This is a genomic window from Frateuria sp. (genome assembly GCF_035943815.1).
In the GTDB taxonomy this organism is placed as follows: domain Bacteria; phylum Pseudomonadota; class Gammaproteobacteria; order Xanthomonadales; family Rhodanobacteraceae; genus Frateuria_A.
Genome location: NZ_DASZBU010000003.1, coordinates 1 through 55,947, shown reverse-complemented (window position 1 = coordinate 55,947; position 55,947 = coordinate 1). Strand labels below are relative to the sequence as shown.

The 55,947-nt window shown below is 69.0% G+C and carries 53 protein-coding genes and 1 tRNA gene (1 of these 54 only partly in view); 18 read left to right on the top strand and 36 right to left on the bottom strand.

Features of this window, described 5'->3' with window-relative positions; all coding sequences use genetic code 11:
- From VGU65_RS01090 to VGU65_RS15700, 4 genes are all read left to right on the top strand, one after another.
- On the top strand, positions 1-1,464 hold the 3' portion of the coding sequence (locus VGU65_RS01090; RefSeq protein ID WP_327472308.1) for a xanthine dehydrogenase family protein molybdopterin-binding subunit. It extends 789 nt beyond the left edge of the window; only the last 1,464 of its 2,253 coding nucleotides appear in the window; its start codon lies off the left edge, out of view; it ends in the stop codon at positions 1,462-1,464.
- 247 nt (positions 1,465-1,711) lie between these two features.
- Positions 1,712-2,008 carry a hypothetical protein gene (locus VGU65_RS01085; protein WP_327472307.1) on the top strand — a complete coding sequence of 99 codons (297 nt, stop codon included), beginning with the start codon at positions 1,712-1,714 and terminating at the stop codon, positions 2,006-2,008.
- A gap of 62 nt (positions 2,009-2,070) precedes the next feature.
- A complete protein-coding gene (locus tag VGU65_RS01080; protein ID WP_327472306.1) occupies positions 2,071-2,322 on the top strand; it encodes a hypothetical protein in 252 nt (83 codons plus the stop codon).
- Between the two features lie 897 nt (positions 2,323-3,219).
- Positions 3,220-3,618, top strand: a complete 399-nt coding sequence (locus VGU65_RS15700; RefSeq protein ID WP_524537783.1) for a GFA family protein — start codon at positions 3,220-3,222, stop codon at positions 3,616-3,618.
- Positions 3,619-3,717: 99 nt separating this feature from the next.
- Here VGU65_RS15700 and VGU65_RS01075 read toward each other — a convergent pair whose 3' ends face one another.
- The 4 genes from VGU65_RS01075 to VGU65_RS01060 form a co-directional block, all read right to left on the bottom strand.
- Positions 3,718-4,884 carry an acyltransferase family protein gene (locus VGU65_RS01075; RefSeq protein ID WP_327472305.1) on the bottom strand — a complete coding sequence of 389 codons (1,167 nt, stop codon included), beginning with the start codon at positions 4,882-4,884 and terminating at the stop codon, positions 3,718-3,720.
- A 41-nt stretch (positions 4,885-4,925) separates the two neighbouring features.
- Positions 4,926-5,681, bottom strand: coding sequence for a queuosine precursor transporter (locus tag VGU65_RS01070; protein WP_327472304.1), 756 nt, complete (start codon positions 5,679-5,681; stop codon positions 4,926-4,928).
- Positions 5,682-5,939: 258 nt separating this feature from the next.
- Entirely contained in the window at positions 5,940-6,476 is a 537-nt protein-coding gene (gene def / locus VGU65_RS01065) for a peptide deformylase (protein ID WP_327472303.1), read from the bottom strand.
- 84 nt (positions 6,477-6,560) lie between these two features.
- A complete protein-coding gene (locus VGU65_RS01060) occupies positions 6,561-7,352 on the bottom strand; it encodes a DUF4197 domain-containing protein (protein ID WP_327472302.1) in 792 nt (263 codons plus the stop codon).
- Positions 7,353-7,510: 158 nt separating this feature from the next.
- Between VGU65_RS01060 and VGU65_RS01055 the strand changes: the two genes are divergently transcribed.
- Positions 7,511-9,601 (top strand): carbon starvation CstA family protein, encoded by a 2,091-nt coding sequence (locus VGU65_RS01055; RefSeq protein WP_327472301.1) that lies wholly within the window; start codon positions 7,511-7,513, stop codon positions 9,599-9,601.
- Positions 9,598-9,792: a YbdD/YjiX family protein gene (locus tag VGU65_RS01050; protein WP_327472300.1), complete on the top strand. Its 195-nt coding sequence runs from the start codon at positions 9,598-9,600 to the stop codon at positions 9,790-9,792. Before VGU65_RS01055 ends, VGU65_RS01050 begins: the two co-directional genes overlap by 4 nt.
- A gap of 98 nt (positions 9,793-9,890) precedes the next feature.
- Here VGU65_RS01050 and VGU65_RS01045 read toward each other — a convergent pair whose 3' ends face one another.
- From VGU65_RS01045 to xerD, 6 genes are all read right to left on the bottom strand, one after another.
- Positions 9,891-10,790 (bottom strand): DMT family transporter, encoded by a 900-nt coding sequence (locus VGU65_RS01045; RefSeq protein WP_327472299.1) that lies wholly within the window; start codon positions 10,788-10,790, stop codon positions 9,891-9,893.
- Positions 10,787-11,680, bottom strand: a complete 894-nt coding sequence (locus VGU65_RS01040; RefSeq protein WP_327472298.1) for a glycosyltransferase family 2 protein — start codon at positions 11,678-11,680, stop codon at positions 10,787-10,789. Before VGU65_RS01040 ends, VGU65_RS01045 begins: the two co-directional genes overlap by 4 nt.
- A gap of 100 nt (positions 11,681-11,780) precedes the next feature.
- Positions 11,781-12,467 (bottom strand): hypothetical protein, encoded by a 687-nt coding sequence (locus VGU65_RS01035; protein ID WP_327472297.1) that lies wholly within the window; start codon positions 12,465-12,467, stop codon positions 11,781-11,783.
- A 28-nt stretch (positions 12,468-12,495) separates the two neighbouring features.
- Positions 12,496-16,371: a phosphoribosylformylglycinamidine synthase gene (purL, locus tag VGU65_RS01030; protein WP_327472296.1), complete on the bottom strand. Its 3,876-nt coding sequence runs from the start codon at positions 16,369-16,371 to the stop codon at positions 12,496-12,498.
- A 94-nt stretch (positions 16,372-16,465) separates the two neighbouring features.
- Positions 16,466-17,242 (bottom strand): DsbC family protein, encoded by a 777-nt coding sequence (locus VGU65_RS01025; RefSeq protein ID WP_327472295.1) that lies wholly within the window; start codon positions 17,240-17,242, stop codon positions 16,466-16,468.
- 129 nt (positions 17,243-17,371) lie between these two features.
- Positions 17,372-18,283: a site-specific tyrosine recombinase XerD gene (gene xerD, locus VGU65_RS01020; protein WP_327472294.1), complete on the bottom strand. Its 912-nt coding sequence runs from the start codon at positions 18,281-18,283 to the stop codon at positions 17,372-17,374.
- 47 nt (positions 18,284-18,330) lie between these two features.
- Between xerD and VGU65_RS01015 the strand changes: the two genes are divergently transcribed.
- The 3 genes from VGU65_RS01015 to VGU65_RS01005 all read left to right on the top strand — a co-directional run bounded on the left by VGU65_RS01015 (position 18,331) and on the right by VGU65_RS01005 (position 20,981).
- A complete protein-coding gene (locus VGU65_RS01015; protein ID WP_327472293.1) occupies positions 18,331-18,825 on the top strand; it encodes an RDD family protein in 495 nt (164 codons plus the stop codon).
- A gap of 43 nt (positions 18,826-18,868) precedes the next feature.
- Positions 18,869-19,612 carry a class I SAM-dependent methyltransferase gene (locus VGU65_RS01010; RefSeq protein WP_327472292.1) on the top strand — a complete coding sequence of 248 codons (744 nt, stop codon included), beginning with the start codon at positions 18,869-18,871 and terminating at the stop codon, positions 19,610-19,612.
- A gap of 130 nt (positions 19,613-19,742) precedes the next feature.
- Positions 19,743-20,981: a polyhydroxyalkanoate depolymerase gene (locus VGU65_RS01005; protein ID WP_327472291.1), complete on the top strand. Its 1,239-nt coding sequence runs from the start codon at positions 19,743-19,745 to the stop codon at positions 20,979-20,981.
- Between the two features lie 298 nt (positions 20,982-21,279).
- Here the strand turns inward: VGU65_RS01005 and ltaE are convergent, their stop codons facing one another.
- The 19 genes from ltaE to VGU65_RS00910 all read right to left on the bottom strand — a co-directional run bounded on the left by ltaE (position 21,280) and on the right by VGU65_RS00910 (position 37,765).
- Positions 21,280-22,302: a low-specificity L-threonine aldolase gene (ltaE, locus tag VGU65_RS01000; protein ID WP_327472290.1), complete on the bottom strand. Its 1,023-nt coding sequence runs from the start codon at positions 22,300-22,302 to the stop codon at positions 21,280-21,282.
- A gap of 106 nt (positions 22,303-22,408) precedes the next feature.
- Positions 22,409-22,484, bottom strand: a tRNA-Lys gene (locus VGU65_RS00995).
- Between the two features lie 88 nt (positions 22,485-22,572).
- Positions 22,573-23,262, bottom strand: coding sequence for a 7-cyano-7-deazaguanine synthase QueC (gene queC / locus VGU65_RS00990; RefSeq protein ID WP_327472289.1), 690 nt, complete (start codon positions 23,260-23,262; stop codon positions 22,573-22,575).
- 147 nt (positions 23,263-23,409) lie between these two features.
- On the bottom strand, positions 23,410-24,075 hold the full coding sequence (gene queE / locus VGU65_RS00985; RefSeq protein ID WP_327472344.1) for a 7-carboxy-7-deazaguanine synthase QueE: 666 nt from the start codon (positions 24,073-24,075) through the stop codon (positions 23,410-23,412).
- Between the two features lie 28 nt (positions 24,076-24,103).
- Positions 24,104-24,970 carry a tol-pal system protein YbgF gene (gene ybgF / locus VGU65_RS00980; protein WP_327472288.1) on the bottom strand — a complete coding sequence of 289 codons (867 nt, stop codon included), beginning with the start codon at positions 24,968-24,970 and terminating at the stop codon, positions 24,104-24,106.
- The gene (gene pal / locus VGU65_RS00975) at positions 24,970-25,476 is read right to left on the bottom strand and encodes a peptidoglycan-associated lipoprotein Pal (protein WP_327472287.1); all 507 of its coding nucleotides are present in this window, start codon (positions 25,474-25,476) and stop codon (positions 24,970-24,972) included. The genes ybgF and pal overlap by 1 nt, the downstream gene beginning before the upstream one ends.
- A gap of 255 nt (positions 25,477-25,731) precedes the next feature.
- Positions 25,732-27,048 (bottom strand): Tol-Pal system beta propeller repeat protein TolB, encoded by a 1,317-nt coding sequence (gene tolB, locus VGU65_RS00970; protein ID WP_327472286.1) that lies wholly within the window; start codon positions 27,046-27,048, stop codon positions 25,732-25,734.
- Positions 27,049-27,055: 7 nt separating this feature from the next.
- Positions 27,056-27,997, bottom strand: a complete 942-nt coding sequence (tolA, locus tag VGU65_RS00965; protein ID WP_327472285.1) for a cell envelope integrity protein TolA — start codon at positions 27,995-27,997, stop codon at positions 27,056-27,058.
- Positions 27,984-28,433 carry a protein TolR gene (tolR, locus tag VGU65_RS00960; protein WP_327472343.1) on the bottom strand — a complete coding sequence of 150 codons (450 nt, stop codon included), beginning with the start codon at positions 28,431-28,433 and terminating at the stop codon, positions 27,984-27,986. Before tolR ends, tolA begins: the two co-directional genes overlap by 14 nt.
- Before the next feature lie 18 nt (positions 28,434-28,451).
- A complete protein-coding gene (gene tolQ, locus VGU65_RS00955) occupies positions 28,452-29,138 on the bottom strand; it encodes a protein TolQ (protein WP_327472284.1) in 687 nt (228 codons plus the stop codon).
- Between the two features lie 22 nt (positions 29,139-29,160).
- Entirely contained in the window at positions 29,161-29,577 is a 417-nt protein-coding gene (gene ybgC, locus VGU65_RS00950) for a tol-pal system-associated acyl-CoA thioesterase (RefSeq protein WP_327472283.1), read from the bottom strand.
- Between the two features lie 141 nt (positions 29,578-29,718).
- Positions 29,719-30,765 (bottom strand): Holliday junction branch migration DNA helicase RuvB, encoded by a 1,047-nt coding sequence (ruvB, locus tag VGU65_RS00945; protein ID WP_327472282.1) that lies wholly within the window; start codon positions 30,763-30,765, stop codon positions 29,719-29,721.
- Between the two features lie 68 nt (positions 30,766-30,833).
- On the bottom strand, positions 30,834-32,744 hold the full coding sequence (locus tag VGU65_RS00940) for a potassium transporter Kup (protein WP_327472281.1): 1,911 nt from the start codon (positions 32,742-32,744) through the stop codon (positions 30,834-30,836).
- Between the two features lie 10 nt (positions 32,745-32,754).
- Positions 32,755-33,354 (bottom strand): Holliday junction branch migration protein RuvA, encoded by a 600-nt coding sequence (gene ruvA, locus VGU65_RS00935; protein WP_327472280.1) that lies wholly within the window; start codon positions 33,352-33,354, stop codon positions 32,755-32,757.
- Entirely contained in the window at positions 33,351-33,869 is a 519-nt protein-coding gene (ruvC, locus tag VGU65_RS00930) for a crossover junction endodeoxyribonuclease RuvC (RefSeq protein ID WP_327472342.1), read from the bottom strand. The genes ruvA and ruvC overlap by 4 nt, the downstream gene beginning before the upstream one ends.
- An 85-nt stretch (positions 33,870-33,954) precedes the next feature.
- Entirely contained in the window at positions 33,955-34,677 is a 723-nt protein-coding gene (locus VGU65_RS00925; RefSeq protein ID WP_327472279.1) for a YebC/PmpR family DNA-binding transcriptional regulator, read from the bottom strand.
- A 77-nt stretch (positions 34,678-34,754) separates the two neighbouring features.
- Positions 34,755-35,387, bottom strand: coding sequence for an esterase/lipase family protein (locus VGU65_RS00920; protein WP_327472278.1), 633 nt, complete (start codon positions 35,385-35,387; stop codon positions 34,755-34,757).
- A gap of 95 nt (positions 35,388-35,482) precedes the next feature.
- Positions 35,483-37,237, bottom strand: a complete 1,755-nt coding sequence (aspS, locus tag VGU65_RS00915) for an aspartate--tRNA ligase (protein WP_327472277.1) — start codon at positions 37,235-37,237, stop codon at positions 35,483-35,485.
- Between the two features lie 228 nt (positions 37,238-37,465).
- Entirely contained in the window at positions 37,466-37,765 is a 300-nt protein-coding gene (locus VGU65_RS00910; protein ID WP_327472276.1) for an FmdB family zinc ribbon protein, read from the bottom strand.
- Positions 37,766-37,980: 215 nt separating this feature from the next.
- Here VGU65_RS00910 and VGU65_RS00905 point away from each other — a divergent pair, with 215 nt between their 5' ends.
- The gene (locus tag VGU65_RS00905; protein WP_327472275.1) at positions 37,981-40,407 is read left to right on the top strand and encodes a TonB-dependent receptor plug domain-containing protein; all 2,427 of its coding nucleotides are present in this window, start codon (positions 37,981-37,983) and stop codon (positions 40,405-40,407) included.
- Between the two features lie 130 nt (positions 40,408-40,537).
- Here the strand turns inward: VGU65_RS00905 and clpB are convergent, their stop codons facing one another.
- Positions 40,538-43,129, bottom strand: a complete 2,592-nt coding sequence (gene clpB, locus VGU65_RS00900) for an ATP-dependent chaperone ClpB (protein WP_327472274.1) — start codon at positions 43,127-43,129, stop codon at positions 40,538-40,540.
- 172 nt (positions 43,130-43,301) lie between these two features.
- Between clpB and VGU65_RS00895 the strand changes: the two genes are divergently transcribed.
- Positions 43,302-44,033 (top strand): lysophospholipid acyltransferase family protein, encoded by a 732-nt coding sequence (locus VGU65_RS00895; RefSeq protein ID WP_327472273.1) that lies wholly within the window; start codon positions 43,302-43,304, stop codon positions 44,031-44,033.
- Here the strand turns inward: VGU65_RS00895 and VGU65_RS00890 are convergent.
- Genes VGU65_RS00890 through VGU65_RS00880 form a run of 3 tightly spaced genes read right to left on the bottom strand, consistent with a single transcriptional unit; the run spans position 44,027 to position 45,740 of the window.
- Positions 44,027-44,545, bottom strand: a complete 519-nt coding sequence (locus tag VGU65_RS00890; protein WP_327472272.1) for an adenine phosphoribosyltransferase — start codon at positions 44,543-44,545, stop codon at positions 44,027-44,029. The two genes, VGU65_RS00895 and VGU65_RS00890, sit on opposite strands and share 7 nt — an antisense overlap.
- A 17-nt stretch (positions 44,546-44,562) precedes the next feature.
- Positions 44,563-45,468, bottom strand: a complete 906-nt coding sequence (locus VGU65_RS00885; protein ID WP_327472271.1) for a DMT family transporter — start codon at positions 45,466-45,468, stop codon at positions 44,563-44,565.
- Positions 45,465-45,740 (bottom strand): putative signal transducing protein, encoded by a 276-nt coding sequence (locus tag VGU65_RS00880; RefSeq protein ID WP_327472270.1) that lies wholly within the window; start codon positions 45,738-45,740, stop codon positions 45,465-45,467. Before VGU65_RS00880 ends, VGU65_RS00885 begins: the two co-directional genes overlap by 4 nt.
- Positions 45,741-45,887: 147 nt before the next feature.
- Here VGU65_RS00880 and VGU65_RS00875 point away from each other — a divergent pair, with 147 nt between their 5' ends.
- The 3 genes from VGU65_RS00875 to VGU65_RS00865 are packed head-to-tail and all read left to right on the top strand — an operon-like array spanning position 45,888 to position 48,924.
- On the top strand, positions 45,888-47,651 hold the full coding sequence (locus VGU65_RS00875; protein ID WP_327472269.1) for a glutamine--tRNA ligase/YqeY domain fusion protein: 1,764 nt from the start codon (positions 45,888-45,890) through the stop codon (positions 47,649-47,651).
- Between the two features lie 5 nt (positions 47,652-47,656).
- A complete protein-coding gene (locus tag VGU65_RS00870) occupies positions 47,657-48,217 on the top strand; it encodes a nucleoside deaminase (RefSeq protein ID WP_327472341.1) in 561 nt (186 codons plus the stop codon).
- On the top strand, positions 48,214-48,924 hold the full coding sequence (locus VGU65_RS00865; protein ID WP_327472268.1) for a TVP38/TMEM64 family protein: 711 nt from the start codon (positions 48,214-48,216) through the stop codon (positions 48,922-48,924). The genes VGU65_RS00870 and VGU65_RS00865 overlap by 4 nt, the downstream gene beginning before the upstream one ends.
- A gap of 127 nt (positions 48,925-49,051) precedes the next feature.
- On the opposite strand, the gene VGU65_RS00860 is transcribed toward VGU65_RS00865, so the two are convergent.
- From VGU65_RS00860 to lptF, 3 genes are all read right to left on the bottom strand, one after another.
- Complete coding sequence (locus VGU65_RS00860; protein ID WP_327472267.1) at positions 49,052-49,522, bottom strand: OsmC family protein; 471 nt, start codon at positions 49,520-49,522, stop codon at positions 49,052-49,054.
- A 143-nt stretch (positions 49,523-49,665) separates the two neighbouring features.
- Positions 49,666-50,763 carry an LPS export ABC transporter permease LptG gene (lptG, locus tag VGU65_RS00855; protein WP_414655777.1) on the bottom strand — a complete coding sequence of 366 codons (1,098 nt, stop codon included), beginning with the start codon at positions 50,761-50,763 and terminating at the stop codon, positions 49,666-49,668.
- Positions 50,763-51,875, bottom strand: a complete 1,113-nt coding sequence (gene lptF / locus VGU65_RS00850; protein WP_327472266.1) for an LPS export ABC transporter permease LptF — start codon at positions 51,873-51,875, stop codon at positions 50,763-50,765. The genes lptG and lptF overlap by 1 nt, the downstream gene beginning before the upstream one ends.
- A 93-nt stretch (positions 51,876-51,968) precedes the next feature.
- Between lptF and VGU65_RS00845 the strand changes: the two genes are divergently transcribed.
- From VGU65_RS00845 to VGU65_RS00830, 4 genes are all read left to right on the top strand, one after another.
- Positions 51,969-53,462 carry a leucyl aminopeptidase gene (locus VGU65_RS00845; RefSeq protein ID WP_327472265.1) on the top strand — a complete coding sequence of 498 codons (1,494 nt, stop codon included), beginning with the start codon at positions 51,969-51,971 and terminating at the stop codon, positions 53,460-53,462.
- A gap of 61 nt (positions 53,463-53,523) precedes the next feature.
- Positions 53,524-53,946 (top strand): DNA polymerase III subunit chi, encoded by a 423-nt coding sequence (locus VGU65_RS00840; RefSeq protein WP_327472264.1) that lies wholly within the window; start codon positions 53,524-53,526, stop codon positions 53,944-53,946.
- Between the two features lie 52 nt (positions 53,947-53,998).
- A complete protein-coding gene (locus VGU65_RS00835; RefSeq protein ID WP_327472263.1) occupies positions 53,999-54,850 on the top strand; it encodes a PP2C family protein-serine/threonine phosphatase in 852 nt (283 codons plus the stop codon).
- On the top strand, positions 54,847-55,761 hold the full coding sequence (locus tag VGU65_RS00830) for a LysM peptidoglycan-binding domain-containing protein (RefSeq protein ID WP_327472262.1): 915 nt from the start codon (positions 54,847-54,849) through the stop codon (positions 55,759-55,761). Before VGU65_RS00835 ends, VGU65_RS00830 begins: the two co-directional genes overlap by 4 nt.
- The last annotated feature ends 186 nt before the right edge of the window (positions 55,762-55,947 follow it).

Here is a 55,947-nt window from a genome sequence, read left to right as displayed (position 1 = left end):
CCGCTCAAGCCCGAGGCCGGCGTGCCGCCCGGCCAGACCGCGATCGCCCCGGCGGTGGCGGTGCTGGCCGAGAACACCTGGGCCGCGCTGCGCGGGCTCGACGAACTCAAGCTCGCATGGAAGCCCGGCGCCAGCGCCGGCGAGGACAGCGCCAAGCTCGAGGCGCAGGCGCTCGCCCTGCTCGACACCGACAGTGCGCCGACCACCCGCGTGCGCGACGACGGCGACCTCAAGGCCGCCAACCGCAAGGCCGCGCGCCGCGTGGAGGCCACCTACGTGCAGCCGTGGCTGGCCCACGCCACGCCCGAGCCGATGAACTGCCTGGTGCGGCTGGACAAGGACCAGGCCACGCTGGTGGTGCCGACCCAGGCGCCGCAGCAGGCCTGGGCCGTGGTGCAACGCCTCACCGGCCTGGCGCCCGACAAGATCGCCATCGAAGTGCCGCGCGTGGGCGGCGGCTACGGCCGGCGGCTCGACCACGACTACGTGGCCGAGGCGGTGATGCTCGCCAAGGCGGTCGACAAGCCGGTGCGCCTGATGTGGACGCGCGAGCAGGGCCTCGCGCACGACTACTACCGCTCCGGCACGGTGCACAAGCTCAAGGCAGTCATCGACCGCAAGCGCCGCGTCATCGCGTGGGACCAGCGCATGGCGAGCGCCTCCGCCCTCGCCGGCCGCGGCGTCGCCGCCGACCGCCTGTGGATGTCCGAGGTGGCGGCCGACCAGATCCCGGCCGGGCTGGTTCCCGCCTACCGCAGCGACTGGTACGGCCTGGCCAGCGCCATGCCACGCGGCCCCTTCCGCGGCGAACCGCACGTGGCCAACGCCTTTGCGGTGGAGAGCTTCATCGACGAGATCGCGCACAGCCTGCGCGAGGATCCGCTCGACACCCGCCTGCGCCTGCTCGGGCCGCCCCGGCAGATCCCGCTCGCCGGCGGCGGCACGCTCGACATCGGCCGCCTGCTCAACGTGCTCAAGCTCGCCACCGACCGCATCGGGTGGAACAACTGGCTGCACACTGTCAACGGCCTGGGCGTGGCCTGCTGGCACGTCAACGGCGCCTACGTGGCCCATGCCATCGAGGCGCAGCTGAAGGGCGAGAAGCTCAACATCCTGCGCGTGGTCTGCGCGGTGGACGTTGGCCGCGTGATCAACCCGCTGGGCCTGCAGGGCCAGGTCGCCGGGGCCACGCTCGATGCGCTATCCAATGCATTGAACCCCGCCATCACCTTCGCCGGCGGCCAGGTGCAGCAGCAGAGCCTGAAGGACTACCCGCTCGCCAGCATGGCCCAGCTTCCGCGCGACGTGGAAGTCATCACCGTCCCCAACGACGGCGCGCCCACCGGCGCCAGCTTCCTGGCCATGCCCACCGCCGCCCCCGCCCTGGCCAACGCCGTCTTCCGCGCCAGCGCCGTCCGCGTGCGCCGGCTGCCGCTGATGAAGGAAATGCTGCGGTTGCTCTAGGGCAGCGGCTGACACCGCTCCCCTCGCGGTGGCCCACCCTACGGATTATTCCGGCAGATCCGGGTGCATAAGACTTATGCGCCCGTTTCGTCGGATATGCACCGAGGCCGCAGCGCCACCGATACATCGGCCCAAGGCGGCCAAGCCCTTGATGTGTCGACCGTTCACCCGCGCTTGACGACCTGACAGAGCCCGCCCACTATCGGTGCATATGCCCCGACTTGGGGTCTACTTAGCGTTAGGCTTTATGGAATCTCCTGACCAAATCGCTTGCTATCAAGCTATCGGCAAGGCGCTATCTGGCGCAGCTCCCGCTGGCTGGTCGTCAATCGAGGCCAGCATCACCTTGGCGGGTTCGCGCGTCGACGCTGTTGTTTCTTACCAGTCCGCGCAGGGCTCCGGCTATCTCACGGGTGTGCCCATGCTCGCTCGTCACTTTTACGAACTTGCGCGGCTCATCAGTACCGATGAAAAGGGTCTGTTCAAAAGCTGCACGTTCAAGCTTTCTTCCTCAGGCAAGTACGATGCAAGCTACACGTACTAAGCCTAACCACTCGTTCAAGGCGGACGGCTTCGCCGCCGCTTAACTCAAGCGTTAGGCCACACATGGAGATCCTCGACAATCAAACGGACAAGGTCTCGCTGCTGCAACTTTCCGCGGAAGCGGTAGGTCTGCTTGCTTCTGGTAACTTCGACGATTTAGCCAATCGCTTTGGTTACGCGCTTGCTTATGGCAGGGACCGCGGTACCGCGATCCGCGACGACCTTCAGGTCTACCTAGAGGAATTTGGTTGTAGCGCTCTGGCACCCTGCCAACGGCCCACCGGATGCTTCAGTGCAGTACTTCAAGCCAAATGACACGGGACTCCTCGCGGTCGTCGACTGTCTGGTGCCAACGAACAATGGCTCTAAGGTACTGGTGTCACTAGTGGCGACCTCGCGTGGGGCGGGGACATACTTCACCTTGGAAGGCTTCGCTCCTGCGGCCTAACATCTCGTTCAAGGCGGACGGCTTCGCCGCCGCTTAACTCCAGCGTTAGGGGACTCACAGTGCGCAGTCTGCGTCTAGTCTTACTGTTAATGCTGAGCATCGGTCCTGCCTATGCGGCAAGTCCTTCGTCTCTCCAGTGCGACGTTGGCCCCATAAACAAGAACTACGGTGGCTCCACCTGGCTCGTTTACAGCTGCAACGACGCCCGCTCCTTAGTCTTTGTTTCAGCGCCAGGCAGCCCTGCATCTCCATTTGTATTCTTCGCACTTGTTGGCCCAAAGGATCTTACGTTGCATGGTGAGGGCACGGGCAACAAGCAGGTCACGGACGCCGCATACAAAGAGCTCAGCGCCCTTACAGCAACGGATCTCGCAGCTCTTACGGCACAAGCTCGTGCGGTCACTCGCAACGCCCCCTAACCACTCGTTCAAGGCGGACGGCTTCGCCGCCGCTTAACTCCAGCGTTAGATCTCTATGGAAAGCACAATCAAGCGGCGGATCATGTGGTTTGCCGGTCTGAGTGGTCTGCACCTGCTTCTGTATCAGACGTCGCTCGCGCCACAAACTCTCGGCGGGATTGTCCTGTTTCTAAGCTGGCTTCCTTGGCTCCCGCTTGCTTGGGCACACATCGCGGTTGCAACGCATCTGCTGCCAACGCCCACTGTTCTTGGTTTGGTTTGGTGCGCGGCGGTTTGGCTGGCGTTCTATTGGTTTTCGGCGGGGCAGCTCATCAAGCTATCTAAAAATTCGCCCAAACGGACGGGATGGTTCCCTACCCGATGAACCAGCAACATCCAACGCCATCGCTACACGGCTCCTGCCACTGTGGAGCCGTGCGCCTTGCGCTACCGTCGGCGCCCGAGTCCGCCACGAGTTGCAATTGCTCGTTGTGCCGGCGCACGGGAGGAATCTGGGCCTATTACCCGCTGGGAACAGTGTCCATCCAGGGTCATCCCGAGAATACGGAAAGCTATATCTGGGGCGATCGAACCCTGAGGAACCTCCGCTGCAGGACGTGCGGTATTGCCACCCATTGGGAACCGCTTGAGCCTGAGCCTGGCGCCCGCCACGGGGTGAACCTGCGCAATTTCGAACCCGCGCTCTTGGAGTCCGTGGTGGTCAAGCGCTTTGACGGGGCGGACACGAGGAAATTCCTTGACTGAGCGCGCGCTGGTTTTCGCACTGACGTACGCGGGAGTCCACAGGCTAAGGAACCGATCACGGGCGGCGGACTCGTCGATGTTTGGTCGCCAAGCCGATCGTCAGCGCGCCGCGACGGCCGTTCCCGCCACCGATGCCGACCGCAAGAGACGCTCGCGCAACGATCGCTCGCACGGCTGCGAAAACCAGCGCGCCAGCGCGGCGCCCAGCAGCCAGCACGCGGCGAACGCCGGCAGGTACCAGAGGAAACCCATGCGCGCGTCGGCGCCGCTTGCGCGGGACAGCCGCACGATGGCGAACACCACGAACATGTGGCTGAGGTAGATCTCATAGCTGAGCCGCCCCCAGCTGCACAGCCAGCGCAGGCCGCGCGGCACGCGCGGCGGCTGGCTGCGGAAAGCCACCAGCAGCGCGAGCGTCGAGCCGGTGAGCACCAGCATCAAGCCCTCGTGCAGCAGCGGCCACAGCCAGCGACCGCCCAGCGTGGCGGCGAGCAGCCCCAGTGCGCCGAGCCAGCGCAACGCGTGGCCGGTGCGCGCGGACAGGCGCGGCGCACGGGCCATCGCGATCGCGCCGAGCACGCCGGTAGCGATCGCCGCCATGCCGGGCAGGTAGGCTTTCTCCTGCCAGATCTCGCTGCCGTTCAATGCCCCATGCGTCCATGGCAACGACAGCGCCAGCGCGGCCAGCGCGGACGCCAGCAACCAGGTGCGACGGATCAGCAGGCAGGCCAGCGGAAAGCCGAGGTAGAAGGCCTCCTCGATGGACAATGACCACAGCACGTCCCAGCTGCCCGGCAGGTAGCCGGTGTGACCTTCGTACCAGTTGAGATTGAGGCCCAGCGCCGCCGACACGGCCCCGGCCAGCGACTGCCCCGGACGATGGATGGTGTAGTCGGCCGCGCCCAGCGTATGCAGCAGGGCAAGCACCGCCAGCAGCACCAGCAGGCACGGCGCGATACGCGCGAAGCGGCGCGCGTAGAACGCCTTCAGCTCGATCCGCGCGAGGCTGCCCCAGCGCTCCAGTGCATTGCCGGCGATCAGGAAGCCGGACACCACGAAGAACACGAACACCGCTTCGTAGCCGTTGTAGTTGAGCGCCTGCAGCAGGCGCACCGGCAGCACCTCGGCCAGAGCCGAGGTCTTCAAGGGCATGCGCATCGGCAGGCCCAGGTGGTTGAGCAGCACGAACACGATCGCCAGCCCGCGCAGGAGGTCGATGCCGGCGTTGCGTGGCGGGTGTGCATCCAGTGACCGTGCAGTGCTCATGTGTCCACCGGCTGGCGCCGGGTCCAGGCCGGTTGCGGCGCTCATTGGCCGGGCGTGTGCAGCACGCCCTCGTCCTTCAGGCTGAAAGGCGTGAAGCGGGTGCCCTCGTCGAAGGTGTCCACCCCTTCGCGCGACTTGAGGAAACCCACCACGGCATAGGTGAGCGGGGTGAGCACCACTTCCACCAGCACCTTCATGGTCCAGTTGAAGGCGATGACCTTGGCGATGGTCTGGCCTTCCCAGATGCCGCTGAAGGCGATCGGGTAGAAAGTCAGGCTGTCCACGCCCTGCCCGACCAGGGTCGAGCCGATCGTGCGGGTCCACAGCATGCGCCCGCGTGTCCACAGCTTCATCCGCGCCAGCACGAAGGAGTTGGCGAAGTCGCCCAGCCAGTAGGCAATGAGCGAAGCGAGCGCGATGCGCCAGGTGTTGCCGAACACCAGTTCCAGCGCCGGCTGCAGCTGCGCGTTGAACGGCTCGCCGGCGCTGGCCGGCATGCGGATGATCGCCTGCGACATCAGCGTGGCGAACACCATGGCGCCGAAGCCCGCCCAGATCGCGCGGCGCGCGCGGGCGTAGCCGTACACCTCGGTGAGCACGTCGCCGAAGATGTAGCTGACCGGGAAGAACAGGTTGCCGGCGCCGAAGGAAAGCGCTCCCAGCACCGGCAGGTTCACCGTGCAGACCTTGGCAGGGCCGATCAGGTTGGAACACAGCAGCACGGCGACCATGCCGGCGACGAGCATGTCGTAGTAGCGAAAGCCGCGCAGCGGCGCGGCGGGTGCGGTTGCTTGCATGGGGCCCCCTTGGCAAGGGGCAAAGGATACCCGGGTGGGAGGAGCCAGGCTTCTGCATCCTTTCCCCCTCCGAGGGAGGGTTGAGGTGAGGGGCCGGTGCTCGCGGGTATATCGCCAGTGCTTGGTAGTCGTACTTGCCGTGCGCCTCCGCGACTGGGCTCGCCTGCGGAAGCGCACCGCAAGTACGACCAACGTTCCACTACCTGGCCAACAGTCCCGCGAGTCCCGGCGGTCTCCCGGAGAGGAGAAGGAGCAGAGCTACTCGTCGCCCAGATCGGCGCCAGGAAACAGCACGTCGGTAAAGCCGAACTTGGAAAAGTCGGTGATGCGCGAGGGATACAGCCGCCCGATCAGATGGTCGCACTCGTGCTGCACCACGCGCGCGTGGAAACCCCCGGCGGTGCGGTCGATCGGCGTGCCCTGCGGGTCGATGCCCTGGTAGCGGATCAGCGTGAAGCGGCTCACCGCGCCGCGCAGGCCCGGCACCGACAGGCAGCCCTCCCAGCCCTCTTCCATGTCCTGCGAAACCGGCGTGACCAGCGGGTTGAGCAGGATCGTGCGCGGCACGGCCGGCGCATCCGGATAGCGCCCGGAGGCGTCGAAGCCGAAGATCGCCAGCTGCAGGTCCACGCCGATCTGCGGCGCGGCGAGGCCGACGCCACCGGCCGATTCCATGGTGTCGAACATGTCCTGGATCAGGCTGTCCAGTTCGGCGCTGCCGAGCATGCCCTTGGGCACCGGCGGGGCGATGCGCAGCAGGCGCGGATCGCCCATCTTCAGGATCTCGCGGATCATTGGCGGCCTCGGGAATCGAACGCGTTTTCAACGGACTGCGGGCGCGCGGGCGGATTGCAAGCATGCCTTGCGCTGCGGGCAGGCTCAGCGGCTGCCGAACACCTTCTTCAGCAGCTCGGTGGTGCGGGCGGCGGGATTGCGGCGGATCGACTGCTCCTGCTCGCCGATCACGGTGAACAGGCCATCGAGCGTCCGCGCGGTCACGTAGTCGTCCAGGTCGAACGGGTTGCCCTTGCCGTGTTCCTTGTTGCCGCCGAGGCTGCCCAGCGAACCGAGCACGCCGCCCAGGCCACCGCCGCCGGCGACCAGGGCCTTGTACTTCTGCGTGGCGCCGACGCGGTCGGTGGCGTCGGCGACGATCGGCCGGATGCGGGCGGCGAGCGCATCGCCCGCCACGCGGCGGAAAAAGTCGGTGGCGGCATGGTCGCCGCCGGTGAGGATGCCGCGGGCATCCTCGAGCGTCATCTTGCGGATGGCCTCGCCGAAGATGTCGGCCACCTGCGGCACCGCCTTTTCCGCGGCGCGGTTCATGCTGAGCTCGAACGCATCCACCTTGGCGCCCTGCCCTAGCTGGCGGGCGAGCTGGCCGACCTGCTCGAGCTTGCCTGGCAACGGGATGCGCACCTTGGCGTTGCCCCAGAAGCCGTCGGTGCGACCGAGCGAGTTGATCGCGTTGGTGGTGCCTTTGGCCAGCGCCTCCTTGAGCCCCGCAGCGATGTCGCTGCTGGGCAGGCTGGCGGCGGTGCCGGTGGTGCCGTGGCCGGCGTGCTTGAGCTGCTTGAGCAGGCTGTCGAGCTGGCCGCTGGCCGGCGTCGGCAACGACGTGCCCGCCAGCAGCAGGGCGAACAGGCCGGCATGGAGGCAGTTGAGGCGCATGGGCGATCTCCACCAAGGCAGGTTGGCGAGTGTACGCGCGCGGACGCAGCGGCACCGTGTCGGCATTCGACCCATGGCTGATGCGCCCGGGCCCGCTTTGGCATTGACCCCCGCCCCGGCGCGGACGACCCTTGCGCTATTCCGCCGGAGAGTCATCCATGCGCGACCACGCCGTCCCTGACGTTTCCGCCAGCCCCGCCGGCAAGCTGTTGTGGGCCGCGATCGCCATCGTCGGCGCCTGGTGCCTGGGCGTGGTGGCCCTGCGGCGTGGCGAGCCGATCAACGCGATCTGGCTGGTCGCCGCGTCCATCGCCGTGTTCGTCATCGGCTACCGCTTCTACGGCCGGTTCGTCGAGCATGCCGTGCTCAGGCTGGACCCGAGCCGCGCCACCCCGGCGATGCGCCATCCGGACGGGCTGGACTACGTACCGACCGACAAGTGGGTGGTGTTCGGCCACCACTTCGCGGCGATCGCCGGCGCCGGCCCGCTGGTCGGCCCGGTGCTGGCGGCGCAGATGGGCTACCTGCCCGGCACCTTGTGGATACTGTTCGGCGTGGTGTTCGCCGGCGCGGTGCAGGACTTCATGATCCTGGCGCTGTCGCTGCGCCGCAACGGCCGCTCGCTCGGCCACATGCTGCGCGAGGAACTGGGGCCGGCGCCGGGCGTGGTGGCCATGTTCGGCGTGCTGGTGCTGATGATGATCGTGCTGGCGGTGCTGGCGCTGGTGGTGGTCAAGGCGCTCACGCACAGCCCGTGGGGCACCTTCACCGTGGCCGCGACGATCCCGATCGCGTTCCTGATGGGCATCTACCTGCGCTGGCTGCGGCCGGGGCGGATCCTGGAAGTGTCGATCATCGGCCTGGTGCTGCTGCTGGGCTCGATCTGGCTGGGCCGCTACGTGGCAGGCTCGGCCACGCTGGCGCCGCTGTTCGACATGGACGCCAGGGCGCTGGCCTGGTGGCTGATCGGCTACGGCTTCGTCGCCTCGGTGCTGCCGGTATGGCTGCTGCTGGCGCCGCGCGATTACCTGTCGACCTTCCTCAAGATCGGCACCATCGCGCTGCTGGCGCTGGCGATCTTCCTGGCCGCGCCGACGCTGCAGATGGCCGCCGTGACGCGCTTCATCGACGGCACCGGGCCGGTGTTCCAGGGCAACCTGTTCCCGTTCCTGTTCATCACCATCGCCTGCGGCGCGGTGTCGGGCTGGCACTCGATCATCGCATCGGGCACCACGCCCAAGCTGCTCGCCAACGAAGGCCAGGCGCGCATGGTCGGCTACGGCGGCATGCTGATGGAGGCGTTCGTAGCGATCATGGCGCTCGTTGCCGCCGCCTCGCTGCACCCGGGCGTGTATTTCGCGATGAACTCGCCGGCGGCGCTGATCGGCACCACGGCCGAACATGCGGCGCAGACGATCAGCCAGTGGGGCTTCGTGGTCACGCCCGACCAGCTCACCCAGACGGCCAGGGACATCGGCGAGGCGAGCGTGCTGTCGCGCGCCGGCGGCGCGCCGACGCTCGCGGTGGGCATGGCGCGGCTGCTGCACGAGATCGTTCCCGGCGGCGGCATGATGGCGTTCTGGTACCACTACGCGATCCTGTTCGAGGCGCTGTTCATCCTCACCACGGTGGATGCCGGCACGCGCGTGGGCCGCTTCATGATCCAGGAGATCGCCGGGCTCATCCACAAGCCGCTGCAGGACACCGAGTCGTGGACCGGCAACCTGCTCGCCACCGCGATCTGCGTGGGGCTTTGGGGCTATTTCCTCTACCAGGGCGCGGTCGACCCGTTGGGCGGCATCAACACGCTGTGGCCGCTGTTCGGCATAGCCAACCAGATGCTGGCGGCCATCGCCCTGATGCTCGCCACCGTGGTGGTGGTCAAGTTGAAGCGCGAGCGCTACGTGTGGGTACCGGGCATCCCGGCGACCTGGCTGATCGTCTGCACGCTGACGGCCGGCTACGAAAAGCTCACCGGGCCGATCAGCTTCACCGCCGCGGCCCGGAAGTACGCCGCCGCGATGGCCGAAGGCAAGCTGCTGGCGCCGGCCAAGACGCCGGTCGAGATGCAGCGGATCGTCACCAACAACTATGTGGACATGGCGCTGACCGGCCTGTTCATGCTGCTGGTGGTGACCATGGCGGCGTTCGCCCTGCGCACCATGCTGCGCGCCTGGCGCATCAACCACCCGACCGCGCACGAGGAGCCCTACGTGGCGCTGGATGCGGTCGCGGCCAACGCGCCATGAACCGCCTGCTGCGCATTGCCTGGTCGCGCGCCGTGCAGACCGCACGCCTGTGCTGCGGCGTGCCCGACTACGACGCCTACCTGCGCCACCTGCGCGAACACCATCCCGGGCGCCCGGTGCCGAGCTACGCGGAGTTCTTCCGCGAGCGCCAGTCGGCGCGCTACAAGGGCACTGGCGGGCGTTGCTGCTGACAACGGATGCACACCTACCCACAGACCGCAGTGCCCGTTCCGTCCGTGCCGTAAAACCTCGCACCGAACCGTTCCCCGTGCGGGGAAGGAGCACGCGCCTACACGTCGTGGTGCAGGCCTTCGGCCTCCAGCGCCTGGCTGCGTCTTGGCGCCAGCTCCACCAGATACATCGCCCCCAGCACCAGGGCGCCGCCGGCGAGCATGCGCCAGCTCAGCGCATCGACACCCAGCGCGACGGCGAAACCGGCGGCGAACACCGGCTCGGTGGTCATCACGATGGCCGCGCGCGCCGGCGGCAGGTGCGCCTGCGCCCAGGTCTGCATCAGCATGGCGCCGGCGCCGGCGACCAGCGCCATGTAGAGCACGGCGGCCCAGGTCGCGCGGTCGGGCGGCAGCGCCGGTCCCTGCGGCACGGTGGCGAGCACGCAGACCACCGCGATCGCCGCCACCTGCATGGCCGACATGCCGATGGCGTCCGCCTCGCGCGACCAGCGCCCCAGGCCCACGATGTGCAGCGCATAGAGCGCCGCCGAGGCGAGCGTGAGCCACACGCCCAGGTCCACCGATACGCCGTGCAGCGAGAGCAGCGCCAGCCCGCCGGTGGCCATCGCCACCGCCAGCCAGACCACGCCCGCGATGCGCTCGCGCAGGAGCAGCCAGGCCAGCAGCGGCGTGAACACCACATACATGCCGGTGGCGAAGCCGCTGACGCTGGGCGCGATCAGCTTCAGGCCCCAGGTCTGCAGCAACTGGCCGCTGCCGTAGATGAGGCCCAGCAGGAGGGCGCGACCCAGCTGCCGGCCTTCCAGCCGCCACACCGGCCGTGCAAACAGCACCAGCATCACCGCCGCGGCGACGACGAAGCGCACGGCGAGGAAGTCCACCACGCGCATGCGCCCGACCACATCCTTGATCAGCACGAAGGTCGAGCCCCACACCGCGGTCGTGGCAACGAGGCCGGCGGTGGCGGCGAGCGTGCGCGGAGGCGCGGGGTTCATCGCGCGGAATCCCGCCGCGTCCTGGCGAGCCGCCAGAGCTGGCCAGGCACCTGCGCCGCAAAGTGCAGCCAGATGCCCAGCCACACCGCGGCAGCGACGAACGGGTTGCGCGCGGCCGGATCGAACGTGCGGAACCATCGCCACATGCCGCGATGCTTGTGCCGGCTGACGAACACCGGACGGTGCCGGCTGGAGCCGCCCTTGCCGTGCAGCACGCGCACGTCGCCGGCCAGCAGCACCGCGTAGCCCAGGTCACGCGCGCGGCGACACAGGTCCAGATCCTCGAAGTGCAGGAAGTAGCGCTCGTCGAAACCGCCGAGCCGCGCGAAGACCTTGCGCGGCAGCAGCATCAGCGCACCGGACACGGCCTCGGCAGCGACCACGCCCGACGGCACGGCGCCTTCGATGTTCATGCCGCCGCGCGCCCCCGCCAGGGTGGCGAGCGCACGGCGCAGCAGCGGGTCGCGCCGGTAGGAGGCCGGGTCGGGCGTGCCGTCGGCCCCGCAAACCACCGCGCCGAGGATGCCCGCTTCGGGGTGGGCATCGAGGACGTCGAGCATGCGCGCGAGCGTATCGGGCTCGAGCAGGCAATCGGGGTTGAGCACCAGCAGGTGCTCGCCGCGCGCCGCCGCGGCGGCGCGGTTCACCGCCGGGCCGAAGCCGAGGTTGGCGTGGTTGTAGAGGACCTTCAGGCGCGGCTCGTGGGCATGCTCCCGTTCGACGGCCTGCGGCATGCCGTCGGTCGAGCCGTTGTCGATCAGGATCAGCTCCAGCGGCAGCGTGCTGTCGAGCGCCCGCCGGGCGCAGTCGCGCAACGAAGGCCCGCTGTCGGCGCACACCACGATCACGCTGGCCGGCAGCGTCCTGGGAAGGGGAATGGGAGTGGACACCCGGCAAGTATGCGGGAGCTGCGCGGCGGGGAGAACGGGGCGGTGATGCCCGGACGCCTCGCAAGGCTGCCGCCATGCGCTTTCGATTCCTTCGCCTGGCTCAGCACTGGCCGAGGACTTCCCGCCAGGCCATCGCCGCCCCCGCTTCGCGCGCCAGCCAGGGTCCGTCGTGCCATCCGCACAGGGTCCAGCCGCGCAGGCGATGGCTGCACCCCTGGTCACGGTCGACCAGCACCAGCCCACGCGGGGTACCGGCGACGAACCAGCGTCCGTCCGGGCTGAACGATGCGCGCGCCAGCACGCGATCCACCGTGCCGCCTCCGGCCAGGACATAGCTTCCGGCCTCCCAGCGTGCCTCGCCGCCACGCGGATCGGGACAGCTGCCCTCGGCCCACTGCGGCGCCGCCAGCTCGACCACCACCGCCCCCGGGCCGATCGGCGCCAGCGCCAGGCTGGGCCAGTCGCGCAAATCCGGTTGCGCGACCTGCTCGCGCCGACCGCGATCGAGCCAGGCCTCCAGGCCCGCCAGCAGGGTGAAACCGACCAGCGCCCCGAGCAGCGCCATCGCCCAGGCGAAGGCATCGCCACCCAGCGCCCGCTGCACGGCGAACAACACGCCGGGCAGTCCCCAGCGCAACGCCAGCCGCAGCAGGCGTGCGTGCTCCTGCAGGCGCTCGCCGGCGAACAGCAGCAGCGCCGCGATCGCCAGCAGCAGCGCCAGCCCCAGCCACCAGGGCAGCAGCGCCAGCAGCAGCCACGACGGCGCGTAGAGCCGGCGGGCGTTCATGCCCGCCTCGCTCCGGCGCTACCTGGGCTCAGCCGCACCACACCCGTGCGTTGCGGAACATGCGCATCCACGGCGAATCCTCGCCCCAGGCCTCCGGGTGCCAGCTCATCTGCACGCTGCGGAACACGCGCTCCGGGTGCGGCATCAGGATGGTCACGCGACCGTCGGCCGCGGTGAAGCCGGCCAGGCCGCCCGGCGAGCCGTTCGGGTTGAGCGGATAGTTCTCGGTGGGCTTGCCGCGGTTGTCGACGAAGCGCACCGCCGCGCTCGACTTCGACGGGCTGCAGGCATACGGGAAGCTGACCCGGCCTTCGCCATGCGCCACCGCCACCGGAATGCGCGAGCCGGCCATGCCTTTGAAGAACAGGCTGGGCGAATCGAGCACCTCCAGCGTGGCCAGGCGCGCCTCGTACTGCTCCGAGGCGTTGCGCACGAATTTCGGCCAGTGCCTGGCCCCCGGAATGATGTCCTTCAACTGCGACAGCATCTGGCAGCCGTTGCAGGCGCCCAGGGCGAACTTCGAGGGGTCGTTGAAGAACGCCTCGAACTGCGCGCGCATCGCCTCGTTGTAGAGGATCGAGGTGGCCCAGCCGCGGCCGGCGCCGAGCACGTCGCCGTAGGAGAAGCCGCCGCAGGCGGCGAAGCCGCGGAAGTCGGCCAGCTTGTGGCGGCCGGCGGCGAGGTCGGACATGTGCACGTCCACCGCGTCGAAGCCCGCGCGGGTGAACGCCGCGGCCATCTCGACCTGGCCGTTGACGCCCTGCTCGCGCAGGATCGCCACGCGCGGGCGCGCGCCCTTGGCGATGTACGGCGCGGCGACGTCTTCGGCAGGGTTGAACGTGAGCTTGGGAGTGATGCCCGGATCGGCGTCGTCCAGCCGCCATTCGCACTCGGCATCCGCGCTGAGCGGGTTGTCGCGCAGGCGCTGCATGGCATGGCTGGCCTGGTTCCAGGCGCCGAACAGCGCCGTCCAGTTCCACTTGAACAGCGCCTCGTTGCCGAGGAACAGCTTGATGCCGAGCTTCTCCTTGGGTCGGCCGATGCGGTGGCTCATGCCGGCCAGGCCATGCTTGACCAGCAGCGCCTCGAAGGCTTCGCGGTTGGCGCTGGCCACCTGCAGCACGGCGCCGAGCTCCTCGTTGAACAGCGCGCGCAGGGTCGCTTCGGCCCAGCCGTCCAGATGGAGCTCCAGGCCGCAGTGGCCGGCGAAGGCCATCTCCAGCAAGGTGACGATGACGCCGCCGTCGGAACGGTCGTGATAGGCCAGCACCAGGCCGGCGCGGTTGGCCTCCTGCACCAGCTCGAACAGCGCGCGCAGGCGCTTGGCATCGTCCAGGTCCGGCGGCACGCCGCCGGCGCGGTTGAACACCTGCGTCAGCGCCGAGCCGCCCAGGCGGTCGCGCCCGGCGCCCAGGTCGAGCAGCCACAGCTCCGAGTCGCCGCGGTCGAGCTTCAGCTGCGGCGTGAGCGTGCGGCGCACATCGCCGACGCGGGCGAAGCCGGTGATCACCAGCGACACCGGCGCGACCGTACGCTGCGGCGTGCCTTCACCTGACGCGCTGCCGTCCTTCCAGACGGTCTGCATGGAGAGCGAGTCCTTGCCGACCGGAATGGCGATGTCCAGCGCCGGGCAAAGCTCCATGCCCACCGCCTTGACCGCGTCGAACAGGGCGGCGTCCTCGCCGTCGTGGTTCACCGCGGCCATCCAGTTGGCGGACAGGCGGATTTCGCCCAGGGACTCGATCGGCGCCGCAGCCAGGTTGGTGATCGCCTCGCCCACCGCCAGGCGCGCGGCGTCGGCACTGTTGAGCAGCGCGACCGGCGCGCGCTCGGCCATCGCCATCGCCTCGCCCTGGTAGCCATCGAAGTCGGTCAGGGTGACCGCGCAATCGGCCACCGGCACCTGCCAGGGACCGACCATCGGGTCGCGGTGGTTCAGGCCGCCGACGGTGCGATCGCCGATGGTGATCAGGAAGCTCTTGCTGCCCACCGTGGGCAGGCGCAGCACGCGCTGCACCGCCTCGTCCATGCCGATGCCGGACAGATCCGGCAAAAGGTCCACGCGCGGCTTGATGCGGCGCGCGTCGCGATGCATGCGCGGCGGCTTGCCGAACAGCACGTCCATAGGCAGGTCGATCACGGCAAGCTCGCGGCGCGGGTCGGTCACGCGCAGCACGCGCTCGGCGGTGGCGGTGCCGACCACGGCGAACGGGCAGCGCTCGCGCCGGCAATAGCCTTCGAACTCGGGCAGGTCGTCCGGCGCGATGGCGAGCACGTAGCGCTCCTGCGACTCGTTGCTCCACACCTGCATGGGCGAAAGCGACGGATCGTCGCAGGGGATCTTGGAAAGATCGATCTGTCCGCCCACGCCGGCGTCGTTGAGCAGCTCGGGAATCGCGTTGGACAGGCCGCCGGCGCCGACGTCGTGGATGCTGACGATGGGGTTGGCCTCGCCGCGCATCCAGCAGCTGTCGATGACCTGCTGGCAGCGCCGCTCCATTTCGGCGTTGTCGCGCTGCACGGAGGCGAAGTCGAGCTCCGCGCTGGAGGCGCCGGAGGCCACCGACGAAGCCGCGCCGCCGCCCAGGCCGATCAGCATCGCCGGGCCGCCCAGCACGACCACCGCGTGGCCGGGCTGCAGCTCGCGCTTCTGCACGTCACCGCGGCGGATGTTGGCCAAACCGCCGGCGATCATGATCGGCTTGTCGTAGCCGCGGCGCACGCCGGGCTCGCCGGTCTCGTGCTCGTAGGTGCGGAAGTAGCCGCCCAGGCAGGGCCGGCCGAATTCGTTGTTGAACGCGGCGGCACCCAACGGGCCGTCGCGCATGATCTCGAACGCGCTGGCCATGCGCGGGGGCAGCGGGCGATCCACTTCCCAAGGCTGCGGCGCGCCGGGGATGCGCAGGTCGGACACCGAGAAGCCGGTCAGGCCCGCCTTGGGCTTGGCGCCGCGGCCGGTGGCGCCCTCGTCGCGGATCTCGCCGCCAGCGCCGGTGGCCGCACCGGGCCAGGGCGCGATGGCGGTCGGGTGGTTGTGCGTTTCCACCTTGATCGCGTAGTCGACCTGCTCCTCGTGCGCGCGCCAGACGCCTTCGCCGTCGGTGAAGAAGCGCTTGCCCCGGTGCCCCTCGATCACCGCCGCGTTGTCCTTGTAGGCCGACAGCGTGTGCGCGGGCGAGCGCTGGTGGGTGTGCTTGATCATGGCGAACAGGCTCTTGTCCTGTTCCTCGCCGTCGATGGTCCAGCTGGCGTTGAACACCTTGTGGCGGCAGTGCTCGGAATTGGCCTGCGCGAACATGAAGAGTTCCGCGTCGGTCGGGTCGCGGCCCAGCTCGGCGTAGCGATCGGCTAGGTAGTCGATCTCGTCCTCGGCCAGCGCCAGGCCCAGGCGCGCGTTGGCCGCGGCCAGCGCGCCGCGCGGATCGTTGCCCCGTGCGATGTGCACCAGGTCGCCCGGCGTGCCGGCCAGGAACAGGCCCTGCGCATCGGCCAGGTCGGTGAGCACCGACTGCGTCATCGGGTCGTGCAGCACCTCGAGCACTGCGGCGTGCGCGGGCGTGCCGGCGTCCGGCAGGCCGGCCACGGTCCAGGCGGTGCCACGCTCGACCCGGCGAACGTCGAAGCCGGCGCCGTGCAGGATGTCGGTGGCCTTGCTCGACCAGGGCGAAATGGTGCCCAGGCGGGGGACCGTCCAAAGCGTGGCGGCTTCCGGCGCGGCGTCCTTCGCTTCGAGCACTTCGAGCAGGCGCTGGCGCTCGCTGCCTTCGGGGGCATGGCCGGCATCCAGCACGTAGACGAACCAAGCCGCCTGCACGCGCGTGCCCCGGTGCACCGTATCCAGGCGTGCATTGAGGCGATCCAGACGAAACGGCGAAAGGGCGCTCTGCCCGTCGAAAGCGATCATGCGGGGGAATTCGGCGCGGGAAGGAAGACGCCTATTCTACCCGATGCCGGCGGGCCGCCCGTCGACAAAGCCCTAACGGGCGCCGCCAGCGGGCTCAGCCGCCCTTGTCACCCTGCTGCAGCAGCTGGAGCAGCTTGTCCGGCGGCACGTAGCCGCCCAGCACCATGCCGTCGGGGCCCAGGATGGTGGGAGTGCCGTTGACCCCCAGCCGCACGCCCAGGTCGAACTCGTCCTTGACGGGGTTGGCGCACTGCGCCGGCTTGGGCTGTTTGCCCTGCTTGGCGGCGGTGAACGCGGCCTTGCGGTCGGCTGCGCACCAGACCGACACCATCTCGGTGTAGGTGTCCGTAGGGTTGCCCGCGGTGGTGGCGACGCCTTCGCGCGGCCAGGCCAGGTACTCGACCGCGATGCCTTCGGCATTGAGCTGGGCGATGTGCGAATGGAACATGCGGCAGTAGCCGCAGTTGACGTCGGAGAACACGGTGACGGTGTACTTCGGGTGCGGCGGCGCGAACACGATGCGCTGCGCGGCGGGCACCTTGGCCAGTTCGGCCTTGCGGAAGGCGGCCCAGGCCCGCTCGCTCAGGTTGCGCCGGCTGCCCAGGTCGACCAGGTCGCCGTTGAGCATGTACTTGCCGTCGGTGCTGACGTAGACCAGTTGGCCCGAACCGATGACCTGGTAGAAGCCCGGCAACGGCGCAGGGGCGATGGAATCGACCTGCACGCCGGGCGCGAGCTTCTGCAGCGCAGTGCGTACCACCTCCTCGGTCTGCGGATTGGCCGCGGCGCCCGCGCCGCTCTGGTTATCGGCGGCACAGGCAGTCAATGCGAAGGCGCCGGCGAGCAGCGCGAAAGAAAACTTTTTGAACATCGGAGACCCTCGCGGCCGCGGGGAAGGCGGCGATGAGCCCCGATTCTTGCACAGGGGGCGTGAGGCGGGCCTTTGCGTGGGCCTCCAAATCAGGAGCGGGTTGGCATTCGCCCAGCCCGGGCGGGCGCCTCAGCCGCGCGGATGATGTTGGGCGTGCAGGCGCTTGAGCCCCTCCTTCGCCACCAGCGTGTAGATCTGCGTGGTGCTCAGCGAAGCATGGCCCAGCAGCAGCTGCAGCGCGCGCAGGTCGGCGCCGTGGTTTAGCAGGTGGGTGGCGAAGGAATGACGCAGCACGTGCGGGGAGATCCGCTTGCCCTCGATGCCGACCGACAGCGCGTGGCGCTTGACCAGGATCCAGAACATCTGCCGGGTCATGCCCTCGCCGCGCTGGCTCAGGAACAGCGCCGCAGGCTGGCGGCCTTTGGCCAGCGCCGGCCGCGCCTGGGCGAGGTAAGCCTCGATGCGCTCCAGCGCCACCTCGCCGACCGGCACCAGCCGGTCCTTGCCGCCCTTGCCAGTGATCCGCAGCACGCCCTGGCGCAGGTTGAGCGCGGCCAGCGGCAGCTCCACCAGCTCGGACACGCGCAGGCCCGAGGCGTACATCAGCTCCAGCATGGCCCGGTCGCGCATCCCCAGCGTGGTGGCCAGGTCGGGCGCGGCCAGCAGCGCCTCGACCTCGCGCTCGGCCAGCGCCTTGGGCAGGCTGCGCGGCATGCGGGGACGCTCGATCAGCAGGGTCGGGTCCTCGAAACCGGGGATGTCGCGCGCCAGCTGGCCGTAGAACCGGCGGAAGGCCGACTGGCGCCGCGCCATCGAGCGCACCGCGGCGCGCTGGCCACCGTGATAGGCGGACAAGTCTTCCCGCCGCGCCGTATGCAGGCCGCGCCCGCGCGCGGCGAGCCAGCGCGCCAGTCCTTCCAGATCCTGCCGGTAGGCCTCGAGAGTGCGGTCGGCCAGGCCATCCTCCGACCACACGCGCTCCAGGAAGGCGGCGATGCTCTGCTGGTCGGCTTGGGCGATACTTGTGTTCTTTTCCTGCATGCACCGATGCTCGCCGCCCGCTGCGGCGGGCGCAAGCGAAAACCCCGATGAGTCCAGCACACGCCTCCGCTCCCTGCCCGCTCTGGCGACGCCTGACCGCGCTGGTCTACGACCTGCTCGCGGTGGTGGCGATCGTGATGGTGGTGGGCCTGATCTGCCAGCTCGTCACCGGCGGACGGTTGATCCAGACCGGTGCGCATACCGCGATCGCCTGGTGGTACCAGCCCTTGCAGGCGCTGGTGGTGGGTGCCTACTTCGTGGTCTCCTGGCTGCGCGGCGGGCAGACGCTTGGCATGCGGCCCTGGCATCTCCGCCTGGTCGCAGCCGGCGACGGCAGGCTGGCCTGGACCCAGGCCTTGCGGCGGGTGGCCGTCGCGGCCCTGCCCTTGCTGCTGCTGGCGCTCGCGCCGTGGCTGGGATTGCGCGTCGCCTCGTGGGCGGTGATGGCCGGCTGGGCGCTGTGGTTCGCACCGGCGCTGGTCGACCCGCGGCGTCGCGCTTTGCACGACATGGCCGCGGGGACCGAGCTCAGGATCGGCTGAGTGCTTCACCTCGCCACGGCCGTGCTTGCTGTACAAGGGCGGCATGGACAGCCTCTCGCCGCGGCGTAACGATGCCGAACTGCTGCGCGCCAACCGCGGCTTCTACGAGGCATTGTGGGCACAGGCGCGGCTGGTCGAGCCGCAACGCTTCAACACCTGGCCATTGCTGCGTGAACTGGCCGCGGCCGCGCCGCGCCGGCTGGAGGTGGCGCCAGGCCTGCGCCCGCGATTGCCGCTGGAAGGCACCTGCTTCGTCGACCTGAGCCACGCGGCGCTGCGCCAGCTGCGCGCCCGTGGCGCCGACGCCATGCACGGCATGATCGACGCCCTGCCCTGCGCGGACGCACGGTTCGACCTGGTGTGCGCGTTCGACATACTCGAGCACGTGGCCGACGACGGGGGCGCCCTGCGCGAGCTTGCGCGCGTGGCGTCGCCAGGCGCGACGCTGCTGCTGTCGGTGCCGTTGCATCCGGAGGCGTGGACTGCCTTCGACGAGTTCGTCGGGCATTGCCGGCGCTACGAACCGGCGACCATCCTCGCGCTGCTCGCGGCGTGCGGCTTCAAGCTGGAGCGCAGCGCGGTCTACGGCATGCAACCCAGGTCCACGCGCCTGCTCGAACTCGGCCAGTGGTACCTGACCCACCAGCGCGAACGCGCGATGTGGTGGTACAACCGGGTGTTCATGCCGCTGGGGCTCAGGTTCCAGAAGCCGCTGCACTGGCGCGAGGGCCTTGCCGATGACGCGGGCGTGGACGAGGTGCTGCTGGTATGCCGGCGCGGCGGATGACGGCGCGTCCGGCTGCCATGCGTCGCCGCTGGCATGTAGGCCGCCCTGCTCTCGTGCCGGCATCATGCGGCACCGCAGCAATTCTCCCGCAAAGCCACTAGACTCGGCTTTTCCACGGCAGTCGACTCCCATGCTCTACCAACTCCACGAGTGGCAACGCGCCTTCATGGGCCCGATGAGCTACTTCGCGCAGGCCAGCGCGAAAATGTTCAACGAACCGGGCAGCCTGCTGTCGCAGGTACCCGGCGCCGTGCGCTGGGCCGCCGGCTGCGAACTCATGTACCGGCTCGGCAAGGACTACGAGAAGCCCGCCTTCGGCATCCATGAGATCCAGGCGCACGGGCAGACCGTGGCGGTGGTGGAGCAGACCGCGCTCGAACTGCCCTTCTGCCAGCTGAAGCGCTTCAAGCGCTTCAGCGACGACCCGGCCACCCTCGAGAGAATGCGCAGCCAGCCGGCGGTGCTGGTGGTGGCGCCGCTCTCGGGCCATCACGCCACCCTGCTGCGCGATACCGTCCGCACGCTGCTGCGCGACCACAAGGTCTACGTCACCGACTGGATCGACGCGCGCATGGTGCCGGCCGAGGCGGGCATGTTCCGTCTGGACGATTACGTCGGCTACGTGGAGCAGTTCATCCGCCGTATCGGGGCGCGCGACCTGCACGTGATCTCGGTGTGCCAGCCGACCGTGCCGGTGCTGGCGGCGGTTTCCCTCATGGCCGCGCGTGGCGAGGAAACGCCCCGCAGCCTGGTGATGATGGGCGGCCCGATCGATCCGCGCCAGAGCCCGACCAGCGTCAACGACCTGGCCACCCAGCAGCCGCTGTCCTGGTTCGAATCGAACCTGATCCACACCGTGCCGGCCAACTACCCCGGGCGTGGCCGCAAGGTGTATCCGGGCTTCCTGCAGCACGCGGGTTTCATCGCGATGAATCCGGGCCGCCACCTCTCGTCGCATTGGGACTTCTATCTCGACCTGCTGCGCGGCGACCTGGACGACGCCGCGGCGCACCGGCGCTTCTACGACGAGTACAACGCCGTGCTGGACATGCCGGCCGGCTACTACCTGGACACCATCCGCACGGTGTTCCAGCAGTTCCTGCTGCCGCGCGGACTGTGGGACGTCGCCGGCGAGCGGGTGAACCCGGGCGCCATCACGCGCAGCGCGCTGCTCACCATCGAAGGCGAACTGGACGACATCTCGGGCCTGGGCCAGACCGAGGCGGCGCATGGGCTGTGTACCGGCATCCCGGCCGAGCGGCACGCGCACAGGGTGATCGAGGGCGCCGGCCACTACGGCATCTTCAGCGGCCGCCGCTGGCGCGAAATCGTCTATCCGCAGGTGCGCGACTTTATCGCCAACGCCTGATTCGGTGCTGCCAGCGACGCCGCTGCAGGCGAGCGTGCCGAAGGCCTGCAGCGTAGCCGCTCGGCCGGCACGTGGAAGTAGCCACATGGTCCCTTGAGGTCGCAGCTGCCGGCTAGCACCGGCGCGCCCACGGGCAGCCGGGTGATGGCCGACGCCGATCGGGGGCGAAGGGGTTTGCGCCTCCGGCAGGCGTTGACTGGCTGGAGGCCGGCCTGCCGACCGAGCCCGATCCCGATCCCGGTACGGCGGACACGGCAGGGGACAGTTTCAGGGAATCCCTTTCCCCGGGGAACCCAGCCTAGACCACGCTACCAAAGAAGCCGGCGAACGCCTGCGCCGTGCGCTCGACACCGGCGTCGTCCACGTCCAGGTGGGTGACCAGTCTGAGCGTCGGCAGGTAGCCGATGCTGATGCGGATGCGCGATCGCTGCAGATGGACGTCCAGTTCGCGCAGGCGCTCGGCCGGCACTTCGACGAAGACCATGTTGGTGTGCTGGCCGAGCACGCGCAGACCGGACACCTGCGCAAGCCGTGCGGCGAGTGCGGCGGCGCGCGCATGGTCGTCGGCCAACCGGGCCACATGGTGGTCGAGCGCGTGCAGGCCGGCCGCCGCCAGCATGCCGGCCTGGCGCCAGCCGCCGCCGGCCACCTTGCGCCAGCGCCGCGCCTTGTCCACCAGCTCGGCCGAGCCGGCCAGCACCGACCCGACCGGCGCGCCCAATCCTTTGGAGAGACACACCGACACACTGTCGAAGTGCCGGGTGATCTCGCGCGCCGCCACGCCGGAGGCAACCGCCGCGTTGTACAGCCGCGCGCCATCCAGGTGCAGCGCGAGGCCCCGCTCGCGGGCGAAGTCGTGCGCGGCGCGCAGGTAATCGGCCGGCAGCACGCGGCCGTGCCAAGTGTTCTCCAGGGCGAGCAGGCGCGTGCGGGCGAAATGCGGGTCGACCGGCTTGATCGCCGGCGCCACGCGGTCCAGCGGCAGGCTGCCGTCGGCGTCCTGCACGATCGGCTGCGGCTGGATAGAACCGAGCACAGCCGCACCGCCGCCCTCGAACTTGTAGGTGTGCGCGTCCATGCCGACGAGGTATTCATCGCCCCGCTCGCAGTGCGACATCAGCGCCAGCAGGTTGGACTGCGTGCCGCTGGGCACGAACAGCGCCGCCTCGAAGCCGAGGTCGGCGGCCACGCGCTGCTGCAGCGCGTTGACGGTCGGATCCTCGCCGTAGACGTCGTCGCCCACCGGGGCGTCGAGCATCGATGCGCGCATGGCGGGCGTGGGCCTGGTCACCGTGTCGCTGCGCAGATCCACCCAGTCCACATTCCACCTCGTCGTCGCCGCAAAGAACGCAGCTTCGCGCCAGGGCGTGCGCGTGGCAAGCCTTGGCCGGCGGGCACAAAAAACCCGCGAGGGTCCGCGGGTTGGATGGTGGGTCGTCCGGGACTCGAACCCGGGACCAATAGATTAAAAGTCTACTGCTCTACCAACTGAGCTAACGACCCATCGAGGCGAACGGTCGATTTTATGGGCTGGTACGCGATGGCACAAGCAAACCGGCGGTTCGCCTGCGCTTGGGTGCGGCCGTAGGTGTCAGGCGTAGCGGGTCGGATCGGCAAGCCCGGCGTTACGGAAGCCCTCTGCACGCAGGCGGCAGGCATCGCAGTGGCCGCAGGCGCGGCCTTGCGGATCGGCCTGATAGCAGCTGACCGTCTGCGCGAAGTCCACGCCCAGGCGCCCGCCCTCGCGGGCGATGTCGGCCTTGCTCATGTGCATCAGCGGCGCATGGATGCGCAAGGACGCGCCTTCGACGGCGGCCTTGGTGGCGACGTTCGCCAGGCGCTCGAAGGCCTCTATGAAGGCAGGCCGGCAATCGGGATAACCGGAATAGTCCACCGCGTTGACGCCGCAGAAGATGTCGCTGGCGCCGAGCACCTCGGCCCAGCCCAGCGCGATCGACAGCATGATGGTGTTGCGCGCGGGCACGTAGGTGACAGGGATGCCCTCGCCGCTGTCGGCCGAATCGGTCGGCACGTCGATGTCGGCGGTGAGCGCCGAACCGCCGATGCTGCGCAGGTCCACCTGCACGGTCTTGTGCTCGGCCGCGCCGAGCGAGCGGGCAACGCGCCCGGCCGCTTCCAGTTCGGACCCGTGGCGCTGGCCATAGGCGACGCTGAGCGAGTGCACGGTGAAGCCCTGCTCGCGCGCGATGGCGAGAGTGACGGCCGAATCCATGCCGCCGGAAACGAGCACGACAGCCTTGCGTGGGTTGGGATGGGACATGAAACGGTTCCTTGCATGCGGCCGGTCGCCGGCCGGAAGGCGCACGCGGCGACACAGGCCACGGCGCGTATGGCGGCTACTTCCGCCTCGAACGTGGGCACGTGCGATGAAGACGCACAGCCCCGCCCATCGGCAGGAGAAGCAATCTCAGTGACCCGGCGCGTCGTTCCAGAGCAGCTTGTGCAGTTGGAGCTGGAAGCGCACGGGCAGGCGGTCCTGGAGGATCCATTCGGCCAGTTCACGGGGCTGCACCGCGCCGTGTACCGGCGAGAACAGCACCATGCAGCGCCGCTCCAGCGCGTGCTCGGCGACCACGCCGCGCGCCCATTCGTAGTCGGCACGGCTGGCAATGACGATCTTCACCTGGTCGTGCTGCAACAAGTGATCGAGATTGGCCCACAGGTTGCGCCCGCATTCGCCCGAACCGGGCGCCTTCAGGTCCATCACCTTGCGCACGCGCGGATCGACGGCGGACACGTCCAGCGCGCCGGAGGTTTCCAGCGATACCTCGTAGCCGGCGTCGCACAGCCGGCGCAGCAGGATCAGGCAGCGCTTCTGCGCCAACGGCTCACCGCCGGTCACGCAGACGTGGCGCGCGCCGTGCCGTGCCACCTCGGCGAGGATATCGTCGATGTCGTGCCACTGGCCGCCGTGGAAGGAGTACTCGGTGTCGCACCAGACGCAGCGCAGCGGGCAGCCGGTCAGGCGCACGAACACGGTGGGCCAGCCGATCGCGTCGGCTTCGCCCTGGATCGAATGGAAGATCTCGGTGATGCGCAGGCGCTCGGCCGGCGCCGGCACGACGGGCGCCATGCCCGCGTCGGTACTGCTCACGACCGCCTCAGCGGATCGCCGATTGCAGCTGCAGTCGGCGCAGGCGTTCCTGCGCCAGGCTGGCGGCGCGGGAACTGGGGTATTTGCTGGTGACCGATTGCAGCGTGGCCTTGCCGGCATCGGTCTGCTTGAGCTCGAGCTGGCTGTAGCCGACCTTGAGCAGCGCGTCGGGCGCCTTCTCGCTCTGCGGGAACTGCGAGAGCAGCCGCTGGAAGGCCTCCAACGCCACCGGGTAGTTCATGGTCACGTAGTACGACTCGCCCAGCCAGTACCAGGCGTTGGGCGTGAGGCTGTTGTTCGGGTACTGCTGGATGAAGCCACGGAAGCCGCGCGAGGCCTGGGCGTAGTCGCCCGCACGCAACGCCTTGAAGGCGGCGTCGTAGGCGGCCTGCGAGGCGGCATCGGGAGCCGTGGCAGGTGCGCTGCTGCCCGCGCCGGCGGGCGCGGCGGCGGTGGAAGGCGCCGCATTGCCCGGCGCCGGCGCACTGGCGGCCGAACCAGAGGAAGCCGGAGCGCCAGGGCCCGCGGCGGGAGTATTCGTGCCGGCGCCCTTGCCCTCGAGGCGGCCCAGCCGCGAATCGAGGTCGATGTACTGCGCCTTGCTCTTGTCTTGCATGTCCTGCAGCTGATGCTGCAGTTCCTCGACCTGGCCCTGCAACTGCTGCACCTGCGCCTGCAGCTGCTGCACCTGGTTGACCATGCCGGTGCCGCCCTGGTTCTGCGCCTGGGCCTGCTGCTCGAGCCGCGACACGCGGTCGGCGAGGCTGAGGCGGGAGTCCTGTGCCAGGACCGGGACGGCAAAAAGCATGGCGGACGCGATCGCGCCCGCCATGCCGAGCCTGGCCTTGAACTGCTTAGCCAGTGCGGTCTTCATTACTTCGCCGTGTAGACGATCTCGACGCGGCGGTTCTTGCTCCAGCAATCCTCGTTGTGCTCACGGCACACCGGCTTTTCCTTGCCGTAGGAGATCACTTCGAGCTGGCTGGCCTGGCCGCCGTTCGCCTGCAGGGCATCGGACACGGCATTGCCGCGGCGCTCGCCCAGACCCAGGTTGTACTCGCGGGTGCCGCGCTCGTCGGTGTTGCCTTCCAGACGGATGTGCGATTCCGGACGGTCCTGCAGGTACTTGGCGTGGCACGCCATGATCTGCTGGAACTCCGGCTTGATCTCGGTCTTGTCGAAATCGAAGTACACGACGCGCTGACGCAGGCAAGCGTCGGTATCCAGGTCGGCCGGGGTGTACTTGTTGTTGGTCTGCGCCGGCTGGGTGACCGGAGCCTGCTCCGGCTGGGGCTGCGGCTTGACTTCCTGCTTCTTGGAGCAAGCGGCCGCGCCAACGCAGAGCAGGGCGACCAGGGCGACGCGAGCGGTCTTATTCATGGGTGATGTTCCTTCAAAACGGGTTTGAGTTCCGACAGTCAATGACGATTGCGGTTTCGGGGTGTTGGTCGCCGGTGGTCCGGCTTGTTGTGTGACGCTTGGTACTGCTGCGGGCCAGGCGCCCAAGGCCCCTGACGACCGATTGGCCAACGCCTTTGGAGGCGCCCGCCAGAAGCGAAATGACGCCGAAGCGTCGTTTCGGCCCATTCCATGGGCGTTCCGCCGGGCACGTTGGCGCCCAGCGGAAAATAAAACTCAACGCTGCCGGTATGGGCCCCAGGCCGGTTCGCGTACGTCGCCGTCGGACAGCACGAGACGTTGACGGACCTGGCCATCGGCCGAAACGGCATACAGCACGCCGCGGCGTCCTTCCGTGGCCGCGTACAACAGCATGCTGGCGTTCGGTGCGAAGCTCGGGGAGTCGTCAATCGGGCCGGGCGAGATGAAACGCACCTGCCCACCCAGACTGCGATCCATAATGGCAATACGATACACGTTCCCGTTGCCCTGCACCATCGCGATCTGCTTGCCGTCGTAGCTGACGTCGGCGTTGGCGTTGTTCTGGCCCTGGAAGCTGATGCGGGTGGGCGAGCCGCCGGTGGCGGGCATCTGGTAGATCTGCGGCCGGCCGGAACGGTCGGAGGTGAAGTAGATGCTCTGGCCGTCCGGCGCCCAGGTCGGCTCGGTGTCGATCGACAGGCTGTTGGTCAGGCGCGTCTCGCGGCGGCTGGCCATGTCGATCACGTAGACCTCCGGGTTGCCCACGAAGGAGAGCGACACCGCCAGCTTGCCGCCGTCCGGCGACCAGGCCGGCGCGCCGTTGATGCCCTTCTTGTGCGCGGCGATCAGCTGGCGCGAGCCGGTGGTGATGTCCTGGATGTAGACCTGCGAGTTGCCGCTCTCGAAGGAGACATAGGCGATCTTCTTGCCGTCCGGCGACCAGGCCGGCGACAACAGCGACTCGCGCGAGCGAGCCACCACCTGCGGGTTGTAGCCGTCAGAATCGGCCACGATCAGCGAGTAGGTGGTGTTGTTGCCCAGGCCGACGGCGGTGACGTAGGCGATGCGGGTCCAGAACGCGCCGCGCACGCCAGTGATCTTCTGGTAGATCGCGTCGGCGATCTGGTGGGCCACGCCACGCAGGTCGCCCGCCGGAGCGGTATAGGACTGCGCCAGCAGGTTCTGCTGCTTGTTGACGTCCCACAGCTCGTACTCGACCTTGAGCAGGCCGCCGCCGGCGTCGCTGATGCGCCCGACGGTGATGTAGTCCTGCTTGAGCAACCGCCAGGTGGCGAACTTGATGTCCGCGCCGCGCGAGGGCGACTCGACGATCTCGCTCTTGGCCAGCGCGCGGAACTTGCCCGAGCGGTTGAAATCGTTGCGGATCACGTCGGCCACGTCGGTGGGCAGCGGCGCGCCTGCTTGCGCGAACGGCACCACGACGATCGGCGTGGCGGTCTTCAGGCCGCCGACGATGTCGACGTTCAGTGACTGCGCACCCGCCGGTGCGGCGGCAAGAAGGGCCACCAGGCACACGGCGGCCAGGGACAAGAGCGATTTCAGTTTGCGCATGAATGACTCACTGCGGCCGGAAGGTAAGCGTGATTTCGCGCTGGAAAACGCTCTCGAAGCCCTTGTAGGGCAAGGTTTTGGTGCGCAGCACGGCATTCTCGATGGAGCGCTTGCCAGCGTCGTCGTAAGGACAGCTCGAATCGACCTTGGCGCTCATCACGTCGCCGCCGGGCAGCTGCACGATGTGCACGACGCACGGAACATCCGGCATGTTATCCGGACGTAACCAGTTGGGCGTGACCGCATTCTGAATGGCCGCTGCATACTGGTCGGAGAGCGAGCTGTTTTGGGCGTTGTTGCCGGTCTGACGCTGTGCCGCGTTGGGAAGGTCGGCCTGGCCGTTGTCCTGCGCGTTCTTCAGGTCCTCCATCTGCTGCTTGGCCTGCTTGGCCTTGTTTTCCAGCTTCTGGCGGGCCGCCGCAGCGGCGTCCAGCTTGGCGAACATCTCGTCGAGCTGCTTTTTCTGCTCTTCCTTCTTCTTGGCCGCCTGCGCGTCCAGCTCGGCCTGGCGCTGGCGCTGCTTTTCTTCCTGCTCCTTCTTGGCGTCCTCGGCCTTCTGCAGGGCATCTGCAACGACCTTTTCCTGGTCGACCACGTCCGGATGTTCCGGCGGCGGCGGCAGCGTCTTGATCTGCGGGGGCGGCGTCTGCACCTGTGGCGGCGGCACGCTGGGCGGGGGCGGCGTGGTCGGCTCGCGCTTGGCGTTCTTGACCGGCTTGGGCGGCGGCGCGCCGGTGGGGCCGATCAGCGTGGCCTCGATGACCGGGCCTTGCAGCTGGAGCGGCTTGGCGCAGGTGATCGGGTTCCAGCTCGCCGGCAGGTGCAGCGCGCTGAACAGGCTTTCGTAGAACGAGCACGGCACGATCGCCAGCGCGAGGAAGCCGACGATGCCCAGGTGCAGTACGGCGGAAAGGATGACCGCCGCGGAAGTGCCCTTATTTTCGCGCATCGCCCGCGCCCGCGCCCTGCGGCTGGCTCATCAGGCCGACCTTGCTGACGCCGGCCTGCTGCAGATCGGCCAGCACCTGGTAGACGCCTTCGTACTTGCCCTCGCGGTCACCGGCCACCAGCACGCTGATGTCCGGATTGGCCTTGACGAAGGCGCCGACCTTGGCCTGCAGGGTGGCGACGTCGACCGGCTCCTTCTTGGCCCCTTCCAGGGTCAGGAACAGGCTGCCGTCGGCGCCGACCGAGACGATCACCGGGTTCTTCTTGTCGGCCAGCGACTTGGCGTTGGCCTGCGGCAGGTTGACGTCGACGTTGGCGTTCAACATCGGCGCGGTGACCATGAAGATGATCAGCAGCACGAGCATCACGTCGATGTACGGCACGACGTTGATCTCGGACTTGAGCTTCATGCGCTTGTGGCGCGCGGCGTTTCGCATGGCCATGGCGTCGCCCCGTCAGACCGTTTCTTCGGTCTGGATCTGCCGCTGCAGCACGGAGGAGAACTCCTCCTGGAACACCTCGTAGCGCGAAGCCACGCGCTCGACCTTGTTGGCGTATCGGTTGTACGCCCAAACCGCCGGGATAGCGGCGAACAGGCCCATGGCGGTGGCGATCAGCGCCTCGGAGATGTGCGGGGCGACCACCGCGATGGTCACGTCCTTGACCTCGCCCAGGCCCTGGAAGGCGCCCATGATGCCCCACACGGTACCGAACAGGCCCACGTAGGGGCTGATCGAGCCGACGTTGGCGAGGAATTCCAGGTTGCGCTCGAGCAGGCCGATCTCGCGCGTGCCGGCCACCCGCATGGCCCGCTCGGTGCCTTCCATCACGATGCGCATGTCGTGCGTCTTGCGCTGGCGCTGGCGCGCGAACTCGCGAAAGCCCGATTCGAAGATGGTCTCCAGGCCGCCGTTGTCGGCATGGCGCCCACTGACCTCGCGAAACAGGCCCGCCAGGTCGCCGCCCGACCAGAAGCGCTCCTCGAACGCCTCGGCGTTTTCCGTCGCCGCCTTCATCTGCGAGTACTTGCGGATGATGATGACCCACGACAGGAAGGAGAACACCAGCAAGAGCAGCATCACCAGCTGCACGGGCAGGCTGGCCTCGGCAACCAGCTTGAAAATGTTCAATCCACCGTTCATGGCTTGGGGGTTCTCCGCATGCTCAGGTCTTAGAGGGGTCGAGGCCGGGGATGAGGTCGGCCGGGATCGGTGCCGGGCGCATGCGGCGGAGGTCCACACAGGCGACTCGCACCTGGGCGCGGACCAGCTCCGTGCCGTCCGCCCGGCCGATCGCTTGACCGAACAGGATACTGGCTGCGCGCCATTCTTGGATGGCGACCGTCACCGACAGTTCATCATCCAGCAGGGCCGGACGCAGGAAATCGAGCTCCATCGAGCGGACCATGAAGGCCAGGCCGGTGGCCTCCTTGAAGGCCAGCTGGTCCACGCCCTGGGCCCGTAGCCACTCGCTGCGGGCGCGCTCGAAAAAGCGCAGGTAGCTGGCGTGGTAGACCACGCCGCCGGCATCGGTGTCTTCCCAGTAGACGCGAACGGGCCAGGTGAAGGGGGCTGTGGACATGTCGGATCCGTGTAGTGAATTTGCTCGCGAGGGCGCCCGCCTCTGGCACGGCCCCGTGGGAACGGAGGAAGGGACGCCGACAGCCGCCGACCCTTTCCCCGCGGGGGACGTTGCCTGCCGTGCGGATGGGCGAGCCGTGCCTCAGCCTTCCACGCCGTCACCGAACATGTCGCCGACCATCGCCTGCCGCGGCGGCGGGTTGCGTCCCAGGTGCCGCCAGGCTTTGGCGCTGGCCATGCGTCCGCGCGCGGTGCGGACCAGGAACCCCTGCTGGATCAGGTAGGGCTCGACCACGTCCTCCAGCGTACCGCGGTCCTCCGACAGCGCGGCAGCCAGGGATTCCACCCCCACCGGACCGCCGTCGAAGTTCTCGATGATCGTGGCGAGCATGCGCCGGTCCAGTTCATCGAAGCCTTCGGCATCCACTTTCAGCATGTCCATCGCCGCCTGCGCCGCCTCGCGGGTGATCCTGCCGCCGGCGCGCACCTCGGCGTAGTCGCGCACGCGGCGCAGCAGGCGGTTGGCGATGCGCGGGGTGCCGCGCGAGCGGTGGGCGATCTCGGCCGCGCCCTCGGCCTCGCACTCGATGCCCAGGATGCGCGCAGAGCGACGCACGATGGCGGTGAGCTCGCCGGGCGAATAGAACTCCAGCCGCTGCACGATGCCGAAGCGGTCGCGCAGGGGCGCCGTAAGCAGGCCAGCGCGCGTGGTCGCGCCGATCAGCGTGAAGGGCGGCAGGTCCAGCTTGATCGAGCGTGCGGCCGGACCCTCGCCGATCATGATGTCGATCTGGAAGTCCTCCAGCGCCGGATAGAGCACCTCCTCCACCACCGGCGAAAGGCGATGGATCTCGTCCACGAACAACACATCGTTCTTCTCGAGGTTCGTCAGCAGCGCAGCCAGATCGCCAGCGCGCTCCAGCACGGGCCCGGAAGTCGAACGGATGTTGACGCCCAGTTCGTTGGCGATCACGTGGGAAAGCGTGGTCTTGCCCAGGCCCGGTGGCCCGAAGATCAGCACGTGGTCCAGCGCGCCGCCACGCCGCCTGGCCGCCTCGATGTAGATCGACAGCTGCTCGCGCACCGCCTGCTGACCCAGGTAGTCGTCCAAGCGCTTCGGGCGGATGGACGCCTCCAGCGCCTCGTCGTCGAGCTGGGCGGCGGGAGTGATGATGCGCGCTTCAGTCATGCGGGGATTATGGCAGCACGGCGCGCTGCTTTTGCCCTCTCCCCCGGCGCGGGCCATGGGAGAGGGGCCTAGATCTCGACCTGCGCGCCCAGTTCGATCAGCCGATTGCCGGGAATCTGGAAGAACGCGGTGGCCGGCAGCGCATTGCGCGCAAGGAAGGCGAACAGCTTGTCCCGCCACGGCGCCATCCCGGGGCGGCGCACGTCGGCGACGATGGTCTCGCGCGAGAGGAAGAAGGTGGTGTCCATCAGGTCGAAGCTGAGCCCGGCGCGGCTGCAAAGCGACAGCGCCTGCGGGATGTTCGGGTCCTCGGCGAAACCGAAGCGCAGTTCCAGCCCATAGAACTGACCTTCCATGGGCGTGATCTCGATGCGCTCGTCCGCCTCGGCTACCGGCGTTTCCAGGATCTGCACGGTCAACATCACGTTGCGCTCGTGCAGTACCTTGTTGTGCTTGAGGTTGTGCAGCAGCGCGTGCGGCACTGCGTGCTGGTTGGCGGTGAGGAACACCGCCGTGCCGGGCACGCGCAGCGGCGGGTGCTCGGCCATATTGGCGATGAATGGCGCCAGCGCCAGACCGCCCTGCTTGATCTCGCGCACCACCAGTTCACGGCCGCGCCGCCAGGTGGTCATGATGGCGAACAGGAACAGCCCGAGCACCAGCGGGAACCAGCCGCCATCGGGGATCTTCAGCGTATTGGCGCCGAAGAAGGCCAAGTCCACGCACAGCAGCGCAAGCGCCAGCGGGATCACCGCCGCCAGGCTCCACTTCCACATGCGCCAGGCCACCAGCATCACCAGCAAGGTGTCGATCGCCATCGTGCCGGTCACCGCGATGCCGTAGGCGCCGCCCAGCGCCTTGGAGGAACCGAAGCCGACCACGGTGAGGATCACCATCACCATCAGCGCCCGGTTCACCCAGGGCAGGAAGATGTGCCCGATCGCCTCGCGCGAGGTGTGCACCACCTGCATGCGCGGCACGAAGCCGAGCTGGATCGCCTGGCGCGTCACCGAGAACGCGCCGGAGATCACCGCCTGCGAGGCGATCACCGCCGCCGCCGTGGCCAGCGCGATCATCGGATAGCCGGCCCAGTCCGGCACCGCGTGGAAGAACGGATTGGCCGCGGCCTTGGGCTCGTGCAGCAACAGCGCGCCCTGGCCGTAGTAGTTGAGCAGCAGCGCCGGCAGCACGAAGCCGAACCAGGCCGCACGGATCGGGAAGCGCCCGAAATGGCCCATGTCGGTGTACAGCGCCTCGGCACCGGTCACGCACAGCACCACCGCGCCCAGCGCGACGAAGGAGATGGTGCCGTGGGAGGCGAAGAAACGCACCGCGTACCATGGCGACAGCGCCTTGAGCACGTCCGGCGACTGGACGATGTTCCACAGGCCCACCGCCGCCAATGCCACGAACCACAGCGCCATCACCGGCCCGAACAGCGCGCCAACCTTGGCCGTACCGTGCCGCTGCAGCCAGAACAGGAACAGCAGCACCAGCACCGCCAGCGGCACCACCCAGCGCTGCAGCGCCGGCGCCATCACTTCCAGGCCCTCGACGGCCGACAGCACCGAGATCGATGGCGTGATCACGCCGTCACCGAAGAACAGCGCCGCTCCGAGCAGCGCCATCAGCATCACCACGCGGCGCGCCGCGGGCGAGCCACCGACCGCGCGCTGGGCCAGCGTCATCAGCGCCATGATGCCGCCCTCGCCGCGGTTGTCGGCGCGCATCACCAGACTGACGTACTTGATCGCCACCACCGTGATCAGCGCCCAGGTGACCAGCGAGAGCACGCCCAGCACCGTGTTTTCGGACGGATGCAGGCCGTATTCCGGACGGAACACCTCGCCCAGGGTGTACAGCGGGCTGGTGCCGATGTCGCCGAACACCACGCCGATGGCGCCCAGGATCAGCGCACTCCTGGCGCCGTGCAGCTGCTCGGCGCCGGCGCGCTCGTCGTTACGGGATGTATCGTTCATGCTCTTCGCTTCAGGCACCCAGCGCGGCGCGCAGGGCCTTGCGGATGATCGCCTCGGCGTCGTCGCCCTCGGCCGTGACCTTCTGCACCAGCCGCGCCACCTCGGCGGGCTTGTAGCCGAGCTGCTGCAGGGCCACGGCGGCTTCGCCGGCCGGGTCCAGCGGCGCGCCGCCGTTCCGGCCGGAGGCGCCCGGCAGAACCACGCCCAGGCCCTCCACGCGGTCCCGCAGTTCGACCACGATGCGCTCGGCGGTCTTCTTGCCGATGCCCGGGATCTTGGTCAGCGCCACGACGTCCCCCGCCTGCACCAGCCGGGCGAAATCGTTCGTCGACACCCCCGAGAGCACCGCCAGCGCGATCTTGGCGCCGATGCCGGAGACCTTCTGCAGGTTGCGGAACAGCGCCCGCTCGGCCTCGTGCAGGAAGCCGTACAGCGCGACGCTGTCCTCCTTCACCGCATGGTGGGTGAGCAGGGTGACTTCCTTGCCCGTGGGCGGCAGGTCGTAGATGGTGGACATCGGCGCCTCCAGCTCGTAGCCGACGCCGCCCACGTCCACCAGCAGCCAGGGCGGCTGCTTGGAGACCAGGATGCCGCGCAGTCGTCCGATCATCGCCGTCTCCAGGCCGTGCGGGGAATGCCCACGCGCGCGAGGCTCGCGCGCGTGTGCGCATGGGTTACCGCGATCGCCAGCGCGTCGGCCGCGTCGGGCTGCAGCGGCCCCTTGAGGCCGAGCAGCACGCCGATCATGTGCTGCACCTGGCTTTTGTCGCCGCGGCCGCTTCCGACCACGGCCTGCTTGATTTCGGTGGGCGCGTATTCATGCACTGCAAGGCCCCGGGCCGCCACCGCGCAGATCGCCGCGCCACGCGCCTGGCCGAGCTTCAGCGCCGAATCGGGGTTGCGCGCCATGAACACCCGCTCGATGCCGCATTCGGCCGGCCGGTGGCTTTCGACGATCGCCGCCAGCTCGTCAAAGATGCGTTTCAGGCGCAGCGGGAAGGTGTCCTCGCCCGCCACCGCCACTGCCCCGTGGCACACGTGGGTGAGCTTGCCCGCCGCGTCGACGTCGATGATCCCGAAGCCGGTGCGCTGGCTGCCGGGGTCGATGCCAAGGATGCGGGTGATGGACGCAGGGCGGGAAAAGGCAGACGGGGATCCTGCGAGATCCGCGTGCTTCCCGTTCCCTGCGCCCTGCTCCCAGTCAGCCTTGCTAGCCATCGCTCGGCAACAGGGCGTTGTGGTAGACCTCGCTCACGTCGTCCAGCGCGTCGAGGCGCTCGAGCAGGTCGGTGAGGGGCTCGAGCACGTCCTCCGGCACCGCGACGCGGTTGTTCGCGCGCATGCCCACGCCCGCGTGCAGCGCGACCAGGCCGGCATCGGCCAGCGCCTGCTGCACCGCTTCGAAGTTTTCCGGCGCGCAGACCACCGTGCTCTCGCCATGCTCGTTGACCACGTCGTCGGCGCCCGCTTCCAGCGCCGCTTCCAGCACCTTCTCCTCGGCCGCCTCGTCGCCGCCGGTGGCGAAGGTGAGCTCGCCGCAACGGGTGAACTGGAAGGCCACCGAACCGGAAGTGCCCAGGTTGCCGCCGTGCTTGGTCAACGCATGGCGCACGTCGGCCACGGTGCGGGTGGGGTTGTCGGTGAAGCACTCGATGATCATGGCCACGCCGCCGGGGCCGTAGCCCTCGTAGCGCAGTTCCTCGCCGCCACCCTCGGCACCGGAGCCGCGCTTGATCGCGCGTTCGATGGTGTCCTTGGTCATGTTGGCCGACAGCGCCTTGTCCACCGCCGCCCGCAGGCGCGGGTTGGCGGCCGGATCGGCCACGCCGGCACGGGTGGCGACGGTGATTTCGCGGATCAGCTTGGTGAACACCTTGGCGCGCTTGGCGTCCTCGGCGTTCTTGCGGCCTTCGATGGACGGGCCTCTACCCATGGCGGGAAAACCTGAACAATGGACAAGCGGGCGATTTTACCCCAACCCGGCGTGGCCCCGACAAACGCCCGAACGACTCAGCCGTCGGCCCGCTCGAAACGGCCCTCGCGCAGGAAATGCGCCACCTGGCGCGCCGCCTCGGCCGACAGCAGCAGGCCCGTGTGGCTGGTCTCGATCACGCAGTGGTCGGCGAGGCCAGGCAGCTGCGTCTCGGCCACCGCCACGGTGCCGTCGTGCGCACCCTCCATGTGCGCCAGCATGGCGCCCAGGCCGATCGGCACGCGGCCGGCGATCATGCCCACCTCGCGCTCGCCCTCCCATCGTTCCAGGCCGTGCTCGAGCAACTCGCGGCTGTGGCCCAGCAACGCCTCGCCGCCCTGCCCGAAGCCGGCGAACCCGCGCGCCGCGGCGCTGCCCTTGAGCGGCGAGCCGAGGCAGACGATGCGCCCGGGCGGCAGTCCGGCGGCTTCCCGGCAGGCCTGCAGCGCGAGCAGGCCGCCCAGGCTGTGGCCGACCAGGTGCACCGGCCCGGATCCGTAGCGCTGCATATGCGCATGCAGGCGCTCGACGATGCGCTCCTGCGTCGCCACCACGCTCATGTAGTCGAAACGGTCGACCGCGAAGCCCGCTTCGGCCATCCGCTTGTGCAGCAGGGCCAGTGCGAAGCCGCGCATCCACAGGCCGTGCAGCAGGATGATCTGGTCGGGCATGAATTCGCAGCCGGTCGTAGGGTTGGCTTCAGCCCGCCATGGGGACTCGCGCCAGGGCCGCAAGGTGGATCCGAGCTTACCCTACGCCACCGGCGTCAGCCGGCCACCTTGACGTGGAGTTCCTTCAGCTGCGCCTCGGCCACCGGCGAGGGAGCGTCGGTCATCAGGTCCTGCGCGCTGGTGGTCTTGGGGAAGGCGATCACGTCGCGGATCGATTCGGTGCCGGCCATCAGCGCGGCGATGCGGTCGATGCCGAAGGCCAGGCCGCCGTGCGGCGGCGCGCCGAACTTGAGCGCCTTGAGCAGGAAGCCGAACTTGGCCTGCGCCTCCTCCGCGCCGATGCCGAGCAGCTCGAACACCGCGCTCTGCATCTCCGGCCGGTGGATGCGGATCGATCCGCCGCCGATCTCGTTGCCGTTCAGGACCATGTCGTAGCCGCGGCTGACCGCGGTGGCGGCGTTGGCCTTCAGATCGGCAATGTCGTCGACCTTGGACGCGGTAAAAGGATGATGCAGGGCGACGTAACGCTGCTCCTGCTCGTCGTACTCGAACATCGGGAAGTCGGTGACCCACAGCGGCTTCCAGCCGGTCTCGACCAAGCCGCGGTCCTTGCCGACCTTCAGGCGCAGCGCGCCCATGAAGTCCGACACGGTCTTCCACTTGCCGGCGCCGACGAACACGATGTCGCCGGTCTGCGCGCCGACGGCGGCCAGCACCCCCTCCAGCGCCGCGTCGTCCAGGAACTTGGCCACGGGCGAGCTCAGGCCCTCGCGGCCCTTGGCGCGATCCTCGACCTTGATCCAGGCGAGGCCCTTCGCGCCGTACTTGGCGACGTACTCGGTCAGGCCGTCGATGTCCTTGCGCGAGAACGACGAGCCGCCCGGCACGCGCAACGCGGCCACGCGGCCGGCCGGATCGTTGGCCGGTTCGGCGAACACCTTGAACTCCACGCCCTTGAGCGCGTCGGCCACGTCAACGAGCTCCAGCGCAATGCGCAGGTCCGGCTTGTCCGAACCGAAGCGGCGCATGGCCTCGGCGTAGGTCATGCGCGGGAACGTGGCGTCCAGCTCGACGTCCACCACTTCCTTGAACACGTGGCGGATCATCGCCTCGACGAAGTCCTGCACGTCCTGCTCTTCGACGAAGGCGAACTCCAGGTCGAGCTGGGTGAATTCCGGCTGGCGGTCGGCGCGCAGGTCCTCGTCGCGGAAGCAGCGGGCGATCTGGTAGTAGCGGTCGAAGCCGGCCATCATCAGGATCTGCTTGAACAGCTGCGGCGACTGCGGCAGCGCGTAGAACTGGCCCGCATGCACGCGGCTGGGCACCAGATAGTCGCGCGCGCCCTCGGGCGTGGCCTTGGTCAGGATCGGCGTCTCGATGTCCTGGAAGCCGCGCGCGTCGAGGTAGCGGCGCAGCGCCTGCACCAGTTTGATGCGCCGGCGCATCATCGCCTGCATCTCCGGCCGGCGCAGGTCGAGGTAGCGGTAGGTCATCCGCAGGTCCTCGTTGGGGTTCTCGTGCAGCGCGAACGGCAGGTCCTTGGCCGCGTTGAGCACCTCGACCGTGTCGGCCAGCAGCTCCACCGTGCCGGTCTTGAGCTTGTCGTTGACCGACAGGCGTTTGCGGATCGTGCCGGTGACCTTCAGGCAGTACTCGTTGCCGACCTCGCCCGCCACCGCGAAGGCGCCGGCGTTCTCGCGCTCGACCACCACCTGGGCAAGCCCCTCGTGATCGCGCAGGTCGACGAAGGCGACGTGGCTCTGCAGGCGGATCGTGTTGACCCAACCGCACAGGGTGACGGTCTGGCCGACCAGCGACTCGTCGATGAGGCCGCAGTAGTGCGTGCGCATAGGAAGGGAAACTCCGGGGGCTCGATGCAGATGGACGTGCGAACGTGCGATTTTAGCATCGGCCGCAGCCATCGATGCGCCCCTCGCCATGTCCCTTAGGCTTCATCGGCCACCCCGACGCGGCCGCTGTCCGCGTGCGGCCGCGGCCTGCGCTCAGGACGAGCGGCTCCGGGAAAAACCGTTCACGCCGAGCAAGCGACGCGAGCTGGGAGCCTAAGCGCCGCGCGTTCAGTCCCCGCTGGCGGCGGAGGGCTTGCTCTCGGCAGCCGGCGCGGGAGCCGGGGCCGGAGCCGGGGAAGCGGCCTTGGCCTCGCCGTCGCCGGCCAGGTTGCGCTTCTTGTCGCCGTCCTTCTTGAAGTCGGTTTCGTACCAGCCGCTGCCGGCGAGGCGGAACGAGGGCGCACTCACTTTGCGTTGCACGCGCGGCGCCTCGCAAGCGGGACAGCTGGAAGGATCGGGATCGGAAAGTTTCTGCAGGCGGTCGAAACGGTGTCCGCACTGGACGCATTCGAACTCGTAGATGGGCATGGCTCGTACAACTCCGGACAGGACGCCCCACAAAACGGCTTGGCGCATTATCGAGTCGCCCGTCGCAATTTCAACGGCGCGTTTCCATCGCACACGCCTTGGCAGCGGCCAGCCGCGCGGAGTAGCCTGCCGCGACCCAACGCAAGGCCACACGGCATCCCGCCTGGACCATAGCCCGTCGGCCCGATCGCCCCCTCGCATTACAGGAGTTTTCCGTGAAGCAATCCCGCGCCCTTCCCCGCCTTGCACTCATTCCCGCTGCGGTGCTGCTCGCCTGTTCCGCCGCCCACGCCCAGGACAGCGCTCCGGCGGCGAAGAAGGCCAAGAACCTGGGCACCGTGATCGTCACCGGCACGCGCGCGGACAACCGCACCGAGAGCAGTTCGCTCACGCCGGTGGACGTGGTCTCGGCCAACCTGCTCAAGCAGACCGGCACCTCCGAACTCTCCACCGCGCTGGCGCGGGTGATCCCCTCGCTCACCTTCCCGCGCCCGTCCGCCGCGGACACCGCCGACTCGCAGCGCCCCGCGCAATTGCGCGGCCTCTCGCCAGACCAGGTGCTGGTGCTGGTCGACGGCAAGCGCTGGCACCCGGGCGCGATCATCCTGACCAACGGCGTGCTGGGCCGCGGCTCGCAGGCGGTGGACCTCAACACCATCCCGATCGACGCGATCGACCACATCGAGGTGCTGCGCGACGGTGCCTCGGCGCAGTACGGTTCCGATGCCATCGCCGGCGTGATCAACATCGTGCTCAAGAAGGGCGCGCAAGGCGGCGACGTGTCGCTTTCCGGCGGCCGGTACTCCGCCGGCGACGGCCGCCAGTGGCAGGGCACCGCCAACGCCGGCGTGCCGCTGGGCGAGAACGGCTGGGCGCGTTTCACCGTGCAGGACGGCCACCAGGACTACACCAACCACGCCGGTCCCAACCGCACGCGGCCGCAGGAGGGCGTCACCCAGCGCTACGGTGACCCGGCGGTGACCGACCACAACCTGATGCTCAACGCGCAGTACGACCTCTCGCCCGCGGCGCAGCTCTATGCCTTCGGCCACTTCGGGCGGCGCCGGACCGTCTCGCCGGCGTTCTTCCGCAACCTGTCCAACGCCAACTCGGTGCCCGCGCTCTATCCCAATGGCTACCTGCCGTTGGAGAACGCCGACTCCACCGACCGCTCGCTGGTGGCGGGCATCCGCGGCAAGACGACCGGCGGCTGGCGCTGGGACGTCTCGGGCAACTACGGCGGCAACCGCGTCTCCTATGCCACCTCCAACTCACTCAACCGCGCCTATCTCAACGACTTCGGCACCACGCCCACGCGCTTCCACGACGGCATCCTGGATGCCGCGCAGCAGTCGCTGGACGTGGATGTCGCCAAGGATCTGTCGGTTGGCTGGCTGCCCAACGACGTGACGCTCGCCTTCGGGGCCGAGTACCTGCGCCAGAGCTACCAGATCCGCGCCGGAGACCTGCCCTCGTACTACACCGGCAACTCCGGCCGCTCCGGCGGCGCGCAGGGCTTCGGTGGCTACCAGCCGGCCAACGCGGGCTCGCATGCCCGCCACGACGTGGCCGAGTACGTGAGCCTGGAGACCAACCTCACCGACCGCCTGGGCACCTCGCTCGCGGTGCGCCACGAGGACTATTCGGACTTCGGCACCACCACCTCCGGCGCCCTGGCCGGCCGCTTCGACTTCACCGACAGCTTCGCCCTGCGCGGCAGCGCCTCGACCGGCTTCCGCGCGCCGTCGCTGGCGCAGCAGTTCTACTCATACACGTCATCGCTGTACTTCGGCGCCGGCAATTCGCTGGGCCTGCCGGCCGGGATCTACAACACCGGCCTGGTGTCCTCGACCAGCCCGATCGCGGTGCTGCTGGGCGGCGAGCCGCTCAAGCCCGAGAAGTCGCGCAACCTGACCTTCGGCGCGGTGTGGAGTCCGGCGCAAGGGCTGGACCTGAGCGCCGACGTCTACCAGATCAGGATCCGCGACCGCATCACGCTGTCGAGCACCATCTCCACCACCTCGCCCGCGGTGCGCGACTACCTGGCCGCCAACGGCATCGCCAACACCAACTTCAGCGGCATCTCCTACTTCACCAACGCGGTGGACACGCGCACCCGCGGCATCGACCTGGTGGCCAGCTACCTGTTCGACGTCGGCGACGGCGCCACGCTGCACAGCACGGTCAGCTACAACTACAACCAGAACAGGGTGACCGACGTGCGACCCAACCCGGCCGTGCTCGATGCCCTGGGCGTGAGCTTCAGGCGCATCGACCGGCGCGACCAGTACGGCCTGCTGGCCGACACCACGCCGCGCAACAAGCTGATCTTCAACTGGCTCTACACCAACGGCGCCTGGAGCCTGGACAGCACGCTGACGCGCTACGGCAGCTTCACCTCGTACAACTCGACCAACGCGGCGCTGGACCAGAGGTTCGATCCCAAGTGGGTGTTCGACCTGGCGCTCAACTACACGCTGGACCGCTGGGCCTTCACCCTGGGCGCCGACAACCTGTTCGGCGCCTACCCCAACCGCGTGATCCCCGCCAACGACAACAACGGCACCCTGCCCTACACGGTGTTCTCGCCGTTCGGCTTCAACGGCACGTACGTGTACGGCAAGGTGCGCTACAGCTGGTAAGTTCCCAGCCCGGCTCCCGGCGGGGTGGGGCTGGGACTTTCGCTCAAGCGGGGACGTTCAAGGAACCCCGGCGTCATTTCCGCGAACCCGGCCCCACCCCTGCCCTCTCTCCGCAGGGGAGGGCCGGGTATCAGACGGCCTTGAAGGCGAGGCGCCCGCCTTCGGCATCCACGTGGATGGTGGTGCCGGGCGTGAAGCGGCCCTCCAGGATCTCCCTGGCCAGCGGGTTCTCCAGCTGCTGCTGGATGGCGCGCTTGAGCGGCCGCGCGCCGTACACCGGATCGAAGCCCACATTACCCAGCAGCGCCAGCGCGTTGTCGCCCACGTCGAGCTTCAGATCGCGCTCGGCCAGCCGTTTCTCCAGGTAGGCCAGCTGGATCTTAGCGATGGCACGGATCTGGTCCTTCTCCAGCGGCCGGAACACCACCAGCTCGTCCAGGCGGTTGATGAACTCCGGGCGGAAGTGCGCCTGCACCACGCCCATCACCGCCGCCTTCATCTTGGTGTACTGCTCCTCCGCGTCGCCGCCGGAGTCGGCAGCGTCCTGGATCATCTGCGAGCCCAGGTTCGAGGTCATCGCGATGACCGTGTTGCGGAAGTCCACCGTGCGGCCCTGGCCGTCGGTGAGGCGCCCGTCGTCGAGCACCTGCAGCAGGATGTTGAACACGTCCGGATGCGCCTTCTCCACCTCGTCCAGCAGGATCACGGCGTAGGGCCGGCGGCGCACTGCCTCGGTGAGGTAGCCGCCTTCCTCGTAGCCGACGTAGCCCGGGGGCGCGCCGATCAGGCGGGCGACGGAGTGCTTCTCCATGAATTCGCTCATGTCGATGCGCACCATCGCCTCCTGGGTGTCGAACAGGAATTCGGCGAGCGCCTTGCACAGCTCGGTCTTGCCCACGCCGGTGGGGCCCAGGAACAGGAACGAGCCGTACGGGCGGTTCGGATCTGACAGGCCCGCGCGGGCGCGGCGGATCGCATCGGACACGGCGCGCACAGCCTCGTCCTGGCCGACCACGCGCTTGTGCAGCGCCGCCTCCATGTGCAGCAGCTTCTCGCGCTCGCCTTCGAGCATCTTGGACACGGGGATGCCGGTCCAGCGCGAGACGACCTCGGCGATCTCCTCGTCGGTGACGCGGTCCTGCACCAGCTTGAATTCCTGCTTCTCGGCGGCCTGCGCGGCGGCGAGCTGTTTCTCCAGTTCCGGCAGGCGGCCGTACTGGATCTCGCTCATCTTCGCGTAATCCTGGCGGCGCTGGGCGGTCTCCAGCTCCAGGCGCGCGGCCTCGATCTGCTCCTTGATCTTGGTGGCGCCCTGCAGCGTGGCCTTCTCCGATTTCCACACCTCGTTCAAGTCGGAGAACTCGCGCTCGAGCTTCTCGATGTCGCTCTCCAGGTCGGCCAAGCGCTTCCTGGAGGCCTCGTCGGTCTCCTTCTTGAGCATCTCGCGCTGGATCTTCAGCTGCGTGAGGCGGCGCTCCAGGCGGTCCAGCTCCTCCGGCTTGGAGTCGATCTCCATGCGTATGCGGCTGGCTGCCTCGTCCATCAGGTCGATCGCCTTGTCGGGAAGCTGGCGGTCGGTGATGTAGCGGTTGGAAAGCGTGGCCGCGGCCACGATCGCCGGGTCGGTGATCTCCACGCCGTGGTGCACGGCATAGCGCTCCTTCAGGCCACGCAGGATCGCGATGGTGTCTTCCACGCTCGGCTCGCCGACGAACACCTTCTGGAAGCGGCGCTCCAGCGCGGCATCCTTCTCGATGTACTTGCGGTACTCGTCCAGCGTGGTGGCGCCGATGCAGTGCAGCTCGCCGCGCGCCAGCGCGGGCTTCAACATGTTGCCCGCATCCATCGCGCCCTCGGCCTTGCCGGCGCCGACCATGGTGTGCAGCTCGTCGATGAACAGGATCACCCGGCCCTCCTGCTTGGCCAGGTCGTTGAGCACGGCCTTCAGGCGCTCCTCGAACTCGCCGCGGAACTTGGCGCCGGCGATCAGCGCGCCCATGTCCAACGCGAGCACGCGGCGGTCGCGCAGGCCCTCGGGCACCTCGCCCTTGACGATGCGCTGCGCCAGGCCCTCGACGATCGCGGTCTTGCCCACGCCGGGCTCGCCGATCAGTACCGGATTGTTCTTGGTGCGCCGCTGCAGCACCTGGATCGTCCGGCGGATCTCCTCGTCGCGGCCGATGACGGGATCGAGCTTGCCGCTCTCGGCGCGAGAGGTCAGATCGATGCAGAACTTCTCCAGCGCCTGGCGCTGGTCCTCGGCGTTCTCGCTCTGCACCTTCTCGCCGCCGCGGACCTTGTCGATCGCAGCCTCGAGGTTCGTCTTGGTGGCGCCGGCGGCCTTCAGCGCCGCGCCGACTTCGCCCTTGTCCTCCAGCGCCGCCAGCACGAACAGTTCGCTGGCGATGAACTGGTCGCCGCGCTGCTGCGCGAGCTTGTCGGTGAGGTTGAGCAGGCGGGTCAGGTCGTTGCCGACGCTGATGTTGCCTTCCTGCCCGCGCACCTGCGGCAGGCGGCCCAGGATCTCGCCGACACGCTCGCGCAGCACCGGCACGTTGACGTGCGCCTGGGTCAGTAGCGGTGCGGTCGACCCGCCCTGCTGGTCGAGCAGCGCCGCCATCACATGCGCCGGTTCCAGGATGTTGTTGTCGCGGCCCACGGCCAGCGACTGTGCGTCCGCGAGCGCCTGCTGGAAGCGCGAGGTGAGTTTGTCCATCCGCATGACGTGGATTCCTCGGAAAATCGGGCGGCCCCGCCGCAATGCGCAGGAGATGAGGGCGTCTCAGTGCCCTTCAAGACGGCGGGCCCATCTGGTCGGCGCACGCGGGCGACCCGTATCATTTTCCGCTCGGCCTGCAGGGACGCCTCGTGACGAAACCTTCCGGATCGCGTGTATGAGCCGCCTGGCCTGGGCCACGTTCAACACGCTGCAATTGCTGTTCACTCTGCTCTGGACCGCCGGCTGGATCTGCCTGGCGCTGCTGGTGCGCGTCGTTACCGGCGGGCGCCGCTGGCCGCTGCGGATGGCCTCGCGCTGCTGGTCGCCGGGGCTGCTGCACGGCGCCGGCGCCCGACTGGAAGTGCACGGGCTGGAGCGGGTCGACTGGTCGCGCCCTCACGTGTTCGTGGCCAACCACCAGTCCATGATCGACATCTGTGCGCTGTTCCGCGCGCTGCCGGTACCGGTGCGCTTCGTGCTCAAGCAGGAACTGGCGAAGGTGCCGTTCGTGGGCTGGTACGCCCAGGCGATGGGCATGGTGTTCATCGAGCGTGCCAGCGCGCGCAGCTCGGCGCGGCGGCTGCATGCGGCCGTCGAAGTCGTGCGCGCCGGCGCCAGCGTGTGTGCCTTTCCCGAAGGCACGCGCAGCCGCGACGGCTGCGTGGGCGCGTTCAAGGGCGGCGCTTTCCAACTGGCGATCGAGGCCGGAGTGAGCGTGGTGCCGGTCGCAATCGAGGGCAGCGGCGAAGTGCTGCCGGCGGCAGGTTTCCGCGTGCGGCCGGGAACCATCGTGTTGCGGATGGGCGATCCGCTGCCCACGCAAGGCCTCGCACCGCATGACCGCAATGCGCTGGCCGGGCAGGCCCGCGCGAGGGTGGTCGCGCTACTGGAAGGCGCCGCTCAGTAGCGCAGCAGCGCGTGCAGCGGCCTGTCGTCCCGCCAGTGCGAGCGTCCCCGCAGTGCCGGCAGCTCGATCACCACGCCCGCGCCGACCAGCTCCACGCCGAGGCGGTCGAGCAGCGCCTGCGCCGCGGCCAGCGTGCCGCCGGTGGCCAGCACGTCGTCGACCAGCAGCGCGCGCTCGCCTGGCTGCAGCGCATCGGCGCGCACTTCCAGCCGGTCCTGGCCGTACTCGAGCGCGTAGTCCACGCCCACCACCGGCGGCGGCAACTTGCCCGGCTTGCGCAGCGGCACGAAGCCGGCGTTGAGCTTCTGCGCCAGCGCGGCGCCGAAGATGAAGCCGCGCGACTCGATCCCGCACACCACGCGCACGCCTTCGTCCAGCCAGGGTTCGGCCAGCGCATCGATGCAGCGCGCGAACGCGCCGGCGTCGGCGAGCAGCGGCGTGACGTCGCGGAAGACCACGCCCGGCCGGGGGAAGTCCGGCACGGCGCGGATCAGCGCTGCAAGGTCTTCCACCATCGAACTCCGGTCCCCTACCTTTTCCGGCGCATCGTGCCGAGCAGGATGCCAACCAGCGCGAGCGCCAGGCCAAGCCAGTCGCCACCGCCGGTCGGGCGCTTGAACAGCAGCACGTCCAGCACGAAGGCCAGCGCCGGCTGCAACAGCAGCAACAGGCCCACCAGCGAGGCCGGCAGCAGCGGCATCGCGCCCACCATCAGCAGCCAGGCCAGCACCTGGCCGAAGAAGCCCAACGCCAGCAGCGCGCTCCAGCTGCGCGCCGTCGCCAGCGCGAACGCGTCGCCTTCGGCCAGCCCCCACGACAGCAGCAGTAGCGCGCTTAGCAGACTCATCAGCCCGAGGAACTGCGCCGCTGGCAGCGCCGTATGCCCCGACAGCGCGCGCCGGAAGCTCAGCAGGTAGACCGTATAGGCCAGGCCGCTGGCCAGCCCCAGCCACACGCCGAGCCGGTGCCGCGCATCGAACAACGACCAGTGCGCACCGACCAGCAGCCACAGCCCTGCCAGCGCCACCGCGATGCCCGGCAGGAACCAGCGCCCCAGCCGTTCGCGGTAGATCCACCAGCCAACCAGTGCCATCAGGAACACCTGGAGGTTGGTCAGCAGCGTGGCCACGCCCGGCCCCACCCAGAGGATCGACCGGTGCCAGAAGATCAGATCCAGCGAAAAGCCCGACGCCGGCAGCAGCGCGAGCGCCATGTCGCGCCAATGGACGCGCACCCAGCCCCGTGTGAGCGCCACCCAGCCCAGCAACATCGCGCCGCCGAACAGCATGCGGTAGAACGCCGACACGGTCGGCGCGACCTGCGCCAGCACCACGAAGATGCTGGTGGTGGAAAGCAACATCGCGCCCAGTGCCATGCGGCCAACCGCCGCCGACGGCGCCAGCGGCGTCGCGACCGTGGAAACGGATCGGTTCACGGCGAGCCGGTGGCCAGTTGCGCGTCGCCGTCCCAGTCACCGAGCGCCGCACGGGCCTCGGCCAGTTGCGCCTCTACCCCGCGCACCACCGCCTCGGCGGCGCCCGCGGAGGATTCGGGCACCATCACTGCGACGTAGTCGATCGCCGGCAGCTGGCCTACCGCGCCGGTCAGGTATTCGCCTGCGATGAACGCAGGAATCTCCTCGCGCTCCAGCGCATCCTTGACCAGGTGGGCGTCGATCAGGCTTTCGGCTCGGTAGGCGATGCGCATGCGGCCACGCTACTGCGCCCCTCGGGGAGCGGCAAGCCCTGGCGCAGGAAGCGCTAAACCTCACCACCCAAAGCGGAGTCGACCAGGGACATGTGCAACTCAGGGTAAACTCTCCGGTTTCCACCCAAGCCTGCCCGAGCCGCACCGATGTCCAGCGAAACCTCCGCCGCCGAAACCGCCCCGGGTACTGCAGAGAACGTGCAGCGGGACTTCGTGCGCCAGATCATCCGCGAGGACCTGGCCTCCGGCAAGCACCACGCCATCCGCACGCGCTTCCCGCCCGAGCCCAACGGCTACCTGCATATCGGCCACGCCAAGGCGATCTGCCTGAACTTCGGCATCGCGCGCGAGTTCGGCGGCTGGTGCAACCTGCGCCTGGACGATACCAACCCGGGCAAGGAAGACCCCGAGTTCGTCGCGGGCATCAAGGACGACGTGCGCTGGCTGGGCTACGACTGGCACGAGCTGCGCCATGCCTCGGACTACTTCGACGTGTTCTACCGCGCCGCGCTCAAGCTGATCGAGGACGGCAAGGCGTACGTAGACGATTTGTCCGCCGATGAGGTGCGCGAATACCGTGGCACGCTGACCGAGCCGGGGCGCAATTCGCCCTATCGCGATCGCCCGATCGAAGAGAACCTCGATCTCTTCAAGCGCATGCGCGCCGGCGAGTTCCCCGACGGCAGCCGCACCCTGCGCGCCAAGATCGACATGGCCGCGGGCAACATCAACCTGCGCGACCCGGCGCTCTACCGCATCCGCAAGGTGGCCCACCAGAACACCGGCGACGCCTGGCCGATCTACCCGATGTACGACTTCGCGCATGCGCTGTCCGATGCGATGGAAGGCATCACCCACTCGCTGTGCACGCTGGAGTTCGAGGACCACCGGCCGTTGTACGACTGGTGCGTGGACAACGTCGACCTGGCCGCGCACCCGGCGCTGTGGCAGTCCGTGGTGGACGCCGGCCTCGAGGCCAAGCCGGCCAAGCCGCGCCAGATCGAGTTCTCGCGCTTGAACCTCTCCTACTGCATCACCAGCAAGCGCAAGCTCGCACAGCTTGTGAACGAGGGCCTGGTCGACGGCTGGGACGACCCGCGCATGAACACCCTGCGCGGCCTGCGCCGGCGCGGCTTCACTCCGGCCGGCCTGCGCCTGCTGATCGAGCGGTTGGGGATCAGCAAGCAGAACAGCGTGATCGACTACGCCATCCTCGAGAACTGCGTGCGCGAGGACCTGGACGCCGCCGCGCCGCGGCGCATGGCCGTGCTCGACCCGCTCAAGCTCACCATCACCAACCTGCCCGGCGACCATGAGGAAAGCCTCACCTTCTCGAACCATCCGAAGGACGAGAGCTTCGGGACGCGCGAGGTGCCCTTCGCGAGCACGGTGTGGATCGAGCGCGAGGACTTCGCCGAGGTCCCGCCCAAGGGCTTCAAGCGCCTGGTGCCGGGCGGCGAGGTGCGTCTGCGCGGCGTGGGCATCGTCAAGTGCGAGGAAGTGGTCAAGGACGACGCCGGCGACATACTCGAACTGCGCTGCACGCTCGATCCGGAGTCCCGCGCAGGCCTGCCGGGCGCCGACCGCAAGGTCAAAGGCACCATCCACTGGGTCAGCGCGCGCCACGCGGTGGCCGCCGAGGTGCGCATCTACGACCGGCTGTTCAACGTAGCGGCGCCCGACGACGAGAGCGACGGCAAGAGCTGGATCGAGCACATCAATCCGGATGCCAAGCGTGTCGGGCGCGGCTGGCTGGAGCCAGCGGCGGCGCAGGCCGAGCCGGAGCAGCGCTTCCAGTTCGAGCGGCTGGGCTATTTCGTCGCCGACCGCCTCGACCACCGGCCGGACGCGCCGGTGTTCAACCGCACGGTGACGCTGCGCGACACCTGGGCCAAGCAGGCCGGCGCCTGAGCATGCTGCTGCCGCTCCAGCTTCATCTCACGCTGCCACCATGGGTCGGCGAGCTGGCCGACACCGGCCGCCGTTACCTCAGCGACGAAGACCGCGTGGGGCTCGCGATCGAGCTCTCGCGCCAGAACGTGGCGCGCAGCCATGGCGGGCCGTTCGGAGCGGCGGTGTTCCATGAGGACGGCCGGCTGGTGTCGGCCGGCATCAACCGCGTGGTGCCACAGACCTGCTCGGTCGCGCACGCCGAGACGATGGCCTACATGCTCGCGCAGCAGCGCCTGGCGAGCTTCCGCCTCAACGCCGGCGACAACGGCCGCTTCATCCTGGCCACCAGCGCGCAGCCCTGCTGCCAGTGCTTCGGCGCCACGGTGTGGGCGGGCATCGACGAGTTGCTGATCGGCGCGCGCGGCGAGGACGTCGAATCGCTCACCACCTTCGACGAAGGCCCGTTGCCCGTGGACTGGATCGCCCAGCTCGAACGCCGCGGCATCGCCGTACGGCGCGACATCCTGCGCGAGCAAGCGCGCACGGTGCTAGCCGAGTACGGCAAGACTGGAGCGCACTATTGAGCCGACTGCGCGCCGCCTTGCCGTTGCTGTTGCTGGTGATCGCCGGCGTGGTGCTGTTCGCTTCGGGCGCGCTGGACCGGCTCAACCCCGAGCAGCTCATCGCACACCAGAAAGAACTGCAGCAGCAGATCGCGGACAACCCCTGGCTCAGCCGGCTGGCCTACATCGGCCTGCTTACGCTGGCGATGGCGACCGGCATTCCCGGCACCGTCATCATCATCTTCGCCGGTGGCTTTGCCTTCGGAGTAGTCGAGGGCACGACCTGGTCCTCGATCGGCCTGACCCTGGGCTCGCTAATCCTCTACCTCGCCAGCCGCTATGCCTTCGGTGCCGGCAGCCGGCACCCGCCGCCGCTGGCGGCGAAGCTGCACCACGGCTTCGAGCGCCACCCGATCAGTTACACCTTGTTCCTGCGCTTCGTGCCGGTGGCGCCATTCGGTTTGATCACCGTCTGCCTGGCCTGGCTGCGCTGCCCGCTGTGGCTGTTCGTCGGCGCCACCTGGCTGGGCGGTACGGTGGCGCTGGTGTTCGAGACATCGATCGGCGCCGGGCTGGGCCGGGCGCTCACCCAGAGCGACCGCATCGGCCTGGGCCTGTTCATGCACCGGGAAGTGCTGCTGCCGCTGGGTGCGATCGCCCTGCTCGCGTTGGTGCCGCTGCTGATCGGCCACTTCACCCGCCATCGTCGCCAGGCGCAGGGCGATTGAAGGACGGCCGGGGCAGGCGCCTGGCCTCGTCCACGAGCTGCGTGATCGGCCTGCGGGTGCGAGACGCCTGGCTTTCCGGCGCACTCAACCGCCGGCAACTTCGACCGCAAGCAGCAACGACGATGACTCACTCTTCCATCACCGGCTCGCAGCGCACCTCGCAGCGGACCGAATGGGCGAGGAAGCACTCGGCATGGGCGTCGTGGTGGAGCTGCTCGATCTGTTCGCGGCTGGGCAGCCGGTCGCCGGAGAAGTCCACTTGAGGCCGTAGCAGCACCTCGCGCATGACGATGCGGTTGCGCTCGTCGCGCCCCATGGTGCCGGCCGCCGCGTCGCGGTAGCTGTCCACACGCCAGCCGTCGCGGGCGGCCAGGCTCAAGAACCACAGCATGTGGCAACTGGCCAGCGCGGCGACGAAGGCCTCCTCCGGGTCCACCGCCGCCGGATCGGACATCGGCACCGCCACCACGCCGGGCGAGGAGGACATCGGGATCTGCAGGCCGCCATCGAAGCGCGCGCTGTGCAGGCGGCTGTATCGGTTGTCGAGGAAGGCCTGGTCGCCGCGCGTCCAGCGCAGTTCAGCGGTGTGCTTGCCCATGGGTGTCTCCGGCGGTCGGTGCGGGTGGCGCCATGCTATCGGCCCGGCGTTCAAGCCGCGGGCCAGCGGGCGAAAAGGGAGCCGGGGCGCCTTGGAACAGACGTCCGGCAGGGGCTCCGTCTGCGGCCGTCCCGATGGCTGCCTCAGAGTTTGCGGCGGAAGTACAACCAGGCTCCCAGGGTGAGTATCAGCGCCGGCAACAGGTTGGCCGGCAGCGGCGGCACCCCGTAGATGGTGGCGAAGTTCACCAAGGCCTTCTGCAGGAAGTACCAGCCGATCGCCAGCAGGATGCCCACGAAGATCCGCTTGCCCAGCCCGCCCGAGCGCAGCGCGCCGAAGGCGAACGGCATCGCGCACAACACCAGCACCAGCGTATTGAGGGGGTAGAGCACGCGGCCCCAGAAGGTCACCGCGTAGATACCCGGGTTCTGCCCGTTGCGGGTGAGATAGGTCATGTTGCGGTGCAGGTCGCGCATCGGCAGGTATTGCGGCTGGATGACCGATTGCTCGAGCACGCGCGGATTGAGGCGTGAATCCCACGGCTCGCTGGCCACCGAGCTGCTGTGCGTGCCGGCGGCGTCCAGCGTGGTGGTGCGCACGCCTTCGAGGGTCCAGCGGCGGCCGTCGTTCTGCGCGCTATGCGCCCAGTCGAAGCGGCTGACCTGGCCATCGGGCGTCAGCGTGAAGACGCGCACGTCCGCCAGCTGCACCACGTTGTGCCCCTCGACCTGCTTGATCAGCGTGGCCTTGGCATTGATCACCCGGTCGCCGTCGCGCGCCCACAGGCCCGTGCTGCCGGATAGCCCCAGGTTGTTCGCCTTCATGCGCAGTTGCATGGCCTGCGCCTGCTGGTCGCCCCACGGCGCGGCGGTCTCGCCCAGGATGGTCACGCCCACCGTCAGCACTGCCACCACACCGGCGGCCGAGGCCGCGATGCGCAGCCGCGACATGCCCGCCGCGCGCAGCGCGGTCAGCTCGCCGCTGGCGCCCAGCGCGCCCAGGCCCATCAGGCCACCGATCACCGCGGCGAAGATGAACATCTCGTACAGGCGCCGCGGCACGGTCACCAGCACGTAGCTGATCGCATTGAGGGTGGTGAATCCGTTGCGCCCGACCAGGCCCAGCTGGCGCAGGAGCTGGGTCACCGCGTCGAAGCCGGTGAGTACCAGCCACACCGTGAGCAGCGAGCCCAGCACCGCCATGCCGACCAGGCGGTCGACGCGCTTGATCGAGAGCTGCATCAGGCCACCGCCCCGCGCGGGCCGCGCGGCTTGCGCGGGGCGTACTGCTTCCAGAACAGCCAGGCCGCCAGCGCCAGCGCCAGCAGGTGCACGATGAGCAGCGGCAGCGAGTTGGCCCAGTGGCCCTTGCCGATCTGCGCGCGGCCGAGCGCCAGCAGCAGGTAGTAGAGATAGAAGCCGAGCAGGGCCAGCAGCACCCGCCCGTAACGGGGCTCACGCGGGCTCTGGCGCGACAACGGCAGGGCCAGCATCAGCAATACGAAGGCCATCGGCGGCGCATGCACGCGCCAGGCGAATTCGGCGCGCGCGTCGGGCGAGGCGGAGGTGGCCAGCGCCCAGCTGCCTTGCGAGTGGGCCGGGTCCTCCTCGTCGTCGGCCTTCACCTCGGACAAGGCCACGTCGTTGCGCGCGTACTGCATGCGCCACCAGTCGTCGCGGCCGAGCGGGATCTTGTATTGCCAGCCGTTGCGCAATGCCATGAAGCGGCTCTGGCCGCTGCTCTCCTGATAGAGCTGGCCGCCTGCGGCGGTGACCAGCTTGATCTGGCGGGTGCCATCCTTGTCCACGCTTTCGCTCGCCACGAAGGTCTTGCCCAGCACGCTGCCGTCGCGGCTCAGCGACTCGACGAAGATGATGCCGCCCTTGCCGGGCAGTTCGGTGAAGCGTCCGGCGTCCAGGCCTGCGGCGATCACCGAGCGGTTGGCCGCGGCCACCAGCGCGTCGGAGGTGCGCACCGCCCACGGTCCCAGCCACAGCGAAACCAGCGCCGTCACCAGCACGATGATGCCGGCCAGGATCGCCACCGGCCGGAGCAGTCCGCGCGGCCCCATGCCGGAGGACGCCAGCACGTGCATCTCGCTTTCGCGGTACATGCGGCCCAGCGCCATCATCGCGCCGAGGAAGCCGGCCAGCGGCAACAGGTTGGTCAACCCGTCCAGCGTGCGCAGACCCAGCACGGGAAATATCACGCTGGCCGGGAAGCTGCCGCCAGCCACCTGCTGGAGGACCTTCGCGAACGTCGTGCCGGTGATGATCGCCAGCAGCACGATCGTGGTGGCGGCGACCGTCTGGGCCAGTTCGCGCAGAAAGTAGCGGTCGAGGATGCTCAGCATGCGATAGGATTGAGGGTCTCGCACCGCAGGCCGGCGCCGAACGCCAAGTCTAGCCGGTCCGCCCTCCTTGTTCGCTTTGCAGGATCCTTTCCGATGACGCTTCAGTTCAGTCTGGTCGCCGCCAGCACCTCGCCAGAAACCGTCGAAACGCCCTGCCTGGTGGTCGGTGTCTACGAGAACGGCCTGCTGACCAGCGCCGCCGCGCGCGTGGACGGGGCCAGCGAGGGTGCGATCAAGCGCCAGGTGGAAAGCGGCGACATCAGCGGCAAGCCCGGCAGCACCGCCGTGCTGTATGCGCCCGCCGGCGTGGCCGCCCGCCGCGTCCTGGTGGTCGGCTTGGGCGCGCAGAAGAGCTTCGACGCTGCGCGCTACCAGAAGGTCCACCTGGAAGCTGCCCGCGCGCTGGGCAAGCTGCCGGTCGACACGGCGGTGTCCTTCCTGGCCGAGCTGGATGTGCCCGGCCGCGACGCCGCCTGGCGCGTGCGGACCGCGGCGCTGGCCGCCGACCATGCCGCCTATCGCTATACGGCTACCTTCAAGCCGCGCGAGAAGGCCGCGCAGCCGGAGCTCCAGTCGGTGGCCTTCGTCGCCGCCGCCGAGGCGCAGCCCGGGCTGGACCAGGCGGTGGCCATCGCCCAAGGCGTGCGCTTCGCCCGCGAGCTGGCCAACCTGCCGCCGAACATCTGCAATCCCGCCTACATCGCCGCAAGCGCCCAGGCTTTTGCCGACGCCAACGAAGGCGTCAGCTGCCGCGTGCTCGACCACGAGGCGATGGAAAAGCTCGGCTTCGGCTCGCTGCTGGCGGTCGGCCGCGGCTCGGTCAACAAGCCGCGCCTGATCGCGCTGGAATACAAGGGCGGCAATGAGGGCGACAAGCCTTACGCTTTCGTCGGCAAGGGCATCACCTTCGACTCCGGAGGCATCAGCCTCAAGCCCGGCGCCGGCATGGAAGAGATGAAGTTCGACATGGGCGGCGCCGCCGGCGTGCTGGGCGCCTTCGTCGCCACGGTGAAGATGGGCCTCAAGCTCAACCTGGTCTGCGTGGTGCCCTCGGCCGAGAACATGCCCGACGGCGACAGCTACCGCCCAAGCGACGTGTTGACCAGCCTCTCGGGCCTGACCATCGAGGTGCTCAATACCGACGCCGAGGGCCGCCTGATCCTGTGCGACGCGCTGACCTGGACCGCGCAGACCTACCAGCCCAAGGCCATCATCGACGCCGCCACGCTGACCGGCGCCTGCGTCATCGCGCTCGGCAAGCACGCCAGCGGCCTGATGAGCAAGCATGACGACCTGGCCGCCGAGTTGCTCGCTGCCGGCGAGGCCACGCTCGACCGCGCATGGCGCCTGCCGCTGTGGGACGACTACCAGGTGCAGCTGGAATCGGGCTTCGCCGACGTGGCCAACATCGGCGGCAAGAGCGCCGGCGCGATCACCGCCGGCTGCTTCCTGTCGCGCTTCACCGAGGGCCAGCGCTGGGCGCATCTGGACATCGCCGGCACCGCCTGGGACGAAGGACGCAAGGGACTGGCCACCGGCCGCCCGGTGCCGCTGCTGGCGCAGTGGCTGATCGACCGCGCCGGCTGACCGCCGAACCGGCGCCGTGCCAGCCACGGCGCCGCACCCCAGCCCAACTGTCGAGTCGACCATGCCCCGCGCCGACTTCTACCTGATCGACAAGCCGCGCTTCCGCGAACAGCCGCTGCTGCTGGTCTGCGAACTGGCGCGGCGCGCGTATGCGGCGCAGCAGCCGACGCTGATCCTCACCCGCGATTTCGAGCAGGCCGAGGCGGTCGACACCCTGTTGTGGGACTTCGACCCGGACGCCTACGTCCCGCACCAGTTGGCCGGCGACGAGGACGACGAGCACACCGCCGTGCTGATCGTGCCGCCCGGCATCGACACGCCCGACCGCCCGCTGGTGATCAACCTGCGCGAGAGCTGCGCCACCGGGCGCTTCGAGCGCGTGCTCGAGGTGGTCGCCGCCGACCCGGCCGAACGCACCGGCTCGCGCGAGCGTTGGCGCGATTATCAGCAACGCGGTTTGCAACTGGCGAAGTACGACATGTAGCGAGGCCCGCGGCGGCGTTATGCTCGCCCCATCTTCGGGCAGGGGCCGGACGATGGATCAGCGGATCGAGAGCCAGGCGATACCGTCGGTGATGGCCGGGCGGGCACGCGGCGGGCGCCTCACGCAGCAGGACGCACTGATTTGCCTGCACGACGCGGCGTCCGATGCGCGGCTGCTGGTGCTGGCCGACGGCATGGGCGGCGATGGGGCCGGCGAGCTGGCCTCCGCGGCCGTCGTCGACACCGCCCGCCGGTTCTGGGACCAGGGCCAATGGCGCGAGCAGCCCGGGCCGCTGTTCCTGGAATCGCTATGCCAGGCGGCCCACGCGGGGTTGCGCCGGCACGGCGAGAGCCTGGTGGGCGCGGAGCCGCATTCGACCGTGGTCGCCCTGCTGATCCGGGGCCGGCGCGCCTGCTGGGCGCACGTGGGCGACAGCCGGCTCTACCGTTTCCAGCACGGACGCTGCCTGGGCCGCACCGAGGACCACAGCCTGGCGCAGCTCAAAGTGGCCCGCGGCGAGCTCGCGCCCGAAGCGATGGGCCTGGATGCCGACCAGCACGTGCTGCTGCGCGGCCTGGGCGGCCCGCAGCCGCCGCAGGTCGAGCACGGCTTCGCGGCGATCCGCCCGGGCCAGTCGTTCGTGCTGTGCAGCGACGGCGTATGGGAACGGCTGTCCACCGCCGAACTGGGACGGCTCACCCGCCGGCGCAACCTGCGCCGCGCGTTGCACGAGGCGCTGGCGCGCGCGCTGGAGCGCGGCGGCGCGGACGGCGACAATGTGTCGTTGATCTTGGTCCGGATAGGCTGGATGACATGGTGGCGCGCCCGTGGCCGGGCGCGAGGGACGTCGATGGCTGGCCGCGCCGCGGCCAAGCCGGACGGAATGAGTGTGGAACAACTATGAGGATATTCGTGCAGAACTTTCGCTACGTGCGTTCCGCGCAAGTCTGCCGTGCGCTGATGCTGGCATCGAGCGTGTTGCTCGCCGGCGGCCTGGGCGGATGCGCCGAGCTGAGGGCGCGCATGGGCGGGCACGCCGCGCCGGCACCGGCGGCGGCACCGGCGCCGGTCTCCGCGGCACTGCCTCCCGCCGCCGAGGTGCCGCCCCCCTCGCTGGCGGCCATCGTCAACCAGCAGCTGCAACTGGGCCACTACGCCGAAGGCGAGCGGCAGCTGCGCCGCTTCCTCGAGGTCAATCCGGACGACCGCGTCGCGCAGGCCCTGCTGCGCCAGCTCACCGTCGATCCGGAGCAGGCGTTGGGCCATGCCTCGCGCCAGTACGTGGTGCAGCCGGGCGATTCCTACAGCACGCTGGCGGCACGTTACCTGGGCGACGGCGGCCGCTTCCTGATCCTTGCGCGCTACAACCGCTCGACCAATCCCTCCGTGCTGCGCGCCGGCCAGAAATTGCGCCTGCCGGCTTCACGCCTGGTCTCGACCGATGCTCCGGAGGGCGCCGCCCAGGAGCAGCGCGCGGCCCCTGCCAGTGCTTCCAGCGAGGCCCGGGCGCGTCGGCTGCAGGACGAAAGCGTGGCGCTGCTGCACAAGGGCCAGCGCACCCAGGCGCTGGAACGGATGGACGAGGCGCTGGATGCCGATCCGGGGCTGCCGTCCGCCGGCGCCGACGCCCAGGCGCTGCGCCAGCAGCTGGTCTCGGTCTACCACCAGCGCGCCATCGTGCTCTATCGCGACCAGCAGCTGGACCAGGCGATCTCGCTGTGGAACCGCGTGCTGGCGATCCAGCCGGACTTCGAGCCGGCCACGGTCTATCGCGCGCGCGCGCTCGAACTCAAGCAGCGGCTCAAACAGTTCTGAACCCGTTCTTGCCGGCATGCGGTCTCCTGGGCGGAGCCAAGGCCGGCTAGTTGTGATCTCTCAGTAGGTTGTTCACCCGGGGCGATCCCGGGATTCTGGAGGTGCGACCCAACCAGCACACCAGGAGCCCCGGATGAACCTGCATAAACATGCCCGTCTTACGCCCCGAGGTCGAGCCCTGCTCGT

What these genes read in the sequence shown, in the direction of transcription:
- VGU65_RS00830 (WP_327472262.1), top strand. Translation starts at nt 54,847, where the DNA reads ATGAGGATATTCGTGCAGAACTTTCGCTACGTGCGTTCCGCGCAAGTC.
- ruvB (WP_327472282.1), bottom strand. Translation starts at nt 30,765, where the DNA reads ATGACTGAAGCGCGCATCATCACTCCCGCCGCCCAGCTCGACGACGAG.
- VGU65_RS00880 (WP_327472270.1), bottom strand. Translation starts at nt 45,740, where the DNA reads ATGCGCATCGCCTACCGAGCCGAAAGCCTGATCGACGCCCACCTGGTC.
- VGU65_RS00940 (WP_327472281.1), bottom strand. Translation starts at nt 32,744, where the DNA reads ATGAACGATACATCCCGTAACGACGAGCGCGCCGGCGCCGAGCAGCTG.
- tolA (WP_327472285.1), bottom strand. Translation starts at nt 27,997, where the DNA reads ATGCGCGAAAATAAGGGCACTTCCGCGGCGGTCATCCTTTCCGCCGTA.
- VGU65_RS15700 (WP_524537783.1), top strand. Translation starts at nt 3,220, where the DNA reads ATGGTTCCCTACCCGATGAACCAGCAACATCCAACGCCATCGCTACAC.
- VGU65_RS01060 (WP_327472302.1), bottom strand. Translation starts at nt 7,352, where the DNA reads ATGCGCCTCAACTGCCTCCATGCCGGCCTGTTCGCCCTGCTGCTGGCG.
- VGU65_RS00920 (WP_327472278.1), bottom strand. Translation starts at nt 35,387, where the DNA reads ATGCCCGACCAGATCATCCTGCTGCACGGCCTGTGGATGCGCGGCTTC.
- VGU65_RS01055 (WP_327472301.1), top strand. Translation starts at nt 7,511, where the DNA reads ATGCGCGACCACGCCGTCCCTGACGTTTCCGCCAGCCCCGCCGGCAAG.
- VGU65_RS01085 (WP_327472307.1), top strand. Translation starts at nt 1,712, where the DNA reads ATGGAATCTCCTGACCAAATCGCTTGCTATCAAGCTATCGGCAAGGCG.
- VGU65_RS01010 (WP_327472292.1), top strand. Translation starts at nt 18,869, where the DNA reads ATGGACAGCCTCTCGCCGCGGCGTAACGATGCCGAACTGCTGCGCGCC.
- VGU65_RS01005 (WP_327472291.1), top strand. Translation starts at nt 19,743, where the DNA reads ATGCTCTACCAACTCCACGAGTGGCAACGCGCCTTCATGGGCCCGATG.
- queC (WP_327472289.1), bottom strand. Translation starts at nt 23,262, where the DNA reads ATGTCCCATCCCAACCCACGCAAGGCTGTCGTGCTCGTTTCCGGCGGC.
- ruvA (WP_327472280.1), bottom strand. Translation starts at nt 33,354, where the DNA reads ATGATCGGACGACTGCGCGGCATCCTGGTCTCCAAGCAGCCGCCCTGG.
- VGU65_RS00895 (WP_327472273.1), top strand. Translation starts at nt 43,302, where the DNA reads ATGAGCCGCCTGGCCTGGGCCACGTTCAACACGCTGCAATTGCTGTTC.
- VGU65_RS01070 (WP_327472304.1), bottom strand. Translation starts at nt 5,681, where the DNA reads ATGCAAGCAACCGCACCCGCCGCGCCGCTGCGCGGCTTTCGCTACTAC.
- VGU65_RS00910 (WP_327472276.1), bottom strand. Translation starts at nt 37,765, where the DNA reads ATGCCCATCTACGAGTTCGAATGCGTCCAGTGCGGACACCGTTTCGAC.
- tolB (WP_327472286.1), bottom strand. Translation starts at nt 27,048, where the DNA reads ATGCGCAAACTGAAATCGCTCTTGTCCCTGGCCGCCGTGTGCCTGGTG.
- xerD (WP_327472294.1), bottom strand. Translation starts at nt 18,283, where the DNA reads ATGCAGGAAAAGAACACAAGTATCGCCCAAGCCGACCAGCAGAGCATC.
- VGU65_RS00875 (WP_327472269.1), top strand. Translation starts at nt 45,888, where the DNA reads ATGTCCAGCGAAACCTCCGCCGCCGAAACCGCCCCGGGTACTGCAGAG.
- VGU65_RS00845 (WP_327472265.1), top strand. Translation starts at nt 51,969, where the DNA reads ATGACGCTTCAGTTCAGTCTGGTCGCCGCCAGCACCTCGCCAGAAACC.
- VGU65_RS00925 (WP_327472279.1), bottom strand. Translation starts at nt 34,677, where the DNA reads ATGGGTAGAGGCCCGTCCATCGAAGGCCGCAAGAACGCCGAGGACGCC.
- VGU65_RS01015 (WP_327472293.1), top strand. Translation starts at nt 18,331, where the DNA reads ATGAGTCCAGCACACGCCTCCGCTCCCTGCCCGCTCTGGCGACGCCTG.
- VGU65_RS01035 (WP_327472297.1), bottom strand. Translation starts at nt 12,467, where the DNA reads ATGAACGCCCGCCGGCTCTACGCGCCGTCGTGGCTGCTGCTGGCGCTG.
- clpB (WP_327472274.1), bottom strand. Translation starts at nt 43,129, where the DNA reads ATGCGGATGGACAAACTCACCTCGCGCTTCCAGCAGGCGCTCGCGGAC.
- VGU65_RS01075 (WP_327472305.1), bottom strand. Translation starts at nt 4,884, where the DNA reads ATGAGCACTGCACGGTCACTGGATGCACACCCGCCACGCAACGCCGGC.
- VGU65_RS01050 (WP_327472300.1), top strand. Translation starts at nt 9,598, where the DNA reads ATGAACCGCCTGCTGCGCATTGCCTGGTCGCGCGCCGTGCAGACCGCA.
- ybgF (WP_327472288.1), bottom strand. Translation starts at nt 24,970, where the DNA reads ATGAAGACCGCACTGGCTAAGCAGTTCAAGGCCAGGCTCGGCATGGCG.
- VGU65_RS01045 (WP_327472299.1), bottom strand. Translation starts at nt 10,790, where the DNA reads ATGAACCCCGCGCCTCCGCGCACGCTCGCCGCCACCGCCGGCCTCGTT.
- tolQ (WP_327472284.1), bottom strand. Translation starts at nt 29,138, where the DNA reads ATGAACGGTGGATTGAACATTTTCAAGCTGGTTGCCGAGGCCAGCCTG.
- VGU65_RS00835 (WP_327472263.1), top strand. Translation starts at nt 53,999, where the DNA reads ATGGATCAGCGGATCGAGAGCCAGGCGATACCGTCGGTGATGGCCGGG.
- VGU65_RS00860 (WP_327472267.1), bottom strand. Translation starts at nt 49,522, where the DNA reads ATGGGCAAGCACACCGCTGAACTGCGCTGGACGCGCGGCGACCAGGCC.
- VGU65_RS00840 (WP_327472264.1), top strand. Translation starts at nt 53,524, where the DNA reads ATGCCCCGCGCCGACTTCTACCTGATCGACAAGCCGCGCTTCCGCGAA.
- aspS (WP_327472277.1), bottom strand. Translation starts at nt 37,237, where the DNA reads ATGCGCACGCACTACTGCGGCCTCATCGACGAGTCGCTGGTCGGCCAG.
- def (WP_327472303.1), bottom strand. Translation starts at nt 6,476, where the DNA reads ATGATCCGCGAGATCCTGAAGATGGGCGATCCGCGCCTGCTGCGCATC.
- VGU65_RS01025 (WP_327472295.1), bottom strand. Translation starts at nt 17,242, where the DNA reads ATGTTCAAAAAGTTTTCTTTCGCGCTGCTCGCCGGCGCCTTCGCATTG.
- ybgC (WP_327472283.1), bottom strand. Translation starts at nt 29,577, where the DNA reads ATGTCCACAGCCCCCTTCACCTGGCCCGTTCGCGTCTACTGGGAAGAC.
- pal (WP_327472287.1), bottom strand. Translation starts at nt 25,476, where the DNA reads ATGAATAAGACCGCTCGCGTCGCCCTGGTCGCCCTGCTCTGCGTTGGC.
- lptG (WP_414655777.1), bottom strand. Translation starts at nt 50,763, where the DNA reads ATGCAGCTCTCGATCAAGCGCGTCGACCGCCTGGTCGGCATGGCGGTG.
- queE (WP_327472344.1), bottom strand. Translation starts at nt 24,075, where the DNA reads ATGGCGCCCGTCGTGCCGGCGCCGGCCGAGCGCCTGCGCATCACCGAG.
- lptF (WP_327472266.1), bottom strand. Translation starts at nt 51,875, where the DNA reads ATGCTGAGCATCCTCGACCGCTACTTTCTGCGCGAACTGGCCCAGACG.
- tolR (WP_327472343.1), bottom strand. Translation starts at nt 28,433, where the DNA reads ATGCGAAACGCCGCGCGCCACAAGCGCATGAAGCTCAAGTCCGAGATC.
- VGU65_RS01080 (WP_327472306.1), top strand. Translation starts at nt 2,071, where the DNA reads ATGGAGATCCTCGACAATCAAACGGACAAGGTCTCGCTGCTGCAACTT.
- purL (WP_327472296.1), bottom strand. Translation starts at nt 16,371, where the DNA reads ATGATCGCTTTCGACGGGCAGAGCGCCCTTTCGCCGTTTCGTCTGGAT.